56 protein-coding genes and 1 tRNA gene (2 of these 57 only partly in view) are annotated in these 57,222 nt (G+C 60.6%); 25 read left to right on the top strand and 32 right to left on the bottom strand.

Going from position 1 to position 57,222, the window contains the following annotated elements; translation table 11 throughout:
* From scpB to V3W40_RS24750, 4 genes are all read right to left on the bottom strand, one after another.
* On the bottom strand, positions 1–660 hold the 5' portion of the coding sequence (gene scpB / locus V3W40_RS24765) for an SMC-Scp complex subunit ScpB (protein ID WP_330215797.1). The gene continues 255 nt to the left of window position 1, outside the view; only the first 660 of its 915 coding nucleotides appear in the window; it begins with the start codon at positions 658–660; its stop codon lies off the left edge, out of view.
* Between the two features lie 12 nt (positions 661–672).
* Complete coding sequence (locus V3W40_RS24760; protein ID WP_169898658.1) at positions 673–1,371, bottom strand: segregation and condensation protein A; 699 nt, start codon at positions 1,369–1,371, stop codon at positions 673–675.
* A gap of 120 nt (positions 1,372–1,491) precedes the next feature.
* Positions 1,492–2,121 carry an L-threonylcarbamoyladenylate synthase gene (locus tag V3W40_RS24755; RefSeq protein ID WP_027605571.1) on the bottom strand — a complete coding sequence of 210 codons (630 nt, stop codon included), beginning with the start codon at positions 2,119–2,121 and terminating at the stop codon, positions 1,492–1,494.
* 13 nt (positions 2,122–2,134) lie between these two features.
* On the bottom strand, positions 2,135–2,998 hold the full coding sequence (locus V3W40_RS24750; RefSeq protein WP_092488926.1) for a PHP domain-containing protein: 864 nt from the start codon (positions 2,996–2,998) through the stop codon (positions 2,135–2,137).
* Positions 2,999–3,085: 87 nt separating this feature from the next.
* On the opposite strand from V3W40_RS24750, the gene V3W40_RS24745 reads away from it, so the two are divergent.
* The 7 genes from V3W40_RS24745 (at position 3,086) to V3W40_RS24715 (ending at position 8,631) form a co-directional block, all read left to right on the top strand.
* The gene (locus tag V3W40_RS24745; RefSeq protein WP_065925914.1) at positions 3,086–3,682 is read left to right on the top strand and encodes a septation protein A; all 597 of its coding nucleotides are present in this window, start codon (positions 3,086–3,088) and stop codon (positions 3,680–3,682) included.
* Between the two features lies 1 nt (position 3,683).
* Entirely contained in the window at positions 3,684–3,983 is a 300-nt protein-coding gene (locus V3W40_RS24740) for a YciI family protein (RefSeq protein WP_027605568.1), read from the top strand.
* A 106-nt stretch (positions 3,984–4,089) separates the two neighbouring features.
* Complete coding sequence (locus V3W40_RS24735; protein WP_027605567.1) at positions 4,090–4,497, top strand: translation initiation factor 2; 408 nt, start codon at positions 4,090–4,092, stop codon at positions 4,495–4,497.
* A gap of 7 nt (positions 4,498–4,504) precedes the next feature.
* Positions 4,505–5,182 carry a response regulator transcription factor gene (locus V3W40_RS24730; RefSeq protein WP_027605566.1) on the top strand — a complete coding sequence of 226 codons (678 nt, stop codon included), beginning with the start codon at positions 4,505–4,507 and terminating at the stop codon, positions 5,180–5,182.
* Positions 5,183–5,364: 182 nt separating this feature from the next.
* A complete protein-coding gene (locus V3W40_RS24725) occupies positions 5,365–5,829 on the top strand; it encodes an LTXXQ domain protein (protein ID WP_027605565.1) in 465 nt (154 codons plus the stop codon).
* 68 nt (positions 5,830–5,897) lie between these two features.
* Positions 5,898–7,241, top strand: a complete 1,344-nt coding sequence (locus V3W40_RS24720; RefSeq protein ID WP_330215796.1) for a sensor histidine kinase — start codon at positions 5,898–5,900, stop codon at positions 7,239–7,241.
* Positions 7,242–7,281: 40 nt separating this feature from the next.
* Positions 7,282–8,631, top strand: a complete 1,350-nt coding sequence (locus V3W40_RS24715) for a CoA transferase (protein ID WP_330215795.1) — start codon at positions 7,282–7,284, stop codon at positions 8,629–8,631.
* Positions 8,632–8,735: 104 nt separating this feature from the next.
* Here V3W40_RS24715 and arcD (V3W40_RS24710) read toward each other — a convergent pair whose 3' ends face one another.
* A complete protein-coding gene (gene arcD, locus V3W40_RS24710) occupies positions 8,736–10,163 on the bottom strand; it encodes an arginine-ornithine antiporter (protein ID WP_330215794.1) in 1,428 nt (475 codons plus the stop codon).
* Positions 10,164–10,605: 442 nt separating this feature from the next.
* Here arcD (V3W40_RS24710) and arcD (V3W40_RS24705) point away from each other — a divergent pair, with 442 nt between their 5' ends.
* The 6 genes from arcD (V3W40_RS24705) to V3W40_RS24680 all read left to right on the top strand — a co-directional run bounded on the left by arcD (V3W40_RS24705) (position 10,606) and on the right by V3W40_RS24680 (position 17,519).
* Positions 10,606–12,033, top strand: a complete 1,428-nt coding sequence (arcD, locus tag V3W40_RS24705; RefSeq protein ID WP_027605561.1) for an arginine-ornithine antiporter — start codon at positions 10,606–10,608, stop codon at positions 12,031–12,033.
* A gap of 24 nt (positions 12,034–12,057) precedes the next feature.
* Positions 12,058–13,314, top strand: coding sequence for an arginine deiminase (gene arcA / locus V3W40_RS24700; protein WP_027605560.1), 1,257 nt, complete (start codon positions 12,058–12,060; stop codon positions 13,312–13,314).
* A 12-nt stretch (positions 13,315–13,326) separates the two neighbouring features.
* Positions 13,327–14,337, top strand: coding sequence for an ornithine carbamoyltransferase (locus V3W40_RS24695; RefSeq protein WP_015885593.1), 1,011 nt, complete (start codon positions 13,327–13,329; stop codon positions 14,335–14,337).
* Positions 14,338–14,485: 148 nt separating this feature from the next.
* Positions 14,486–15,415 (top strand): carbamate kinase, encoded by a 930-nt coding sequence (gene arcC / locus V3W40_RS24690; RefSeq protein ID WP_330215793.1) that lies wholly within the window; start codon positions 14,486–14,488, stop codon positions 15,413–15,415.
* 18 nt (positions 15,416–15,433) lie between these two features.
* Positions 15,434–15,796 (top strand): DUF5064 family protein, encoded by a 363-nt coding sequence (locus V3W40_RS24685; RefSeq protein WP_065925907.1) that lies wholly within the window; start codon positions 15,434–15,436, stop codon positions 15,794–15,796.
* A 214-nt stretch (positions 15,797–16,010) separates the two neighbouring features.
* Positions 16,011–17,519, top strand: coding sequence for a sigma-54-dependent transcriptional regulator (locus tag V3W40_RS24680; protein WP_330215792.1), 1,509 nt, complete (start codon positions 16,011–16,013; stop codon positions 17,517–17,519).
* Positions 17,520–17,528: 9 nt separating this feature from the next.
* Here the strand turns inward: V3W40_RS24680 and V3W40_RS24675 are convergent, their stop codons facing one another.
* Positions 17,529–22,196, bottom strand: coding sequence for a hypothetical protein (locus V3W40_RS24675; RefSeq protein ID WP_330215791.1), 4,668 nt, complete (start codon positions 22,194–22,196; stop codon positions 17,529–17,531).
* A 347-nt stretch (positions 22,197–22,543) separates the two neighbouring features.
* On the opposite strand from V3W40_RS24675, the gene gcvH reads away from it, so the two are divergent.
* The 6 genes from gcvH to V3W40_RS24645 all read left to right on the top strand — a co-directional run bounded on the left by gcvH (position 22,544) and on the right by V3W40_RS24645 (position 29,623).
* Complete coding sequence (gene gcvH / locus V3W40_RS24670) at positions 22,544–22,927, top strand: glycine cleavage system protein GcvH (protein ID WP_027605554.1); 384 nt, start codon at positions 22,544–22,546, stop codon at positions 22,925–22,927.
* Between the two features lie 10 nt (positions 22,928–22,937).
* A complete protein-coding gene (gene gcvP, locus V3W40_RS24665) occupies positions 22,938–25,778 on the top strand; it encodes an aminomethyl-transferring glycine dehydrogenase (protein ID WP_330215790.1) in 2,841 nt (946 codons plus the stop codon).
* A gap of 115 nt (positions 25,779–25,893) precedes the next feature.
* Complete coding sequence (locus V3W40_RS24660; RefSeq protein ID WP_065947880.1) at positions 25,894–27,270, top strand: L-serine ammonia-lyase; 1,377 nt, start codon at positions 25,894–25,896, stop codon at positions 27,268–27,270.
* Between the two features lie 39 nt (positions 27,271–27,309).
* Positions 27,310–28,434, top strand: coding sequence for a glycine cleavage system aminomethyltransferase GcvT (gene gcvT, locus V3W40_RS24655; RefSeq protein ID WP_330215789.1), 1,125 nt, complete (start codon positions 27,310–27,312; stop codon positions 28,432–28,434).
* 393 nt (positions 28,435–28,827) lie between these two features.
* A complete protein-coding gene (locus V3W40_RS24650; protein WP_014339904.1) occupies positions 28,828–29,040 on the top strand; it encodes a cold-shock protein in 213 nt (70 codons plus the stop codon).
* A 94-nt stretch (positions 29,041–29,134) separates the two neighbouring features.
* Positions 29,135–29,623 carry an RDD family protein gene (locus V3W40_RS24645; RefSeq protein WP_065925902.1) on the top strand — a complete coding sequence of 163 codons (489 nt, stop codon included), beginning with the start codon at positions 29,135–29,137 and terminating at the stop codon, positions 29,621–29,623.
* A 75-nt stretch (positions 29,624–29,698) separates the two neighbouring features.
* On the opposite strand, the gene nadA is transcribed toward V3W40_RS24645, so the two are convergent.
* The 21 genes from nadA to V3W40_RS24540 form a co-directional block, all read right to left on the bottom strand.
* Entirely contained in the window at positions 29,699–30,757 is a 1,059-nt protein-coding gene (gene nadA, locus V3W40_RS24640; RefSeq protein ID WP_027605549.1) for a quinolinate synthase NadA, read from the bottom strand.
* 280 nt (positions 30,758–31,037) lie between these two features.
* On the bottom strand, positions 31,038–31,421 hold the full coding sequence (locus V3W40_RS24635; protein ID WP_092488936.1) for a MerR family transcriptional regulator: 384 nt from the start codon (positions 31,419–31,421) through the stop codon (positions 31,038–31,040).
* A 160-nt stretch (positions 31,422–31,581) separates the two neighbouring features.
* Complete coding sequence (locus V3W40_RS24630; RefSeq protein WP_141607173.1) at positions 31,582–32,160, bottom strand: NAD(P)H-dependent oxidoreductase; 579 nt, start codon at positions 32,158–32,160, stop codon at positions 31,582–31,584.
* Between the two features lie 192 nt (positions 32,161–32,352).
* Positions 32,353–32,428, bottom strand: a tRNA-Lys gene (locus tag V3W40_RS24625).
* A gap of 63 nt (positions 32,429–32,491) precedes the next feature.
* Positions 32,492–33,169, bottom strand: coding sequence for a 7-cyano-7-deazaguanine synthase QueC (gene queC, locus V3W40_RS24620; RefSeq protein ID WP_065925898.1), 678 nt, complete (start codon positions 33,167–33,169; stop codon positions 32,492–32,494).
* Position 33,170: 1 nt separating this feature from the next.
* The gene (queE, locus tag V3W40_RS24615) at positions 33,171–33,818 is read right to left on the bottom strand and encodes a 7-carboxy-7-deazaguanine synthase QueE (protein ID WP_027605545.1); all 648 of its coding nucleotides are present in this window, start codon (positions 33,816–33,818) and stop codon (positions 33,171–33,173) included.
* A gap of 163 nt (positions 33,819–33,981) precedes the next feature.
* The gene (ybgF, locus tag V3W40_RS24610; RefSeq protein ID WP_027605544.1) at positions 33,982–34,818 is read right to left on the bottom strand and encodes a tol-pal system protein YbgF; all 837 of its coding nucleotides are present in this window, start codon (positions 34,816–34,818) and stop codon (positions 33,982–33,984) included.
* Between the two features lie 6 nt (positions 34,819–34,824).
* On the bottom strand, positions 34,825–35,325 hold the full coding sequence (gene pal / locus V3W40_RS24605) for a peptidoglycan-associated lipoprotein Pal (protein ID WP_003209827.1): 501 nt from the start codon (positions 35,323–35,325) through the stop codon (positions 34,825–34,827).
* A gap of 55 nt (positions 35,326–35,380) precedes the next feature.
* Complete coding sequence (gene tolB, locus V3W40_RS24600; protein ID WP_043293513.1) at positions 35,381–36,661, bottom strand: Tol-Pal system beta propeller repeat protein TolB; 1,281 nt, start codon at positions 36,659–36,661, stop codon at positions 35,381–35,383.
* Positions 36,662–36,678: 17 nt separating this feature from the next.
* Complete coding sequence (gene tolA / locus V3W40_RS24595; RefSeq protein WP_027605542.1) at positions 36,679–37,752, bottom strand: cell envelope integrity protein TolA; 1,074 nt, start codon at positions 37,750–37,752, stop codon at positions 36,679–36,681.
* Entirely contained in the window at positions 37,752–38,204 is a 453-nt protein-coding gene (tolR, locus tag V3W40_RS24590) for a protein TolR (protein ID WP_330215817.1), read from the bottom strand. Before tolR ends, tolA begins: the two co-directional genes overlap by 1 nt.
* A 23-nt stretch (positions 38,205–38,227) precedes the next feature.
* Positions 38,228–38,923, bottom strand: coding sequence for a protein TolQ (gene tolQ, locus V3W40_RS24585; RefSeq protein WP_053135845.1), 696 nt, complete (start codon positions 38,921–38,923; stop codon positions 38,228–38,230).
* A 1-nt stretch (position 38,924) separates the two neighbouring features.
* Complete coding sequence (ybgC, locus tag V3W40_RS24580) at positions 38,925–39,380, bottom strand: tol-pal system-associated acyl-CoA thioesterase (RefSeq protein ID WP_032890914.1); 456 nt, start codon at positions 39,378–39,380, stop codon at positions 38,925–38,927.
* Positions 39,381–39,520: 140 nt separating this feature from the next.
* Entirely contained in the window at positions 39,521–40,579 is a 1,059-nt protein-coding gene (ruvB, locus tag V3W40_RS24575) for a Holliday junction branch migration DNA helicase RuvB (protein WP_065925895.1), read from the bottom strand.
* Positions 40,580–41,191, bottom strand: coding sequence for a Holliday junction branch migration protein RuvA (gene ruvA / locus V3W40_RS24570; protein ID WP_003175802.1), 612 nt, complete (start codon positions 41,189–41,191; stop codon positions 40,580–40,582).
* A gap of 67 nt (positions 41,192–41,258) precedes the next feature.
* Positions 41,259–41,783, bottom strand: a complete 525-nt coding sequence (ruvC, locus tag V3W40_RS24565; RefSeq protein ID WP_065925894.1) for a crossover junction endodeoxyribonuclease RuvC — start codon at positions 41,781–41,783, stop codon at positions 41,259–41,261.
* Positions 41,784–41,940: 157 nt separating this feature from the next.
* Entirely contained in the window at positions 41,941–42,687 is a 747-nt protein-coding gene (locus V3W40_RS24560; RefSeq protein ID WP_027605539.1) for a YebC/PmpR family DNA-binding transcriptional regulator, read from the bottom strand.
* Positions 42,688–42,822: 135 nt separating this feature from the next.
* Entirely contained in the window at positions 42,823–44,598 is a 1,776-nt protein-coding gene (gene aspS / locus V3W40_RS24555; protein ID WP_027605538.1) for an aspartate--tRNA ligase, read from the bottom strand.
* A gap of 107 nt (positions 44,599–44,705) precedes the next feature.
* On the bottom strand, positions 44,706–44,927 hold the full coding sequence (locus V3W40_RS24550; RefSeq protein ID WP_010208103.1) for an FmdB family zinc ribbon protein: 222 nt from the start codon (positions 44,925–44,927) through the stop codon (positions 44,706–44,708).
* 178 nt (positions 44,928–45,105) lie between these two features.
* Positions 45,106–45,447: a ribbon-helix-helix domain-containing protein gene (locus V3W40_RS24545; protein ID WP_065925893.1), complete on the bottom strand. Its 342-nt coding sequence runs from the start codon at positions 45,445–45,447 to the stop codon at positions 45,106–45,108.
* 179 nt (positions 45,448–45,626) lie between these two features.
* Entirely contained in the window at positions 45,627–46,100 is a 474-nt protein-coding gene (locus V3W40_RS24540) for a Dps family protein (RefSeq protein WP_065925892.1), read from the bottom strand.
* Between the two features lie 428 nt (positions 46,101–46,528).
* Here V3W40_RS24540 and V3W40_RS24535 point away from each other — a divergent pair, with 428 nt between their 5' ends.
* On the top strand, positions 46,529–47,131 hold the full coding sequence (locus V3W40_RS24535; RefSeq protein ID WP_005790922.1) for a cold-shock protein: 603 nt from the start codon (positions 46,529–46,531) through the stop codon (positions 47,129–47,131).
* 69 nt (positions 47,132–47,200) lie between these two features.
* Here the strand turns inward: V3W40_RS24535 and V3W40_RS24530 are convergent, their stop codons facing one another.
* Positions 47,201–47,407: a SlyX family protein gene (locus V3W40_RS24530; protein ID WP_065925891.1), complete on the bottom strand. Its 207-nt coding sequence runs from the start codon at positions 47,405–47,407 to the stop codon at positions 47,201–47,203.
* Positions 47,408–47,410: 3 nt separating this feature from the next.
* The gene (locus V3W40_RS24525; protein WP_330215788.1) at positions 47,411–47,836 is read right to left on the bottom strand and encodes an HIT domain-containing protein; all 426 of its coding nucleotides are present in this window, start codon (positions 47,834–47,836) and stop codon (positions 47,411–47,413) included.
* Positions 47,837–48,581: 745 nt separating this feature from the next.
* Between V3W40_RS24525 and V3W40_RS24520 the strand changes: the two genes are divergently transcribed.
* Positions 48,582–49,880: an OprD family porin gene (locus V3W40_RS24520; protein ID WP_092488941.1), complete on the top strand. Its 1,299-nt coding sequence runs from the start codon at positions 48,582–48,584 to the stop codon at positions 49,878–49,880.
* A gap of 190 nt (positions 49,881–50,070) precedes the next feature.
* Here V3W40_RS24520 and V3W40_RS24515 read toward each other — a convergent pair whose 3' ends face one another.
* Both V3W40_RS24515 and V3W40_RS24510 read right to left on the bottom strand, forming a co-directional pair.
* Positions 50,071–50,913 (bottom strand): mechanosensitive ion channel family protein, encoded by an 843-nt coding sequence (locus V3W40_RS24515; RefSeq protein WP_065925890.1) that lies wholly within the window; start codon positions 50,911–50,913, stop codon positions 50,071–50,073.
* Positions 50,914–51,048: 135 nt separating this feature from the next.
* Positions 51,049–51,534 (bottom strand): YajQ family cyclic di-GMP-binding protein, encoded by a 486-nt coding sequence (locus V3W40_RS24510; protein ID WP_053135814.1) that lies wholly within the window; start codon positions 51,532–51,534, stop codon positions 51,049–51,051.
* 123 nt (positions 51,535–51,657) lie between these two features.
* Here V3W40_RS24510 and V3W40_RS24505 point away from each other — a divergent pair, with 123 nt between their 5' ends.
* The 4 genes from V3W40_RS24505 to V3W40_RS24490 all read left to right on the top strand — a co-directional run bounded on the left by V3W40_RS24505 (position 51,658) and on the right by V3W40_RS24490 (position 56,574).
* A complete protein-coding gene (locus tag V3W40_RS24505) occupies positions 51,658–52,575 on the top strand; it encodes a putative 2-dehydropantoate 2-reductase (protein WP_315872407.1) in 918 nt (305 codons plus the stop codon).
* Positions 52,576–52,621: 46 nt separating this feature from the next.
* Complete coding sequence (locus V3W40_RS24500; protein ID WP_330215787.1) at positions 52,622–54,655, top strand: sensor histidine kinase; 2,034 nt, start codon at positions 52,622–52,624, stop codon at positions 54,653–54,655.
* 2 nt (positions 54,656–54,657) lie between these two features.
* Positions 54,658–55,236 (top strand): cob(I)yrinic acid a,c-diamide adenosyltransferase, encoded by a 579-nt coding sequence (locus tag V3W40_RS24495; RefSeq protein WP_065939170.1) that lies wholly within the window; start codon positions 54,658–54,660, stop codon positions 55,234–55,236.
* Positions 55,237–55,425: 189 nt separating this feature from the next.
* Complete coding sequence (locus tag V3W40_RS24490) at positions 55,426–56,574, top strand: integrase core domain-containing protein (RefSeq protein ID WP_442962866.1); 1,149 nt, start codon at positions 55,426–55,428, stop codon at positions 56,572–56,574.
* 71 nt (positions 56,575–56,645) lie between these two features.
* On the opposite strand, the gene V3W40_RS24485 is transcribed toward V3W40_RS24490, so the two are convergent.
* Positions 56,646–57,222: the 3' portion of a Nudix family hydrolase gene (locus V3W40_RS24485; protein WP_330215785.1), read on the bottom strand. It continues 368 nt past the right edge of the window; 577 of the gene's 945 nt are visible here — the last part of the coding sequence; its start codon lies beyond the right edge, outside the window; its stop codon occupies positions 56,646–56,648.

Raw genomic sequence — 57,222 nt, 5'->3', positions numbered from 1 at the left:
TTCCAGCAACAACGTGTGGAAACTGGTTTCGTCCTTGGGCTCTTCCGGCTCGGCGGTGGCGTCGGCCAGTTCCTGCAGGCTCGACGGGACCGGGGCGTCGTCGAAGTCGAGCACCGGCTCGGCTTCCATCTCACGCAATTCGGCCAGGGGCGGCAGGTCGTCGAGGTTTTTCAGGTTGAAATGGTCGAGGAACACCTTGGTGGTGGCGAACATCGCCGGTTTGCCGGGCACGTCGCGGTAGCCGACGATGCGGATCCACTCACGCTCCAGCAGCGTCTTGACGATATGGCTGTTGACCGCCACGCCCCGCACGTCCTCGATTTCGCCACGGGTGATGGGCTGGCGATAGGCGATCAGCGCCATGGTCTCCAGCATCGCCCGTGAATAGCGCTGCGGGCGCTCTTCCCAGAGGCGGCCGACCCACGGGGAAAACTTCTCACGGATCTGCAGGCGATAACCCGACGCCACCTCACGCAGTTCAAAGGCGCGGCCGTCGCAGGATTTGCGCAGGATTTCCAGCGCCTTCTTGAACACCGGCGGTTCAGGGCGCTCGGCTTCCTCAAACAGTTCGAACAGACGCTCCAGGGATTGCGGTTTACCCGAGGCCAGGAGAAAGGCCTCCAGCAACGGGGCCAATTCGCGGGGTTCAGTCAGATTCATCGTTTCAGCTCTTTATTCGGCTCGCGCCCGCACGTGGATAGCCGCAAAAGGCTCATTCTGGACCAGCTCGACCAAGGACTCCTTGACCAGCTCGAGGACCGCCATAAAGGTCACCACCACCCCCAGGCGCCCTTCTTCCGCCGTGAACAGCTCCACAAACGGCACAAACCCGCCGCCCTTGAGGCGTTCGAGCACATCGCTCATACGCTCGCGGGTGGACAGGGCCTCGCGACTGACCTGGTGGTGTTCAAACATATCGCCACGGCGCAGCACCTCGGCCATGGACATCAGCAACTCTTCCAGGCTCACGTCCGGCAGCAGCTTGCGCGCGCGGGCTTCGGGGGCGTCGAGCTTGGGTACCACCACGTCGCGGCCGACGCGGCTCAGGCCGTCGATACCTTCGGCGGCGGCCTTGAAGCGCTCGTATTCCTGCAGCCGGCGGATCAGTTCGGCGCGCGGGTCGTCCTCTTCGGCCTCGACCGTCTCCGCGCGCGGCAACAGCATGCGCGACTTGATCTCGGCGAGCATGGCGGCCATCACCAGGTACTCGGCAGCCAGTTCCAGGCGTACCGACTGCATCAACTCGACATAGCCCATGTACTGGCGGGTGATTTCCGCCACCGGGATGTCGAGGATGTTGATGTTCTGCTTGCGGATCAGGTACAGCAGCAAGTCCAGCGGGCCCTCGAAAGCCTCAAGGAAGACCTCCAGGGCGTCCGGCGGAATGTACAGGTCCAGCGGCATTTCCAGCACCGCCTGGCCGTACACCATGGCAAACGGCAGCTCCTGCTGGGCGCCCGCCTGGCTGTCGACGGTTTCCACGGCTGACATTCAGGCCTCGGCCATAAAGGGCGCAGGATCGCCGCAACCGACACGGATCACTTCAGGTTCGCCGTCGGCCAGGTTGATCACGGTGGAGGCCTTGTTGCCGCCGAAACCGCCGTCGATGATCAGGTCCACCTGTTTTTCCAGCAATTGGCGCATCTCGTACGGGTCTTCCAGGGGCTCGGTGTCGCCGGGCATGATCAGCGACACACTCATCAGCGGCTCACCCAGCTCGGCCAGCAACGCCAGGGCGATGGGATGCTCCGGCACCCGCAGGCCGATGGTGCGTTTTTTCGGGTGCAGCAGCAGGCGCGGCACTTCGCGGGTGGCGTTGAGGATAAAAGTGTAGGGCCCTGGCGTGTGGGCCTTGAGCAGGCGGAAGGTGCCGGTGTCGACCTTGGCGAACAGGCCCAGCTGGGACAAGTCGCTACAGATCAGCGCAAAGTTGTGCTTGTCATCCAGCTGGCGCAGGCGTCTGACACGCTCGACTGCGCCCTTGTCACCGATCTGGCAACCGATGGCGTATGACGAATCGGTTGGGTAGATCACCACACCGCCGGCGCGAATGATCTCTACGGCCTGCTTGATCAGGCGCGCCTGGGGGTTTTCCGGATGAATCTGGAAGAATTGACTCACGGGTTCTACCTGTTCAGACGGTGGCAATAATGGGGTCATGCTTGAATCTCCCCCACAACAGCGGCAAATCTTCCGGGACCGCGCGGTACTCGCCGATCTCGGACCAGCCGCCAGGGCCATGAAAGTCACTGCCGGCGCTGACCAGCAGACCAAATTCGCGAGCAAGGATCGCCAGGCTGCCCACCTGTTCGGCGGGTTGAAAGCCGTTGACCACTTCGATCGCGTGACCGCCCGCTCCAATATAGTCGCCAATCAGCTTGCGACGTTTGCTGCGGGTGAAATCGTAATGCCAGGGATGCGCCAGGCTGACCCAGGCTCCGGAGGCCCGCAGAGTCTCGACGGTGTCTTCGAGGGTCGGCCAATGTTGCTTCACATCGCCCAACTTGCCGGCGCCCAGCCACTTGCGAAAGGCTTCGGCGCGGTCTTTGACAAAACCCTCACGCACCATCCAGTCGGCAAAGTGCGGACGGGCCGGCGCGTTGCCGCTGTCACCCAGTTCCTGCTGGAGGGCGCGGGCGCCGTCGAGGGCGTTGGGCATGCCTTTGAGGCTGAGTTTTCGGCTTATTTCTTCGGACCGCAGCCAGCGGCCATCGTGCAATTGCGCGATAGCCTCCACCAGCGGCGGCGCTTTTTGATCGAAGCCGTAGCCGAGCACATGAATGGTGGCGCCGCCCCAGGTGCAGGACAATTCCACCCCGTTGACCAGTTGCATGCCCAGGGCATGGGCCGTTGTACGCGCTTCGTCGAGGCCTTCGAGGGTGTCGTGGTCGGTCAACGAGAGGACTCGCACGCCTTTTTCAAACGCACGCGCAACCAGTACCGCGGGCGCCAGGGCGCCGTCGGAGGCCGTGCTGTGGCAGTGCAAATCAACATTCACGGGGGTGTGTAACCTCAAGTCAGCTGGCGCTATCGCAACCAAGGATGTTTGTTATTATGCCGCCACATCCAGCTTCTGGCTCTTACTGTGAAACAATTCATCGACTTCATCCCGCTGTTGCTGTTTTTCATCGTTTACAAACTCGACCCCAGGGTCATCGACCTGGCCGGCCATGAGCTGACTGTCGGCGGCATCTACAGCGCCACCGCCGTGCTCATCATCAGCTCTGTGGTGGTCTACGGCGCCATCTTCATTTCCCAGCGCAAACTGGAAAAAAGCCAGTGGCTGACCCTGGTCGCCTGCCTGGTCTTCGGCAGCCTGACCCTGGCCTTCCACAGCGAAACCTTCCTTAAATGGAAAGCGCCGGTGGTGAACTGGCTGTTCGCCCTGGCATTCATCGGCAGCCACTTCATCGGTGATCGCCTGCTGATCAAGCGGATCATGGGCCACGCACTGACCCTGCCGGAACCGGTGTGGACACGCTTGAACGTGGCCTGGATCGTGTTTTTCATCTTCTGCGGTGCCGCCAACCTGTTCGTGGCGTTTACCTTCCAGGACTACTGGGTCGACTTCAAAGTGTTCGGCAGCCTGGGCATGACCGTGCTGTTCCTGGTCGCCCAGGGCATCTACCTGTCGCGCCACCTGCATGACACCGAGCCTACTACGCCGAAAACCGAGGACTGACATGCTCTACGCCATCATTGCCACCGACGTTGCCAACTCGCTGGAAAAACGCCTGTCCGTGCGCCCGGCCCACGTCGAGCGCCTGAAAGTCCTTCAAGCCGAAGGCCGCATCGTGCTGGCCGGCCCGCACCCGGCCGTGGACAGCAACGACCCGGGCGACGCCGGTTTTACCGGTAGCCTGATCGTCGCCGAGTTCGCCTCGCTGGCCGATGCCCAGGCCTGGGCCAAGGCCGATCCCTATGTCGCCGCAGGGGTCTACGCCGACGTAGTGATCAAACCCTTCAAGCAAGTCCTGCCCTGATCCCGATTGCGCCGAACCTATTGAGTACGGCGCACTCCTAATTGCTCATTATTTTCGGCAACCTGCCGACAACGTTCTGAATATTCGTGTGGAATCAGGAGTTCCGATGCGCTTACGTCAGTTGTGTCTGTTGGCAGTGTTAATGATCGGGGCTACGGCCCACGCTGAAGAAACCTCGAGCACCGGCAGTTCCACGCCCCTGTCCTTGAGCGCCGGCGCCCAGATCACCGAGTTGCAGCAACGCTTGAAAGAAAGCGAGCGGCAGCGTGAAGAACTGAGCAAGCAACTGCAAAGCGCGGATGCCACGCGCGAAAGCGCTCAATTGAGTCGCCTTCGCCAGGAGAACCAACGCCTGGCCCAGCAACTCAAAGATGCACAGGGCGGCGCCTTGACCCGCTGGCTGACCGAGCAGCAACAATGGTTCGTCACGGGTGGGGCCGTCGCACTGATCGCCCTGTTGTGCGGGATCTTCGCCAGCGGTGGGCACCGTCGCCGTCGACAATGGCTAAATTGAGTGAGTCATGAGCGAGCTGTTACTGATAGATGATGACCAGGAGCTCTGCGAGCTGCTGAGCAGTTGGCTGAGCCAGGAAGGTTTCCAGGTGCGCGCCTGCCACGATGGCTTGAGCGCGCGCAAGGCCTTGGCCGACAGCGCCCCGGCGGCGGTGGTACTGGATGTGATGCTGCCCGACGGCAGCGGCCTGGAGCTGCTCAAGCAATTGCGCAACGACCATCCGGAGCTGCCGGTGCTGATGCTTTCGGCGCGGGGCGAACCCCTGGACCGCATCCTCGGCCTGGAATTGGGCGCCGACGACTACCTGGCCAAGCCCTGCGACCCACGCGAACTCACCGCGCGCCTGCGCGCGGTATTGCGCCGCAGCCACCCGGCGGCCGTGTCCAGCCAACTGGAACTGGGCGACCTGTGCTTCAGCCCGGTGCGCGGCGTGGTCAGCATCGATGAGCAGGAGTTCACCCTCACCGTCTCCGAAAGCCGCCTGCTGGAAGCATTATTGCGCCAGCCCGGCGAACCGCTGGACAAGCAGGAACTGGCGCAGATCGCCCTGGGCCGCAAGCTGACCCTTTACGATCGCAGCCTGGACATGCACGTCAGCAACCTGCGCAAGAAGATCGGCCCTCACCCCGATGGCCGGCCACGGATCGTGGCGTTGCGCAGCCGGGGCTACTATTACAGCCTCTAGAGGCAGCTATAAGTTGCAAGCTACAAGCGGCAAGTGAAAAGCTGTTACTTGCCGCTTGCAGCTAAAAACTTGCAGCTGCCGCCCCCCTTACCAAACCTTTACCCTCTCCTGACGGCGGCTGACCTTGATCTCCGTAATCTACTCACATCCGGACTCACCGGAATAGAGACAGGAGAATCACCATGCGCAAGACCCTTATCGCTTTGATGTTCGCCGCCGCCCTGCCGACCGTTGCCATGGCCGCACTGCCTGAAGGCCCGGGCCCGATGGGCGGCCCTGAAGGGCACATGATGGGTGGCCCGGGCCACGGCGGTGAACACGGTCCGCGCGGCAAAGGCGGCCCCTTCAGCCAACTGGACCTGAGCCGCGAACAGCGCGAGCAGATCGGCAAGCTGATGGGTGACCAATGGCACGCTCGCAAGGACCTGGTCAAAAAGTACCTGGACAAACTCCCGGCCGCCGACCAGAAAGCCATGCAGGATGAAATCGCCGCCGGCAAGCAGAAGACCCAGGCCGATATCCGCGCGGTGCTCAAGCCTGACCAGCAGAAGAAGTTCGACGAGATCGTCAAGAAGCAAGAACAGCGCCGTGCAGAATGGAAGGAATTCCAGGCCTGGAAAGCGCAACAGCCGCAAAAAGCGCAATAATGCACCCGCGTTAACACTCCCAGCCCAGTGGCCACCGCCACTGGGCTTTTCCTGTTTGAGGGTTTCCTGTGCGTTCATTGTTCTGGCGCATCCTGGCCAGTTTCTGGCTGGCCATCGCCCTGGTTGCCGGGTTGTCGATCCTGCTTGGGCACATGCTTAACCAGGATGCCTGGATTCTCAGCCGCCACCCCGGCCTCAATAACCTCGCGCAAGATTGGACCCAGCTCTACGAAACCCAGGGTGAGGATGCTGCCCAGGACCTGCTGCAACAGCGCAAGCGCCAGTACCACATCGACGTGCAAGTGCTCAACGAAAGTGGCGAGCCGGTGGTGCGCGGCACCTTCCCGCGCCGCGCCGCCGCCTTTGAAGCCCGACAGAACGACAGCAAGGAAGGCCATCTGCCCTGGCGACGCCTGACCGCCGAGTACACCAGCGAGAAGACCGGCGACACCTACCTGTTGATCTACCGCATCCCGCACCCGGAACTGGACGAGTGGCACCGCAGCAGCCTGGCATGGCCCTTGAGCGCACTGACGATTGCCCTGGTGGTACTGACCTTGTTCAGCCTGTTCGTCACCTTGTCCATCACCCGCCCACTAAGCCGCCTGCGCGGCGCCGTGCATGACCTCGGCCAGGCCACCTACCAGCAGAACAGCCTGGCGCAACTGGCTAACCGCCGCGATGAGTTCGGCGTACTCGCCACCGACTTCAACCGCATGGGCGCACGCCTGCAAAGCCTGATCGGCAGTCAACGCCAGCTGCTGCGCGACGTGTCCCATGAGCTGCGCTCGCCCCTCGCGCGCCTGCGCATCGCCCTGGCCTTGGCCGAGCGCGCCAGCCCCGAAGAACGGGAAAAACTCTGGCCACGCCTGACCCGCGAATGCGACCGCCTGGAAGCGCTGATCAGCGAGATCCTGGTGCTGGCCCGCGTCGATGCCGACAATGCCAGCGCCGAAGACATCGACCTCATCCCCCTGCTCAAAACCCTGCAAAAGGATGCCCAACTCAGCGCGCCGGACCAGGTGGTGCAACTGAGCACCGACGCCGACCTGCAACTGAAGGGCTGGCCGACCATGATCGAACGGGCTGTGGATAACCTGCTGCGCAATGCCCAGCGCTTCAACCCGCCGGGGCAACCGATCGATTTGCACGCCCAGCGCCAGGGCGAACGTATCCTGATCAGCGTGCGCGACCATGGCCCCGGCGTGGACGCCGAACACCTGAGCCAACTCGGTGAACCGTTCTACCGCGCTCCCGGCCAGACCGCCCAAGGCCACGGCCTGGGCCTGGCGATCGCGCGACGCGCGGCCGAACGCCACGGTGGCAGCCTGATCCTGGCCAATCACCCAACCGGTGGTTTTATCGCCAGCATCGACCTGCCGTTGGAACCGGGAGTTGTCACGCCGGTGTGATGATCTTCTATAGTGGCCTTTCTCTTACGGAGGGCCTTTGATGACTGACCTGCTGACTCCCATCCAAGCCGCACTCGATCTACCCCACGCCCCGCTGACCTTCACCGAGGCTGGCGCCCTGCCCTCGACCTTCGCTGTCACCGAGCTGGCCAGTGCCAGCATCGGCGCCGCCGGGCAGGCCGTCGCCCAGTTGATCCGGCAACAGACCGGGCGCCAGCCCGAGGTGAGTGTGGACCGACGCCTCGCCTCTTTCTGGTTCTCGTCCTCGATCCGCCCGCTGGGCTGGCAAGTGCCACCGTTGTGGGATCCGGTGGCCGGCGATTACGCCAGCGCCGATGGCTGGATTCGCCTGCATACCAACGCGCCTCATCACCGTGCCGCCGCCGAGCGGGTGCTGGGCAAGGTCGCCGACCGCGCCGGGATGGCCGGCAAGGTCGCGGCGTGGAACGCGGCAGAACTGGAACAGGCGATTGTCGACCAAGGTGGCTGCGCCGCGCAGATGCGTGCCTGGCAAGCCTGGCAGCAACATCCGCAGGGGTTGGCGGTGAACGCCGAGGCGCTGGTCCAACGCCAGACCTTCGAAACCACGACCGACAAACCCTGGCACGGTTCGCTGGCACGCCCGCTGGCCGGCCTCAAGGTGCTGGACCTGACCCGCGTATTGGCCGGCCCGGTGGCCAGTCGTTTCCTTGCCGGCCTCGGCGCGGATGTACTGCGCATCGACTCACCCACCTGGAACGAACCCGGTGTAGTCCCGGAAATGACCCTGGGCAAACGCTGCGCGCGCCTGGACCTGAAAACGCCCGAAGGTCGGCGGGTTTTCGAGCGTTTGCTCAGGGACGCCGACATCCTGTTCCACGGATACCGCGCTGACGCCCTGGAGCATCTGGGCTACACCGCCCCCGAACTGCAACACCTCGCCCCAGGCCTGATCGACGTCAGCCTCAACGCCTACGGCTGGAGCGGCCCGTGGCGTAATCGCCGGGGCTTCGACAGCCTGGTGCAGATGAGCAGCGGGATCGCCGAGGCCGGCATGCTCTGGAAACACGCGGATAAACCGGTGCCACTGCCGTTGCAGGCGCTGGATCACGCGACCGGGTATCTGATGGCGGCCAGTGCGATTCAGGCGCTGGGCGAACGGCTGCAGTCGGGGCGCGGTGGTTCGGCGCGGTTGTCGTTGGCACGCACCGCAACGTTACTGGTGCAAGCAGGCCAAGTGCCCGAGCAACCGTCGTTGCGCGAGGAAGAACCAGGGGATCAAGGCCTGGTCGTCGAACAGACCGCCTGGGGCCAGGCCCATCGGCTGCTGCCCCCGCTGACTATCAGCGGTACGCCATTGCAATGGGATTTGCCGGCGGGAGAATTGGGCTCCCACCGGCCTCAATGGTGACTTGACGGCCGCTAGCGGCAGCAAGCCCCCCACACTTTGATGGGTGAACATATTCAAAATGTGGGAGGGGGCTTGCTCCCGATGAGGCCAGTACCGTCACCCCATCACAACGACAACACCCCGCTGTACAACCCATACGCCGCCAGCCCTGCACCGGCGATCACGCAGCTGAAAATGCCTTTCTCAACGTGGGTAAACAACGGCTGGCCCTGTTCGCGCTTGGCCAGGGCGAACAGGATCACGCCCGGCGCATACAGCAGCGCCGACAGCAGCAGGTATTTAAGGCCCCCGGCGTAGAGCAACCATACGGCGTAACCCAGGGCGATCAACCCCACCAGCAGGTCCTTGATGCGATGGCGGTGGGCACCTTCATAGGTTTCACCACGCCCGCTCAGCAACACCGCGTAAGCCGCCGACCACAGGTAAGGCACGAGGATCATCGACGACGCCAGGTAGATCAGGGTGGTGTAGGTGCTGTGGGAAAACAGCGTGATCACCAGGAAGACCTGGATCATCACATTGGTCAGCCACAGAGCGTTGACCGGCACCTGGTTGGCATTTTCCTTTTTCAGGAAGGCCGGCATGGTCTTGTCATGGGCGGTGGCATGGAGGATCTCGGCACACAGCAGCGCCCAGGACAACAAGGCACCCAGCAGCGACACGGCCAGGCCGATACTGATCAGCAACGCGCCCCAGGGCCCGACGATATGCTCGAGCACACCGGCCAGGGACGGGTTTTGCAGGCCGGCCAGTTCCGCCTGGCTCATGATGCCCAGGGACAGCACATTCACCAGCACCAACAGCGCCAGCACGCCGAGAAAGCCGATCACCGTGGCCCGCCCCACGTCCGCGCGCTTCTCGGCCCGCGCCGAATACACACTGGCGCCTTCGATGCCGATAAACACAAATACCGTGACCAGCATCATATTGCGCACCTGGTCCACCACACTGCCGAATTGCGGCTTTTCCAGGCCCCAGATGTCAGCCGTGAAGATATCGGCCTTGAACGCCACGGCGGCGATGACCACGAACATCAGCAGCGGCACCAGCTTGGCCACGGTGGTGATCTGGTTGATGAACGCGGCTTCCTTGATCCCGCGCATCACCAGGAAGTGCACGGCCCACAGCAGCAACGATGCGCAGCCGATGGCCACCGGCGTGTTGCCTTGGCCGAATACCGGGAAAAAATAGCCGAGGGTGCTGAACAGCAACACGAAATAACCGACATTGCCCATCCACGCGCTGATCCAGTAACCCCAGGCCGACGAAAAACCCATGTAGTCGCCGAAACCCGCCTTGGCGTAGGCGTACACCCCGGAATCCAGTTCCGGCTTGCGATTGGCCAAGGTCTGGAAGACAAACGCCAGGGTCAGCATGCCCACGGCGGTGATCGCCCAACCGATCAACACCGCGCCCACCTCCGCGCGCGCGGCCATGTTCTGCGGCAACGAGAAGATCCCCCCGCCAATCATCGAGCCCACCACCAAGGCAATCAGGGCGCCAAGCCGAAGTTTCTGGGCCGGTTGAGACATGCAGACTCCTGAATAAAATTTGAGCGGACAACCATGCACTCAACTAATTAACTCAGCGAGTGTAGCGTTTATTAAAGACAGCGATAAAACCGCCACGCTCATAACTCAGCGGCATGACAATTTGCATAGTTTAGGCTTATTTACATTTTAAATACGCCGAATACTTTGTCGCTTCCAAGCTCTTTATTGTCGCCATTGCGAAAAGTTTGCACATTCAGGAAAACGGGCTAGTTTCAAACGTCCATACGCAGCACTAAATGATTGACCAAACCGCAGAGATCGCTCTGGAAAGCGCCTTTGCGCGGAAAACTATTGCCCACGACTTTCCAGTCTAAGTCATTAATTCACAATGGAATGTGCCAATGAAGTGATCTGAGTCAGCTGTTTGATTAGCGCACGGAATTATTCTGTGGTCTCTCTTCTCCTGCATTGGAGTTATGCGATGTCTGAATCTCCCGGAAAACTTCGATTGGGTGCACTGGTTGCACTTGTGGTCGGCTCAATGATTGGCGGCGGGATCTTCTCTCTGCCGCAAAACATGGCCGCCAGTGCCGATGTTGGCGCGGTATTGATCGGTTGGGTAATTACCGCCGTGGGCATGCTGACCCTGGCATTTGTCTTCCAGACCCTGGCCAATCGCAAACCTGACCTGGACGGCGGCGTCTACGCCTACGCCAAGGCCGGCTTCGGTGACTACATGGGCTTTTCGTCGGCCTGGGGTTACTGGATCAGCGCCTGGCTGGGCAACGTCGGTTACTTCGTCCTCCTGTTCAGCACCCTCGGTTACTTCTTCCCGATCTTTGGCGAAGGCAATACGCCTGCGGCGGTGATTGGCGCGTCGGTCTTGCTGTGGGCCGTGCACTTTCTGGTGCTGCGCGGGATAAAGGAAGCGGCGTTCATCAACCTGGTGACCACCGTCGCCAAGGTGGTGCCGCTGGTGCTGTTCGTGTTGATCGCCGTGTTCGCCTTCAAGCTGGACATCTTCACCGCTGACATCTGGGGCGTGAAGAACCCGGACCTGGGCAGCGTGATGAACCAGGTGCGCAACATGATGCTGGTCACCGTGTGGGTGTTCATCGGTATCGAAGGCGCGAGCATCTTCTCGGCCCGTGCTGAAAAACGCAGCGACGTCGGCAAGGCCACCGTGATCGGCTTTATCACCGTGCTGCTGTTCCTGATGCTGGTGAACGTGCTGTCCCTGGGCATCATGACCCAACCGGAATTGGCCAAGCTGCAGAACCCGTCGATGGCCGCCGTGCTGGAACATGTGGTGGGCCACTGGGGTGCGGTGCTGATCAGCGTCGGCTTGATCATCTCGTTGCTGGGGGCGCTGCTGTCGTGGGTGCTGCTGTGTGCGGAGATCATGTTCGCCGCCGCCAAGGACCACACCATGCCGGAGTTCCTGCGCAAGGAAAACGCCAACCATGTGCCGGCCAACGCCCTGTGGCTGACCAACGCCATGGTCCAGATATTCCTGGTGATCACGCTGTTTTCCGCCAGTACCTACCTGTCGCTGATCTACCTCGCCACCTCGATGATCCTGGTGCCTTACCTGTGGTCGGCGGCCTATGCGCTGCTGCTGGCGGTACGCGGCGAAACCTACGAAAACGCCCTCAAGGAGCGCAGGAAGGACCTGTTTATCGGCGCGATCGCACTGATCTACGCGGTCTGGCTGCTCTATGCCGGCGGTACCAAGTACCTGCTGTTGTCCGCCCTGCTCTATGCCCCCGGCGCGATCCTGTTCGCCAAGGCCAAGCATGAACTGGGCAAACCGATTTTCACCAACGTCGAGAAGCTGATTTTCGCCGCAGTCGTCATTGGCGCCCTGGTGGCTGCCTATGGCCTCTACGACGGCTTCCTGACTCTGTAACTGACGTTCACTGGAGGATCTGTAATGACCACGGAAAAAGTGAAGTACGGCGTACATTCCGAAGCCGGCAAACTGCGCAAAGTCATGGTGTGCTCCCCAGGCTTGGCCCACCAGCGGCTGACCCCTAACAACTGCGATGAACTGCTGTTCGATGACGTGCTCTGGGTAGCCCAGGCCAAGCGCGACCATTTCGACTTCGTGACCAAGATGCGCGAACGGGACATCGATGTGCTGGAAATGCACAACCTGCTGACCGATATCGTTGCCAACCCCGAAGCCCTGGACTGGATCCTGGAACGCAAGATCACTTCCAACACCGTGGGCCTGGGCCTGGTCGAGGAAGTCAGCTCCTGGCTGCGCAGCCTTGAGCCGCGCAAGATCGCCGAGTTCCTGATCGGTGGCGTGTCGGCCGATGACCTGCCGAGCAGCTTCGGTGGCAAGACCATCGAGATGTTCCGCGACTTCCTCGGCCACGCCAGTTTTATCCTGCCGCCGCTGCCCAACACCCAGTTCACCCGCGACACCACCTGCTGGATCTACGGCGGCGTGACGCTCAACCCGATGTACTGGCCGGCGCGACGCCAGGAAACCCTGCTGGCGAGCGCCATCTACAAATTCCACCCCGAGTTCACCAACGCGGACTTCCAGATCTGGTACGGCGACCCCGACCAGGAACACGGTGCCGCCACGCTGGAAGGCGGTGACGTCATGCCGATTGGCAATGGCGTGGTGTTGATCGGCATGGGCGAGCGTTCGTCCCACCAGGCCATCGGCCAACTGGCGCGCAACCTGTTCAAGAACAAAGCGGTGGAACGGGTGATCGTTGCCGGTCTGCCGAAGTCCCGCGCGGCGATGCACCTGGACACCGTGTTCAGCTTCTGCGACCGCGACCTGGTGACCATCTTCCCCGAAGTGGTCAACCAGATCGTGCCCTTCACCCTGCGCCCTGACGAAAGCAAACCCCACGGCATCGACATTCAGCGGGAGAAAACCAACTTCCTCGAGACCGTGGCCGCAGCGCTCAACCTCAAGGCCCTGCGCGTGGTCGAGACCGGCGGCAACAGCTTCGCCGCCGAACGCGAGCAGTGGGACGACGGCAACAACGTGGTGGCCGTGGAGCCTGGCGTAGTGATCGGCTACGACCGCAACACCTATACCAACACCCTGCTGCGCAAGGCCGGCGTGGAAGTCATCACCATCAGCGCCGGTGAACTCGGCCGTGGCCGTGGCGGCGGCCACTGCATGACCTGCCCGATCATCCGCGACCCTATCGATTACTAAGGAGATTCCATCATGGCTTTCAATATGCGCAACCGCAGCCTACTGTCGCTGATGCACCACACCACCCGCGAACTGAATTACCTGCTGGACCTGTCCCGCGACCTCAAGCGCGCCAAATACACCGGCACCGAGCGTCCGCACCTGCAAGGCAAGAACATCGCGCTGATCTTCGAAAAAACCTCGACCCGCACCCGTTGCGCCTTCGAAGTGGCGGCCCACGACCAGGGTGCCCACGTCACCTATATCGACCCGGTGTCATCGCAGATCGGCCACAAAGAAAGCATGAAAGACACCGCCCGCGTACTCGGTCGCATGTTCGACGCCATTGAATACCGTGGCTTCGAGCAGGAAATCGTCGAAGAACTGGCCAAGTTCGCCGGCGTGCCGGTGTTCAACGGCCTCACCGCCGAATTCCACCCGACCCAAATGATCGCCGACACCCTGACCATGCGCGAACACAGCGACAAGCCGCTGCATGACATCAGCTACGCCTACCTCGGCGACGCGCGCTACAACATGGGTAACTCGCTGCTGATGATCGGCGCCAAGCTCGGCATGGACGTGCGCATCGGCGCGCCGAAAGCCCTGTGGCCCCATGAAGACTTCATCAAACAGTGCCAGGCCTTCGCCGAGGAAAGCGGCGCACGCATTACCATCACCGAAGACCCGAAAGAAGCCGTCAAAGGCGTGGACTTCATCCACACCGATATCTGGGTGTCCATGGGTGAGCCGGTGGAAGCGTGGGACGAACGCATCGAGCAACTGCTGCCGTACCAGGTCAACGCCAAGATGATGAAAGCCTCGGGCAACCCTCGGGTGAAATTCATGCACTGCCTGCCGGCGTTCCACAACAGCGAAACCAAGGTCGGCAAGGACATCGCCGCACGTTATCCGAACCTGGCCAATGGTGTGGAAGTGACCGAGGAAGTCTTCGAGTCACCGGCCAACATCGCCTTTGAGCAGGCGGAAAACCGCATGCACACCATCAAGGCGATCCTGGTGTCGGCACTCGCGGATATCTAAACCCTGCTGCGATCCCACTGTAGGAGCGAGCTTGCTCGCGAAAAATTCAAGGGCACCGCGTTCATTCAGGATGGGCGCGTTATCGTTGACCTCCTTCGCGAGCAAGCTCGCTCCTACAAAGGATTACGAGCTCTAGAAGGATTGCAATATGCGCATCGTCGTAGCCCTGGGCGGCAACGCCCTCCTGCGCCGTGGTGAACCCATGACCGCAGACAACCAACGCGCCAATATCCGCATCGCCACCGAACAGATCGCCAAGATCCATGCCGGCAACGAACTGGTCATCGCCCACGGCAATGGCCCGCAGGTCGGCCTGCTGTCGTTGCAGGCGGCGGCCTACACCAGCGTTTCGCCGTACCCGCTGGACGTGCTCGGTGCCGAGACCGAAGGCATGATCGGCTACATCATCGAACAGGAACTGGGCAACCTGCTGGACTTCGAAGTGCCGTTCGCCACCCTGCTCACCCAGGTGGAAGTGGACCCCAAGGACCCTGCCTTCCAGAACCCGACCAAGCCCATCGGCCCGGTGTACTCCAAGGCCGAAGCGGAAAAACTCGCCGCCGAGAAAGGCTGGGCCATCGCCCCGGATGGCGATAAATATCGCCGCGTCGTGGCCAGCCCACGGCCCAAACGTATTTTCGAGATTCGCCCGATCAAGTGGCTGCTGGAAAAAAGCGCCATCGTGATCTGCGCCGGTGGTGGCGGTATCCCGACCCTGTACGGTGAAGACGGCAAGCTCAAAGGCATCGAAGCCGTGATCGACAAAGACCTGTGCTCCTCGTTGCTGGCCACGCAACTGGACGCCGATTTGCTGGTGATCGCCACCGACGTCAACGCCGCTTTTATCGACTTCGGCAAGCCGACCCAGAAAGCCATCGGCCAGGCCCACCCCGACGACATGGAAAAACTCGGCTTCGCCGCCGGTTCCATGGGCCCCAAGGTGCAAGCCGCCTGCGAGTTCGCCCGCCAGACTGGCAAAACCGCGGTGATCGGTTCACTCTCCGACATCGAAGCCATCGTCCAGGGCTGCGCCGGCACACGCATCAGCACGGCGACACCTGGCATCACCTATCTGTGAAGTAGAGGAGATACGCCTATGGCCACCTTTGAACCCGGTCACCTGCACGTCGAACGTCACGCACTGAACAAGGACGACTACAGCTACAACCTGTGTATCGACTACGAAGTCAGCCAGGACCCAAAGGAAGGCAAGGGCATGCTGTTCAAGCTGCACGGCTCGGTGCAGGGCAAGGACCTCAAGGAAGAGTTCTTCTTGCCCAAGGACCAGGCATTCGACTTTGCCCGGCATGCGATGAACATCGCGCAGAAGTATGGGATGCCGAAAATGGCAGTGCTCAATGGCTCGATGCACAAACAGTACGACCTGATGTTCGAGGATGTACGGCATCAACTGGATGTGAAATCCGGGGACCCGATCAAACCTGAACACTTGGAGTAAACCGGTTGCACTGACACAACATTGTTCAAAATGTGGGAGGGGCGGTGCGACGATTCGACTTGCTCCCGATAGCGGTGTGTCAGATGAAAATAAGCTGACTGACACCCTGCTATCGGCGGCAAGTCGAATCGTCGCACCGCCCTCCCACATTTGGATCTCCATCCGCGCCAAGGCATACTTGCCGCCTCTCGCTCCCCAGAATTGTTAGCGCCCCATGCGTATCCACGTCAGCTTCATCGACCGCGTCGGCATTACCCAGGAAGTCCTGGCCTTGCTCGGTGGGCGCAATCTCAACCTGGATGCGGTGGAAATGGTGCCGCCCAACGTCTATATCGATGCGCCGACCCTCAGCGCCGACGTGCTCGAAGAGCTGCGTGACGCGCTGTTCAGCGTGCACGGCGTACAAGCGGTGACGGTGGTGGACATCCTTCCCGGCCAACGCCGCCACCTGCAACTCGACGCCCTGCTGGCGGCCATGACCGACCCGGTGCTGGCCCTGGACAGCGCGGGCAAGATCCTGCTGGCCAACCCGGCGCTGATCGCGCTGTACGGTCGCGAACCGGCCGGGGAAAGTATCGCCGAGCTGTTCAATGACTCGGCCTTGCTGGACACCTTGCTGGAAAACGGCTTTCGCCTGCCCTTGCGTGAAATCAGCGTCAACGGCCAGACGCTTTTGCTCGACGCCACGCCGATCACCGATGCCGGCGCCCTGCTCACCCTGTACCAACCCAACCGCATCGGCGAACAACTGTCGGCGCTGCACCACGATCATGCCGAAGGCTTTGATGCGCTGCTGGGCGAATCCCCGGTGATCCGCACCCTCAAGGCACGCGCACAACGGGTGGCCGCGCTCGATGCGCCGCTGTTGATCCAGGGCGAAACCGGCACCGGCAAGGAGTTGGTGGCGCGGGCCTGCCATGCCATCAGCGCGCGCCACAGTGCGCCGTTTTTGGCGCTGAACTGCGCGGCGCTGCCGGAGAATCTCGCCGAAAGTGAATTGTTCGGCTACGCCCCCGGCGCCTTTACCGGCGCCCAACGCGGCGGCAAGCCGGGGCTGATGGAGCTGGCCAACCAGGGCACGGTGTTTCTCGATGAAATCGGCGAAATGTCGCCCTATTTGCAAGCCAAGCTGCTGCGTTTTCTCAACGACGGCAGCTTCCGCCGGGTCGGCGGCGACCGCGAAGTGAAGGTCAATGTGCGCATCCTCAGCGCCACCCACCGCGACCTGGAAAAAATGGTCAGCGAAGGTACCTTCCGCGAAGACCTGTTCTACCGCCTCAACGTGCTCAACGTCGAAGTGCCGCCCCTGCGTGAGCGCGGCCAGGACATCCTGCTGTTGGCCCGCTACTTCATGCAACAGGCCTGTGCGCAGATCCAGCGCCCGGTGTGCCGCCTGGCGCCCGGCACCTATCCGGCGCTGTTGGGCAACCGCTGGCCGGGCAATGTGCGCCAGTTGCAGAACGTGATCTTCCGCGCCGCCGCCATCTGCGAAAGCAGCCTGGTGGACATCGGTGACCTGGACATCGCCGGCACCTCCGTGGCCCGCCAGAACGACGGCGAAGTCGATAGCCTGGAACAGGCCGTCGAGGACTTCGAGCGCAGCCTGCTGGAGAAACTCTACGTCAGTTACCCCTCGACCCGGCAGTTGGCCAGCCGCCTGCAAACCTCACACACCGCCATCGCCCACCGCTTGCGCAAGTACGGCATTCCCGCAAAACCCTGAGCGCCTGCCTCACCAGAACGCACGCCGGCCACGATGCTTGATAACGCCGGTGGCGCTGAAAAACAGTTGCGTGGCCATGGGCGGGCTGATGCGCGAATAGTAGATCGCGATGGCCTCGTTGTCGGTTTTGTCGAGCAGGCTGCGAAAACTCATGAAGCGCTGCTCCGGCCTTTTCAGATGGCCGGCGTTGTAGGGTAAATCGGGGTCCGTGGGCGATGAGTAATGAAAGTGCGCATAAGCCAGGACTTTGCCCTGCCTGTCCTTGACCACATACTCCTGCAGGAAATCATCCACCCGTTTGAGCGCAATACGCCCCTCGATGCGCAGTATCTGCACCTGGTCCCGGGCCTGGAGCCAGGCAATCCCATCCTCATCGGGCGGCAAGCGCTTGATCATCTCGATGCGTAACCCTCGCCCCTGCTCCAGAGAGTAGCTGGCGGCCTGTTCCAGCTCATCGAGCAGCGCCTGGGCCGCGGTATCCGGCGTTGACGGCAGCGCCTTGCGGATCTTTTCGGCAACCGCCTTGATGCCCTCAGACTGCCGCGTCAACCGGGCTTCGACGCTGGCCGGCAGCGTGGCAGTGCGCGCTTCGTCGCGGGCCTGCTGCAGCACCAGCGGTGCCCTGGCCAACAAGCGGCGCGCGTCGGCCTTGAGGTTTTCCAGGGAACGCGTCGGCCGCGGCATCCAGGCGCCAGCCGGTGTGATCGCTTCAAACGCATCCGAGCCCGGCTGCTGATGCAGGCTGACCACCACGGCCTGGTCAATCGGGTTGATGACATCAACGATGTCTTCGGTCGCTTCCGGCGTGCGGGCGCGAACCCGCCCCAATTGATAGCGCTTTTTCGAATCGCGGATCAGCCGTTGATCGGCTTCAAGGGGGCGTACCCGGCCAGGCTGAGGGTTGCGCTCGTGCTCACGCAGCAGCTTTGCCAGGGCGATTCTCGACTCCTGTTCCAGGCTGAGGATTGTGGCTTGCACCGGCACCTCGGCATCCCCATGGATCAATTCCGGCGCGGCGGCACGGTATTCATCCAGGAGCGCCAGGGTTTTCGCGTATTCGTGCAGCACCGCCCGGGTGCCGTCGATGCGCTGTTGCACACTCAGCACGCCTGGCTCATCGATGGTTTTCTGGGACTGGGCCGACTGGATCGCCTCATCCATGGCCGCGTCGATCCGACTGTAGTCATCCTGTTCTTCAGGCAGGGGCAGCCGGCGCCACAGCTGCTCCTTGAGCACCTGCAACTGCACGGTCCGCCAGTCCAATGGCAGCCCGTATGAGGACGGTTGCAACTCACCGATGTAGGACTTGTAGGCAGGAATGCTGAGCAACCGCTCGTAATTGACCCGCTCCCAGAAGCTCAGGTTGACCATCTTGTCGTGAAACTCGCCGATCCTGCGGCTCTCTTCGGTCAAGGTCCCGATCACCGCCTGGGCCGCGGTCGCGTCCTCCCCCGCCACCCGCTCCGACAGTTGCGCGAGATGCGCTTCGGAAAGCTGCTCCTCGCGGCGACTGAAGGTCAGCACAAACATCTGCCGGCGCATGTTCAGCACGATATCTTCCAACTGCAGGCACTGTTCCCGTTCAAAGCCGTCCACGGGCTTGTTGGCGTTTCTGCGCATCAGCACATTGAGTTTTTTCTGTTGCGCATCGGCCTTTTTTTCCAACTCGCGCAGGTAGCGCGCCCGGGCATCGCGCCGGTGCTGCTCGGTGAAGGCCGCCTCGGTGGTCAGGTGCGCTTTCTCACACAGGTCTTCGGCCGCGGTCACGACACACTCGAGGCTCTGCAATTCGCTGCTTGCCGCGCTGTATTCGTGCTCAAGCTCAAGCTTTTGCCGCTCGATGTGGGCACGCCGCTGGGCCACCGTGCTCTTTGGCTGCCCGCCAACCAGGCGCAGGCCCAGGTCGACTTTCCATACCCCATGGGCATCCTTGTCCAGCCACGGGCCGAGACGCTGGGGTTGCCGCAGATCGACGACCCGCCAGCCATCCCTGACCGCCCTCACGCCATAGACTTTGCTGTCTATCAAGGTGTACTGCTCGTGACGGGCCGCGCTGCCGTCGCGCTGGACCAGCACCCGACCACGCACCGGGCTGGCCGCCGAGGCCAGTGTCGGCGAGTCGGGCCAGCGTTCGCCCTGCCTGGGTGACCATTGGAAGGTCTCGAGCTGGGCACGCTGTTGGGTCGTAAGCCTGGACCTTGAGTTGGCCCAGGAAAAATCCATTGCCGTGACGTCGGCGAACGAACGCTGCCAGGCAAACGTCGACGCCGAGTGGCGCGTGTGGCTGGCCGGGATCAAGTCAGGGGCCTGGGCACCGCCCGAACTCAAGCGCAGCCGTTGATCCAGCGTGACCACCGGGCTCATCAGCAGGCCGGCCACGCTGCCGATCAGCTCGGCGAAGGCATTGGCGGAATCTTCGCGGCTCGTCTCGACCGGCAGCGCCAGCACCGCCTCGAATGTCCTGAAGGTCTGGGACAACCAGCCCGCCACCGCCACCGGCCCCCTGACCATCGGCAAAAGCGCATTGAACACTTGCCACAGATCATTCTTGAACAGGGTCCAACGCAGCGCCTCGTTGGAAACCGACTGCTTGACGGCGCGCTGCCACAGGTCTCGGGCGTTTTCATCGAAGACGCTCTCAAGGAACTCGCCACGCACCGGTTCGTCACTCAGCAACGCCGGGCTCGATGCGGGCAGCACGTCGAACTCATCGCCCTGCAGCACACGCTGGACATGGGGACGCAGAAAACCGCCGTTGGCAAACAGGGCACGGCTGTCCTGCGGTAAACGCTGCAGCACCACGCGTTGAAGATCGCTGCCCACCGTTGCGATCGCGTCGAGCAACGCCTGGCGGCTGGGGAATTGTTGCAGCATCGCGTCGGTTTGATCCGGCCGGTAGAGAATATGCGGCAGCGTGCTGTTGTCGCGGGGACCGATGACAAACAGGTTGTGCGCTTGATGGGCCAGCCCGCCTGCATGGGCCAGGAACGCCAGGGGCCGGGCGACGATCACCTCACCGTCGACCACACGCTGGCGCGGATCTTCCCGCAGCAGCGCATGCACCACCCGAGCACCGGAGCGGGTAAAGCCGTTGCGTTGGCGCAGGCTGTTTTCAAGGGCGCGCATCGGCAGTTGCAGCGCCATCTGAGCGACAAACAAGCGACGCCGCCGTGCAGACTGCGTCGGGTCGGTGATCAGTGCGTGCTCCAGCAACGGCGGATAGTGCTTGCCCACGTCCACCCGTTCGATCAGCCCCTTGAGATAGGCCGGCGTGACCCAGCGCGGCACGTTACCTGGCGTGACCTGGTGGCTGATGTGCACACTGGCATAGGCAGTGGCGAAGGGGTTTTCCAGCGACCACTGGGTCAAGGTCCGGGGAGTCCGTTGCGTCCAGCCAACCGTGCCGCCCTGGGTGCGCTCAAAGGTCAGGAGGCAGTCGTCCGGGTTGATGGGGGCTTGCGCTGGATGGTCCAGGCGCATTTGCCGTTGCAGCGCCTTGCGCGCATACACATCGATCGGCTCGAGGCCATCGAGGAACGTTGCACCGCCAGTACTGCGCTGCAGCTGCGCCAGGCGCTCCAGCCACTGCCCGTAAGCCAGGCGATCCGCGCTGCTGGCCCGCTGCAACCAGAGCGGCAGCTGTTCTTCATGAGGTTGTTCGAGAGCGTCCGGGTCGAACCAGGCCAGTGGCGAGGTGAGCGTGGTGAACAGCTGTTCATAGCTGCCGATGTCGGGCAGTGCCGACCAGTCAACCCGCCGCACATCGCGAAGTTGGCGTTCGAGCAAGGCCTGGGCCAACGCATCGAACACATCGCCATCAGGCTCGCGCAGTACCCATTGCAGCGGCGCCCCTGGCCGGTAACGGCTCATATAGCGCGGCAGCAGGTCACCCAAGGCGTCCAGGGACTCGAGCTGCAACAGGTTCATCACCGGGATATAGACGAGGGTGACCTGTTGCCCCTGGACTCGACGCTGCAAGACCAACAGCGGCAGCCATTCGCCCGGGTCCCCGGCCTGGGCCGCATAGACTTGATAGATATGCAGCGCATCGGCGTCACCCAAGGCCTCTCGATCCGCCCGATACCCCCAAAGCTGCTGTGCCTGCTCATCGCCCAGCCCCAGCAGCAGCCGCGCCTGCTCCGGCGTCAATGGCGGGTTCTGCCGCGCCGTGAGCAGGCATGCACGTAACTGGCTGCTGACCGCGTGCCAACGGCTGTCGGCCGAACCGTCCGACACCCACGCATTCCAGTATTGCACCAAGCGTTCGGCAAAACCCGCCAGCACATCGGGCGCCAGGGTGTTGAGCATCCACTCGATATCGTCCACGGTGATAGCACCGCTCGCCGGTTCGAACACTTGCGGTGCAGACTGCACCAACAGCACATGATGGCCTGGCGTGTAGTTCAGCGCGTCACCCTTCATGCAGCGCTTGATCAGTGCGTCGCTCAAGGTCATAAGCGGCATGTGGCGGCGGCCGGTCGAGGTTGGCTGGATCACACCGATCCAGCTGTTACCGGCCTGCAGGCCGGAACCGGCAAACCACTGCCCGATCCATTCCTGGATCATTGCGCGGGCCACTCGGCCCAGGCCCAGGCGCCGGGCGAAGACCTTGGATAAATAGTCGCGAGACGTCCGCGCCTGGAAAATCTCCGGGGGAATAACCTTTGAAGCACTCATGGGGCGCATCCTGATGACGAAGTGCGCGAACGGTAAAACGCCGGCCGGCCTCCCAGACGGTAGATAAATCGCGAAAAACGACGTCCATGCGTACTGAAAGCGCTACAGTGGAACGATATCGCTACAACCTTGTTATTTGCGCGCCATGCAAGGCTTTGATCCACATAGGCTTTTTTTCGACGGCCGGAGTGTAGCGAAATCGCTACACACAAAGGCGCTATCGTTATAACCGTTTTTAACAAGCCATTGATTAATAAAGGATTAATCACATTGGCCGCGATATTGCTAAGCAACTCCCCATTATTCCAATCCCGTCCACCAGACGAATCTGGCCCTGAGGAGTTTCCATGAGCGAGTTGCGTTTCACTGAAGATCACGAATGGCTGCGCGCCGAAGCTGACGGCAGCGTCACCGTGGGTATCACCGCTTTCGCACAGAACGCGCTCGGTGATGTGGTGTTCGTGCAACTGCCGGAGTTGCAGGCCTACGACAAGGGCGCTGAAGCGTCCACCGTAGAATCGGTCAAGGCCGCCAGCGGCGTGTACATGCCGTTGGACGGTGAAGTGCTGGAAGTGAACGCCAAGCTCGATGGCAGCCCGGAACTGGTCAACGAAGACCCGCTGGGCGAAGGCTGGTTCTTCCGCTTTAAACCGGCCGATGCCGGTGCGGTAGCTAAACTGTTGGATCAGGACGCGTACGACCGCCTGATCAAAGCCAACGCCGAAGCCTGAGGAGCGCGCCATGACCATCAATCTCAGCACCGCCAATGAGTTCATCGCCCGCCACATCGGCCCGCGCCAGGAAGATGAGCAGCAGATGCTCGCCAGCCTGGGCTTCGATTCCCTGGAAGCCCTGAGCGCCAGCGTGATCCCGGAAAGCATCAAGGGCACCAGCGTGCTCGGCCTGGAAGACGGCCTGGGCGAAGCCGAGGCCCTGGCCAGGATCAAGGCCATTGCCAGCCAGAACCAACTGTTCAAGACCTACATCGGCCAGGGCTACTACAACTGCCATACGCCGTCGCCGATCCTGCGCAACCTCCTGGAAAACCCGGCCTGGTACACCGCCTACACCCCCTACCAGCCAGAAATTTCCCAAGGCCGCCTGGAAGCGCTGCTGAACTTCCAGACCCTGATCAGCGACCTCACCGGCCTGCCGATCGCCAACGCCTCGCTGCTCGATGAAGCCACCGCCGCCGCCGAAGCCATGACCTTCTGCAAGCGCCTGAGCAAGAACAAGGGCAGCAACGCCTTCTTCGCCTCGGTCCACAGCCACCCGCAAACCCTCGACGTACTGCGCACCCGTGCCGAGCCGCTGGGCATCGACGTGGTGGTCGGCGATGAGCGCGAACTGACCGATGTCAGCCGGTTCTTCGGCGCCCTGCTGCAATACCCGGCCAGCAACGGTGACGTGTTCGACTACCGCGCGCTGACCGAGCGTTTCCATACCGCCAACGCCCTGGTGGCCGTGGCTGCCGATCTGTTGGCCCTGACCCTGCTGGCCCCGCCGGGTGAGTTCGGCGCCGATGTGGCAATCGGCAGCGCGCAACGCTTCGGCGTGCCGCTGGGCTTCGGTGGCCCGCACGCGGCGTACTTCTCCACCAAGGATGCGTTCAAGCGCGACATGCCGGGGCGTCTGGTCGGTGTGTCGGTAGACCGCTTCGGCAAGCCGGCCCTGCGCCTGGCCATGCAGACCCGCGAGCAACATATCCGCCGCGAGAAAGCCACCAGCAACATCTGCACCGCGCAAGTGCTGCTCGCCAACATCGCCAGCATGTATGCCGTGTACCACGGGCCCAAGGGCCTGACCCAGATCGCCAAGCGCATTCACCAGCTGACCGCGATGCTCGCCAAGGGCTTGACCGCCCTGGGCCTCAAGGTCGAGCAGGCACACTTCTTCGACACCCTGACCCTGCACACCGGCGCCGACACCGCTGCGCTGCACGACAAGGCCCGCGCCCAGCGCATCAACCTGCGCGTGGTGGACGCCGAGCGGGTTGGCCTTTCGGTCGACGAAACCACCACCCAAGGCGATATCGAAACCCTGTGGACGATCTTTGCCAATGGCAAAGCCCTGCCGGACGTCAACGCCACGGTGGACAGCCGCCTGCCCGACGCATTGCTGCGCCAGTCACCGATCCTCAGCCATCCGGTGTTCAACCGTTATCACTCGGAAACCGAGCTGATGCGCTACCTGCGCAAGCTGGCGGACAAGGACCTGGCCCTGGACCGCACCATGATCCCGCTGGGCTCGTGCACCATGAAGCTCAACGCCGCCAGTGAAATGATCCCGGTGACCTGGGCCGAGTTCGGTGCCCTGCACCCGTTCGCCCCGGCCGAGCAAAGCGCCGGCTACCTGCAACTGACCTCCGACCTGGAGGCCATGCTCTGCGCGGCAACCGGGTATGACGCGATCTCCCTGCAGCCGAACGCCGGTTCCCAGGGCGAGTACGCCGGCCTGTTGGCCATCCGTGCCTATCACCAGAGCCGTGGCGAAGCACGTCGCGACATCTGCCTGATCCCATCGTCGGCCCACGGCACCAACCCGGCCACCGCCAACATGGCCGGCATGCGTGTGGTGGTTACCGCCTGCGACGCCCGTGGCAACGTCGACATCGAAGACCTGCGCGCCAAGGCCATCGAGCACCGTGAGCACCTCGCCGCGCTGATGATTACCTACCCGTCCACCCACGGCGTGTTCGAAGAAGGTATCCGCGAAATCTGCGGGATCATCCACGACAACGGCGGCCAGGTGTACATCGACGGCGCCAACATGAACGCGATGGTTGGCCTGTGCGCACCGGGTAAGTTCGGCGGCGACGTGTCCCACCTGAATTTGCACAAGACCTTCTGCATCCCCCACGGCGGTGGCGGCCCGGGCGTTGGCCCGATTGGCGTCAAGTCCCACCTCACGCCCTTCCTGCCCGGCCACGCGGCCATGGCGCGCAAGGAAGGCGCGGTGTGTGCGGCACCGTTCGGCAGTGCAAGCATCCTGCCGATCACCTGGATGTACATCAGCATGATGGGCGGCGCAGGCCTCAAGCGCGCGTCGCAGCTGGCGATCCTGAATGCCAACTACATTTCCCGTCGGCTCGAAGAGCACTACCCCGTGCTGTACACCGGCAGCAACGGCCTGGTGGCGCACGAATGCATCCTCGACCTGCGCCCGCTGAAGGACAGCAGCGGCATCAGCGTGGATGACGTGGCCAAGCGCCTGATCGACTTTGGCTTCCACGCCCCGACCATGTCGTTCCCGGTGGCGGGTACGCTGATGATCGAGCCGACCGAAAGCGAGTCCAAGGAAGAACTGGACCGCTTCTGCGACGCGATGATCGCCATCCGCGAAGAAATCCGCGCGGTGGAAAACGGCACCCTGGACAAGGACGACAACCCGCTGAAAAACGCACCGCATACCGCGGCGGAACTGGTTGGCGAATGGAGCCACCCATACAGCCGTGAACAAGCGGTGTACCCGGTCGCTTCGTTGATCGAAGGCAAGTACTGGCCACCGGTTGGCCGGGTCGACAACGTGTTTGGTGATCGCAACCTGGTGTGTGCGTGCCCGTCGATCGAGCTTTATGCCTAAAGCAGTTGTAAGCGGCAAGCTACAAGCTGCAAGTTAAAAGCCGAATGGCTCTTTCTTGCAGCTTGTGGCTTGGAGCTTGTCGCTGCTCCTATAACAAGAAACCGGAGAACAACTCATGTCTTTAAGCGTGTTCGACCTGTTCAAGATTGGCATCGGCCCCTCCAGTTCCCACACCGTCGGCCCCATGCGTGCGGCCGCTCGGTTCGTCGAGGGCCTCAAGCGTGACAACCTGCTGAGCGCCACCACCGGCATCAAGGTGGAACTCTATGGCTCCCTCGGCGCCACCGGCAAAGGCCACGGCAGCGACAAGGCCGTGCTGCTGGGCCTGGAAGGCGAACACCCGGACACCGTGAACACCGAAACCGTGGCCGCACGCCTGGCGCAGATGCGCGGCGACGGTCGCTTGAACCTGCTCGGCGAACACAGCATTGCGTTCAACGAGAAAGAACACCTGGCGATGATTCGCAAACCCCTGGCCTACCACCCCAACGGCATGATTTTTCGTGCCTTTGATGCGGCGGGTATCCAGATCCGCAGCCGCGAGTACTACTCGGTGGGCGGCGGTTTTGTGGTGGATGAAGACGCCGCCGGTGCGGACCGGATCGTCGAAGACGCCACCCCACTGACGTTCCCGTTCAAGCATGCCAAGGACTTGCTCGGCCATTGCACCACCTACGGTCTGTCCATCAGCCAGGTGATGCTGACCAATGAAAGTGCCTGGCGCCCGGAAGCGGAAACCCGTGCCGGCCTGTTGAAGATCTGGCAGGTGATGCAGGACTGCGTGGCAGCCGGCTGTCGCAACGAAGGCATCTTGCCCGGCGGCCTGAAGGTCAAGCGTCGTGCCGCCGCCTTGCATCGCCAGTTGTGCAAGAACCCGGAGTCGGCCCTGCGCGACCCGTTGTCGGTGCTGGACTGGGTCAACCTGTACGCCCTGGCCGTCAACGAAGAAAACGCCAACGGCGGGCGCGTGGTCACGGCGCCCACCAACGGCGCGGCCGGGATTGTGCCGGCGGTGCTGCATTACTACATGCGCTTTATCCCCGGCGCGAATGAAGACGGCGTGGTGCGCTTTCTGCTCACCGCCGCCGCCATCGGGATTCTGTACAAGGAAAACGCGTCGATCTCCGGGGCCGAAGTCGGTTGCCAGGGTGAAGTCGGCGTGGCCTGCTCCATGGCCGCTGGCGCGTTGTGCGAAGTATTGGGCGGTACGGTTTCCCAGGTGGAAAACGCCGCCGAGATCGGCATGGAACACAACCTCGGCCTGACCTGCGACCCGATTGGCGGGCTGGTGCAGGTGCCCTGCATCGAGCGCAATGCCATGGGCTCGGTGAAGGCCATCAATGCGGTGCGCATGGCCTTGCGTGGCGACGGGCAACACTTCGTCTCGCTGGACAAGGTCATCCGCACCATGCGCCAGACCGGCGCCGACATGAAAAGCAAATACAAGGAAACCGCCCGTGGCGGTTTAGCGGTCAACATTATCGAGTGCTGACGCCTAAAGGCGCGCCGGCACGTTTTTCAGGAGCTGAACATGTCCACCGAAACCCTGTTGAAAACCCCATTGCACGCCCTGCACCTCGAGCTGGGTGCACGCATGGTGCCCTTCGCCGGCTACGACATGCCGGTGCAATACCCACTGGGCGTGATGAAGGAACACCTGCACACCCGTGAACAGGCCGGGCTGTTCGACGTGTCCCACATGGGCCAGATCCGCCTGACCGGCGCCAATGCCGCCAAGGCCCTGGAAACCCTGGTACCGGTCGACATCATCGACCTGCCGGTCGGCATGCAGCGCTACGCCATGTTCACCAATGAACAGGGGGGCATCCTCGACGACCTGATGGTGGCGAACCTGGGTAACGACGAACTGTTCCTGGTAGTCAACGCGGCCTGCAAGGACCAGGACCTGGCGCACCTGCGCCAGCATATCGGCGAGCAGTGCCGCATCGAGCCGCTGTTCGAAGAACGCGCGCTGCTGGCCCTGCAAGGCCCGGCCGCAGTGAAGGTATTGGCGCGCCTGGCCCCGGAAGTCACCCGGATGACCTTCATGCAATTCGCCCCGGTGCGCCTGCTGGGCGTGGACTGCTACGTCAGCCGCTCGGGCTACACCGGTGAAGACGGTTTTGAAATCTCCGTGCCTGCCGCCAGCGCCGAAAGCCTGGCGCGCAGCCTGCTGGCCGAGGACGAAGTGCAGGCCATCGGCCTGGGCGCCCGTGACTCGCTGCGCCTGGAGGCCGGTCTGTGCCTGTACGGCCACGACATGAACACCGAGACCACCCCGATCGAAGCCAGCCTCCTGTGGGCAATCTCCAAGGCCCGACGCACCGACGGTGCGCGTGCCGGTGGCTTCCCGGGTGCCGACCGCATCTTCACCCAGCAGCAAACCGGTGTAAGCCGCAAGCGCGTAGGCCTGCTGCCCCAGGAACGCACACCCGTACGTGAAGGCGCAGAGATCGTCGATGCCCACGGCAGCGTGATCGGCAGCGTGTGCAGCGGTGGCTTTGGCCCGAGCCTGGGTGGCCCACTGGCCATGGGTTACCTGGACAGCGCATTCACCGCACTGGACACCGAAGTCTCTGCGTTGGTGCGTGGGAAAAAAGTGCCACTTCGTGTAAGCAAAATGCCATTTGTACCGCAACGTTACTACCGTGGCTGATTGAATGTTCCTATAAGTAACGCGGTTGCGTTAACGTGCACTAATCTGTAACGCAACCGCCATAAAACAGTGCAGCAACGATAGGCATTATTATAGGAATTAACCTATAACAAGTGACCCATTCTATCGAATAAGTCGGTTCCACATTATTCAACGAAGTGTCATGAAGCCGAGCAAAACCTGGGCTTTTGCCAGGGCTTGTTTTTTCTCCATTAGTTGGCGTAGAGTTTGCCCACTGTGTTTGCATGGGTCGCTTGGAACCTGGACCTGGGCAGTAGCTGAAGTAGTTGTGCTACAACCCGTTCGACGTCTCTTACTTTCCTGCAACCCAGCCCAGTACTCTTTCATGTGAAAGGGGCTGTCATTAATTTTTAGCGTCAAGGAAATAAGAAAATGGCTGATCGTCAGAGCGGTACCGTCAAGTGGTTTAACGACGAGAAAGGGTTTGGTTTTATCACTCCAGAAAGCGGTCCGGATCTGTTCGTGCATTTCCGCGCTATTCAAGGCAACGGCTTCAAAAGCCTGAAGGAAGGCCAGAAGGTCACCTTCGTTGCAGTTCAAGGCCAGAAAGGCATGCAGGCTGACGAAGTACAAGCAGAAGGCTGATCCTTCCTGCGACAAAAAGCCCCTGACATGACATCAGGGGCTTTTTTATGGGCGCTATTCCGTAAAATGATTTTTTTCCTCTGAGAGCCCTGCCATGTCCAAACCCTTGCTGAGTCCCCAAGGCGAGTTCCCCGCCGTTGGCCTGGGCCGTCGCCTGGCAGCGATGTTCTATGACTTCCTGTTGTGCACCGCGCTGCTGATCGTCACCGCGTTTATCTACAAGCTGGTGTGGATCGCGTTCGTGGGCGAAGCCAGGATGCGCACCCTCACCGAATCTGGCGCACTGGACGGTGACCCGCTGCTGTCGACGATTCTGTTCTTTGTGCTGTTTGGTTTCTTTGCCAAGTTCTGGACCCATTCCGGGCAAACCCTGGGCATGCAGGTCTGGGGCGTGCGCGTGCAAAACGCCGACGGCTCGCGGATCAGCCTGTGGCAGGCGCTGTTGCGCTTTGTGGTGTCGATTGCGTCGTGGTTATGCGTGGGGCTGGGGTTTGTCTGGTCGTTGTTCGACAAGCACAAACGCAGCTGGCATGACATCTACTCGGATACGCAGTTGGTGCGCATCCCGAAGCAAAAGAAATAACCCGCTGCCTGAACGAAATCAAAATGTGGGCGGGGGCTTGCCCCCTCCCACATGTTTAACCGAGCTCGCCTCGATTCAGGCGTTACCCGCCAGCTTCAGGCGCGCAGCCTGGGTGAAATCCAGCATGCGCTTGAGCGGTCGCACGGCGTGAGGAATCACCGACGGCTCGACGAAGATCTCGTTACTGCCCTCACGCAGGCACTGCAGCGTGCGCTCCAGCGTATTCATCGCCATCCACGGGCAGTGCGCGCAACTGCGGCACGCAGCACCGTTACCGGCCGTGGGCGCTTCGACGAAGACCTTGTCCGGGCACAGCTGCTGCATCTTGTAGAAGATGCCGCGGTCGGTCGCCACGATGAAGGTCTTGTTCGGCAGCCGCTGTGCCGCCGCAATCAACTGGCTGGTGGAGCCCACCGCGTCGGCCAGTTCGATCACCGAGGTCGGCGATTCAGGGTGCACCAGGATCGCTGCGTCCGGGTACAGCGCCTTCATGTCTTCCAACTGCTTGGACTTGAACTCCTCGTGGACGATGCACGCACCGTCCCACAGCAGCATGTCGGCGCCGGTCTGGCGCTGGATGTAGGTACCCAGGTGCTTGTCCGGGCCCCAGATGATGGTCTCGCCGTTGTCCATCAGGCTTTCGACGATTTCCAGCGCGCAGCTGGAGGTCACCACCCAATCGGCCCGGGCCTTGACCGCCGCCGAAGTGTTGGCATACACCACCACGGTGCGCTCGGGATGCTGGTCGCAGAACGCCGAAAACTCATCCACCGGACACCCCAGGTCCAGGGAGCAGGTGGCTTCCAGGGTCGGCATGAGGATGCGTTTTTCGGGGGTGAGAATTTTGGCGGTCTCGCCCATGAAACGTACACCGGCGACCAGTACGGTCTTGGCCGGGTGGGCTGCGCCGAAGCGGGCCATTTCCAGGGAGTCGGAGACACAGCCGCCGGTTTCTTCGGCCAGGGCCTGGATCACCGGATCGCAATAGAAGTGGGCAACCAGCACCGCGTCCTGAGCCTTGAGCTCGGCAGCGATGGCGGCACGCAGGCTCGCCTCTTCCTCGGCGCTGAGGGCCTTGGGCTGCTTGGCGTCGAGGTGGGCTTGAACCAGTAGGCGTTCGGAAATGTGCGTCATGTTCGCAAGACCTGCAGGCGCAGTAGCGCGAAAGTCGAGTGTACCACCGGCTCTGGAGCCCTTCGGGCGCCGCCGGACGAAGTGATTGTGTTCATCAAGCACGGGTAAAGGTGAAGCTGCGCAAGGCTACAGAATATCCAATGGTTTCAAAAGCCTAATCTGGCTTTGACGCGTGCGCCTGTCGATTAAAAACCGCAATGGTACCTTGGGTCTCCCCCGCCTTCAGAAATCACCTCAAGCACATAGCCGTCAGCGGGCAGAGTTCATGCAGCAAGTTCGTTCAGACCGTTTTGGAAAGAGGCTCAAACTGGCATTGGTACAGGGCGTCCTTGAGGTTGCTTTCGAACTGCTCAAGACCGTCGTAGATGTTTTGCAGCCCTTCGATCTGGGCTTTCAGCTCGAGCTTTTTATCGGCAATGGCCTGGTTGGCCAAATCCCACGGCAGCTCCAGGCCCCGGTGGTCCTGAAGAATCGCCTGCATTTCCTTAAGCTTGAAACCCAGCTGCTGAGCACACTTGATGAACGTCAACAGCTCAACGCATTGCTGGTTATAAACCCGATACTTACCTTCGCGCACGGGCGGCGGCAGCAAGCCAATGTCTTCATAGTGGCGGATCGTCTTGACGGTAGTACCCGATAGCTGAGCGGCTTTGCCGATATACATGAAAAGTCCTTTTTTGGCACAAGAGTGGGGAGAGCACTTTGGCGCGCCGCATCTTCACACATGTCTGCGGGGTCGGAAACTCGAAGGTGTCAAAAGGCAATGTATCGCAGGGATGAAGCCGACATCGCCTGCTGCAAGGCGATGCCGGGCAATCGGGGTGTCAGCGACCAGCGATAGCCTGGGCTTGCTTGAGCCAGGCTTCGCGCAGGGAGGCGTCGGAACCGAGGATTGGCCCGAACGTGAGGGTCTTCAATGGTTTGATGCCGCAGAACTCCAGGGTGGTCTTGCGCACCTGGTGCAGGCCCGGCATGCGGTAGACCCACTTGTAGTACCACGGCGGGGTATCCATCGTGACCAGCAGGTGGGCCGTGCGCCCCTTCAAAAGCTTGTCGGGAAAGGCTTTGCCTTCGCGATACTTGAAGGCAAATCCGGGAAGGAATATTCGATCGAAGAAGCCTTTCATCAGGGCCGGAATTCCGCCCCACCAGATGGGATAGACAAACGCCAGGTGCTCAGCCCACGTGATATCGGCCTGGGCCTTGAGCAGATCGGGCTCCAGCAACTGAACCTGTTTGTAGCCATCGTGCAGCACTGGATCAAACCGCAGTGCATCCAGGCGTAACAGACGCACATCGTGCCCGGCCTCTGTGGCCGCCTTCACATAGGTGTCGGTCAATGCCCCACAGAAACTGTCGGTTGAGGGGTGCCCCAGAATCACCAGTACTCGCTTGCTCATCATCACTTCATCCTGAAAAGTCGAGCGGGCAGGATAGGGTGTGCCCGTAACAGGAGAGTCAACAGGGAGGTTTGCCAAATGCTGGTATAGCTTGGGTGCATTGCGCACCGGCAGGTAAGCACCAAATCGCAGGCAAAAAAAAACCCGGAAATCCTCACTTGCGTGGGCCTTCCGGATTTTCTAAACCGCCAAAAATGGTGGGTCGTGTGGGATTCGAACCTACGACCAATTGGTTAAAAGCCAACTGCTCTACCAACTGAGCTAACGACCCGCTGTGTGGTGGCGCGTATAATACTGATTTCTAAGGATTATTCAACACCTTATTTGAAATAAATCAGAAATAACGCGTCGGGTCCGTAATTCCGGCCATTTGGAAGCCCTCTGCACGCAGCCGGCAGCTGTCGCATTTCCCACAGGCACGGCCGTCATCGTCTGCCTGATAGCAGGAAACTGTCAGCGAGTAATCGACACCGAGTCCTACGCCAGCCTTCACGATAGCGGCCTTGCTCAGGTTTTGCAGCGGTGCCTGGATCCGGAAACCCTGCCCTTCTACCCCGGCTTTTGTCGCCAAATTGGCCATACGCTCGAACGACTCGACGTATTCGGGGCGGCAGTCCGGGTAGCCGTTGTAATCAAGCGCGTTAACCCCGATGAAGATGTCACGGGCACTCAGAACCTCCGCCCAGCCCAGGGCCAGGGACAGGAACACGGTGTTGCGTGCCGGTACGTAGGTAACCGGGATGCCTTGGGTGGGGGCCTCTGGGACGTCGATAGTGCTGTCGGTCAAGGCCGAGCCACCCATGCCGTCGAGGTTCAGGCCAATCACCTTGTGTTCGACCACGCCCAAGTCTCGGGCCACACGGGCGGCTGCATCCAGCTCGGCGCGGTGGCGCTGACCGTAGTCGAAGCTCATGGTGTAACAGCTGTAACCTTCGGCGCGAACCATGGCCACTAGCGTTGCGGAATCGAGGCCACCTGACAGCAGGATGACCGCGCGCTTTTGATCAGTCATCTCAGCGCCCCGGTTCGTCGTTCCACAGGTATTTATGCAGCTGCAATTGCAGGCGTACGGGCAGGTTATCGGCAACCACCCAGTCGGCCAGATCGCGCGCGTTCAGGTCGTGGTGGCTGGGAGAGAACAATACCTCACCGGCACGGCGGTCAAGGCCGTACTGGATCAGCTTGGAATTGGCCCAGTCGTAGTCTTCACGGGAACAAATCACGAACTTGACCTGATCGTTGGGCGTCAGCAGTTCGATGTTCTCGTAGCGGTTGCGGTGCACTTCCTTGGAGCCCGGCGTCTTGAGGTCAACCACTCGGCTGACACGCGGGTCTACAGCGGAAATATCCAGGGCCCCACTGGTTTCCAGGGAGACCTCGTAACCGGCATCACACAGCTGTTTGAGCAAGGGGATGGCGTTGGGCTGGGCCAGGGGCTCGCCACCCGTTACACAGACGTAGCGGGGCCGGTAGCCGGCAACCTGCTCCAGGATGTCTTCGAGGGTGCGCACAGTGCCGCCACTGAAGGCGTAGGCGCTGTCACAGTATTGGCAACGCAAGGGGCAACCGGTCAGGCGCACAAAAACCGTGGGCAGGCCAGCGGTTCGCGTTTCACCCTGTAACGAGTAAAAAACTTCGGTGATGCGTAATGTGTCTTGCATAGTCGCCACGGGCGTAACAGCTAAACAGGCTGTCCGCCTCCGTCAGGCACTTCAAGGAACCCCGCCAACGCGTAGGCCCCAGGAAGCGTGTGTCATAAAAGGGCGTGGATTCTAACGAAAAAACCCGCGCCAGGCGCGGGTTTCTTCTAAACGGCTGCATCGCTTACAAGCGTTGCAGATCCCGTTGGGCCAACTGTGCAGCGGAGGTACCCGGATATTGGGCTACGACCTGCTGCAGAATGCCTTTGACCTTGTCGGTATGACCCAGGCGGCGTTCTACGTCAGCGAGTTTATACAGCGAGTCGGGCACCTTGGCGTGCTTGGGGTACAGCTGGCTGACCTTGGCAAATGCCTGGCCCGCCCCCTGCAGATCACCCTTTGCCAGATTCACCTCGCCCAACCAGTATTGGGCGTTGCCCGCGTACTGGCTGTTTGGGTAGCGGCCCAGGAAGGCGGTAAAGGCTTTGCTGGCCTTATCGAAATCCTTGGCCTTGATCAGGTCGAAGGCTGCATCGTAATACAGCTTTTCCTTCGCCGGATCACCCGGTTCACTGCTGGCGGCAGGGGCTTGGCTCGCAGCGGCGGCCCCTGCTGCTGCACCACCGATAGCCGCGCTGGGCGCGCCACCGGCAGAAGAATTATCAGGAGTAGCGGCAGGTGTAACACCGGCTCCTATACGTCGATCAAGATCCTGGTAACGCTCCAGGCCTTCCTGCTTCAGCTGACGCACCTCATTTTGCAGAACTTCAATGGTGCCTTGTTGCTGCGCCAATTGATCCTGCATGCGTTGCAGCTGGTTGAACAGTTCGCCCTGTGCCGAGGGAGCGGACGTAGCCGCCCCCCCAGCATAGGCGCCATTCGTGCCATAACCCGCTGGCGGATAACTGCTCCCGCTATTGTTATAGCCAGAGTTGCTATCTTCCACAGGAACCGCAGCCCACACCGCAAGCGGGGCGAGGCTGAGAGCCAATACAGTTAGAGCACGACGGCACGTTCGCATGACGAATTACTTACGCAGTTCGACGCGACGGTTTTGAGCCCAGGACTGCTCGTCGTGGCCAGTAGCAACTGGACGCTCTTTACCGTAGGAAACCAGTTCCAGTTGGCCTGGAGCAACACCTTGCAGTACCAGGTAGCGCTGAACGGCTTTCGCACGACGCTCGCCCAGTGCCATGTTGTACTCACGAGTACCACGTTCGTCAGTGTTACCTTCCAGAACAACGCGAGCGCCGTTAGCTTTCAGGTCCTTCGCGTGAACGTCCAGAGCGCGCATGGCTTCTGGTTTCAGGTCCGAACTGTCGTATTCGAAGTAGAAAGTGGTGATAGCGCGCAGAGCAGCTTCTTCGCTCAGGGAGCCGTCAACTGCACCAGTGTTAGCGCCGTAACCAGCGTTTGGATCAACAGCTGCGCCTTCACCGGCATTGTCGCCGCCTTTAGACGAGCAACCAACGGCTACGGACAGAGCCAGAGCCAGAGCAGCAAACTTACCAAACTTCAGCATTTCCATCGTGAAACTCCTAATGAACCCCAGTGTGTTAAGTACTTCTTTTTGTAGCGCCGCGTCAGTTCAGGTAAGGGGACCAGGACGGTTCTCTGACTTCGCCTTGTGCGGTAGGAAGCGGGAGCCTTACGCGTCCATTAATGGACACGAGCATCAAGACTCCCCGGCCCTGCTGGCGGGTGGCGTAGATTACCATGGTGCCGTTGGGCGCAACAGTAGCTGACTCATCAAGGTTGGTATCTGTGAGGATTTTTACCGTTCCACGCTGCAAATCCTGGGCCGCAACCCGGAAATTAGTGAAACCATCCTGACGGTGAATCATCACCAACGTCTTTTCATCAGCCGAAAGCTTAGGATTGGCGTTGTAGTTACCGATAAAGGTCACGCGTTCCGCGCCCCCACCGCCAACGCTGGTCTTGTAGATCTGTGGCTTGCCGCCGCGGTCCGAGGTGAAGTAGATGGTCGAACCATCCTTGCCCCAGAACGGTTCGGTGTTGATACCAGGACCGCTGGTCACGCGGCTGATCTGGCGCGAAGCCATGTTCATCACGTAGATGTCCGGGTTGCCGTCCTTGGACAGTACGAATGCCAGGCGCGAACCATCCGGCGACCAGGCCGGTGCACCGTTGAGGCCTTCAAAGTTGGTGATCTGCTCACGACGGCCAGTATCGATGTGCTGGACGAAGATACGCGGACGCTTCTGTTCGAAAGACACGTAGGCAATACGCTTGCCGTCCGGCGCGAAGCGCGGCGACAGGATTGGCTCACGGGATTGCAGCAAGGTCACTGCCCGCGCACCGTCGTAGTCCGAACGCTGCAGGGTGTAGCGAGTGTTGTCTACGGAGAAACGCTCGGCCGTTACATAAAGCAGGCGTGTCGAGAACGCCCCCTTGATACCGGTGAGTTTTTCAAACGACTGGTCCGAGATGTAGTGGGCCATGTCGCGCAGTTGTTCGGCGGTACCCGATACGCTGCCGGTCAGGACCTGCTGCTCGGTGGCCACGTTGAACAAGGTGTACTGGATCTGCAGGCGACCGCCGGCCGGCGTGATGCTGCCGACCATCAGGTACTGCGCGCCCACCGCTTTCCAATCACGGAAGATGACTTCGCTGGCCTGGGTCGGCTGGCTGATCATGTTGCCTTTCGGAATCGGTGCGTAGTAACCGGAATTGCGCAGGTCGTCGCTGACGATCTGGGCCATGTCGTCCGGCAGCACGCTGCCGCCCTGCCAGCCAAACGGCACTACCGCGATCGGGGTAGCCCGATCGCTGCCGCTGGTGACCAGGATGTTCTTTTCATCCGCCGCCGCTATCCCTGCCATACAGCAAATAACGACAAGCATTCCTCGAAGAAGGTTTCTCACAAGGCTAGATCCTCAGGTGTGAATGTCATCTTGAATGAACGATAGGGAGCGAAGTCGCTTGGTTTCATTCCCTGCATCTCGGTCAACCGGCCAATATTCTTGACCGCGGCAACCGCCGAACTGTCGAACGAACCGTCACCACTGGACTTGGCCACGCTGACCGAAGTCACCGTACCGTCCGGCAACATGCCGATCTGCAGCACTACTGTCATGCCTTTGCGTGCCGAAGGTGGACGTGTCCAGCCTTCTGCTGCCCGCGCCCGAATCAGGTCGTCGAAACTGCCCGCGACTTCATCACCACGCTCATCGGCCAAGGCTTGCTGACGCTGCGGCGTGTCGGAGAGCAAATCTGCCAAGGCCTGGGCCTTTTTCTCTTCGGCGGATTTACGCGCTGCTTCCTGGGCCTTTTTCTTGCTGGCATCGGCGGCAGCTTTCTTCTTCGCGTCGTCGGCGATTTTCTTCTTCGCCTCGTCTGCTTCAGCTTTTTTCTTGGCGTCTTCGGCGGCTTTCTTCTTCGCGTCTTCGACTATTTTCTTCTTGGCGTCTTCAGCGGCCTTTTTCTTGGCCTCTTCTTCGGCAGCCTTCTTGGCTTCTTCTTCAGATTTCTTCTTGGCTATATCAGCCAATTGTTTCTCTTCAGCTTTTTTAGCTTCGGCAGCTTTCTCGGCTTTCTTGGCTTCATCAGCCTTTTTCGCCTCGTCGGCCTTCTTGGCTTCGTCAGCCTTTTTCGATTCCTCGGCCTTTTGAGCCGCCTCTTCTTTCTTTTGTTCCGCAGCAGCCTTCACCGCTTCCTGCTCGACCTTCTTCTGTTCCATCTGTTCGACTTCAGTCTGGCGCGCAGCCGACTTCTGGGCCTCACCCGCAATCTTCTGATTGGTCTGGGTGGTGGCCTGGCTTTTCGATTTCAGCTGATACAGGGTCGCCTGCACGATCGGCTTGGCTGGCGGCAGGTCCGGAGTCATGGCAAAGCTGACGAACAGCATGCCAAAGACCAGGACGTGCAGGGCAATTGCCCAGACGCTAGGCCAGAAGAAGCTTTCCGAGGCGGACGGCTCTCGCTGTTGGTGCATCAGGGCGCCTCGGTAATCAAGCCAACGTTACCGACGCCGGCCCTCTGCAGCCCGCCCATGGCGCCCATGACGGAACCGTAGTCGACCGACTTGTCGCCGCGGATGAACACCTGGGTGTGCTTGCCGCCTTCGTTGCCGGAGCGAATGATCTTGGTCACCGCATCGGTCATCGCCGGCAGGGTCAAGGCCTTGTCCTGTTGCTTCTGGGTGTCGACTTCGCTGCCAAGGTTCCAGTAATAGGTCTTGTCAGCCTTGATCGAAATGGTCAGGACCTGAGTGTTGTTGTCCTGCGGCAAGGCTTCACTGGAAACCTTGGGCAGATCAACCTTCACGCCCTGGTTGAGCATCGGCGCGGTCACCATGAAGATCACCAGCAGCACCAGCATCACGTCGATGTAGGGCACTACGTTCATCTCGGCGACCGGCTTGCGCTTTTTGCGAGCTCGAGCGATTAAAGCCATTGGGAATTACCTGCTTATTCTTCGCTGGTGTGCACTTTACGGTGCAGGATCGCCTGGAACTCATCGGCGAAGGTGTAGTAACGGCTGATCAACGTTTCGCTGGTTGCAGCAAAGCGGTTGTAGGCAATTACTGCGGGGATAGCGGCGAACAGGCCGATCGCGGTGGCGATCAGGGCTTCGGCAATACCCGGGGCCACGGTGGCCAGGGTCGCTTGCTGGGCCTGGGCCAGGCCGCGGAACGAGTTCATGATCCCCCACACCGTACCGAACAGGCCGATGTACGGGCTGACGGAACCGACGGTAGCGAGGAACGGCAGGCTCTGCTCCAGTTTCTCTTCTTCCCGGGAAATGGCGACGCGCATGGCACGGGCCACGCCTTCCATGACCGCTTCCGGATCAACACCCGGCTGCTGGCGCAGGCGCGAGAATTCCTTGAAGCCCGCGCGGAAGATCTGCTCGACGCCCGAGTCCGGGTCCGGGTTGCTGCCGGCCTGGCGGTACAGCTTGGACAGGTCGATACCCGACCAGAAGCGCTCTTCAAAGCTCTCCAGGGCACGTCGACCGGCGCGCAGCAGGTTGCTGCGCTGAAAAATCATGACCCAAGAGGTAACCGATGCGGCTACCAGGGTCAGCATCACCAGTTGAACCACGACACTGGCATTGCTGACCAGGCTCCACATGGAGGAATGGTCGACGACGGTAGGTTCCACGCTAAATCTCCTGCTTTGATTGTTTACCCGCGCCGCTCACGGCGGCAAAGGCCGCACGTAGAGTTTCGGGAATGGCCCGAGGTTTCAAACTATTGGTGCGCACACACGCCACCAGGAACTGCCCCTCACAGAGCAGCGTTGCATCCGTTGCCCGCCTGACCTGCTGCTTGAAACGCAGGCTGGCACGGTTCAATTCGATTACTTCAGCGCTGACCAGCAGCTCGTCGTCCAGTCGCGCCGGTGCGTGGTAACGCGCCTCGCTGGAATGCACGACGAATAACAGGTCCTCCCCTGCCAGCTGGGATTGGGCAAAGCCCAGCTCCCGTAGCCGCTCGGTACGAGCCCGCTCCATGAACTTGAGATAATTGACGTAATACACGATGCCGCCGGCATCGGTGTCCTCGTAATAAACGCGACAGCGATGTGCGAACGACTGATCCCCGTTTTGCGCGCGCATACTCTAGTGCTTACTCCTCAGGTTGCCAATCCGGTGGGGCAACTGTTTTTTCATTCTCGAAAAACATATCCAGTGACTGAATGACGACGCCAGCCACTAGGACAGCACAAACATCGAATAAATCGACTGGCGTGAAGCTTTTAATCGTCCACTGCATCAAGGAATTCGTCTACCACGGGCATCTCCCCCAATCGTGACGGAATGTTTAACCCGAAGTGCAGATAGGCATGGCGCGTCACCACCCGCCCCCTTGGCGTACGCATGATATAGCCCTGCTGGATCAGGTACGGCTCCAGCACATCTTCGATGGTATGGCGCTCTTCACTGATGGCCGCCGCCAGGCTGTCGACACCCACCGGGCCGCCGTCGAACTTCTCGATCATGGTCAAGAGCAGGCGTCGATCCTGATGATCGAAGCCGTGCTCGTCCACATCCAGCAGGTTCAAGGCCAGGTCCGCCACGGCCTTGGTGATATGCCCCTTGGCCCGTACTTCGGCAAAGTCACGCACACGACGCAACAAGCGGTTGGCAATCCGTGGCGTGCCCCGGGCCCGACGAGCGATTTCAAACGCGCCCTCCGGGTCCAGGGGCAGGCCGAGAATACTGGCCGAACGGCTGACAATGGTCGCCAGATCGGTAGTGCTATAGAACTCCAGACGTTGAACGATGCCGAAACGGTCTCGCAGCGGGTTGGTCAGCATGCCCGCACGGGTCGTCGCGCCCACCAGCGTGAACGGTGGCAAGTCGAGCTTGATCGAGCGGGCCGCCGGGCCTTCGCCGATCATGATGTCGAGCTGGAAATCTTCCATCGCCGGGTACAGCACTTCCTCGACGATAGGCGAGAGCCGGTGGATCTCGTCGATGAACAGCACGTCATGGGGCTCGAGGTTGGTGAGCAACGCCGCCAAATCACCTGGCCGCTCCAGCACCGGGCCGGAGGTGGACTTGATCGACACGCCCATTTCCTGGGCAATGATGTTGGCCAGGGTGGTTTTACCCAGCCCCGGCGGGCCGAAGATCAAGGTATGGTCCAAGGACTCACTGCGCCCGCGCGCGGCCTGGATAAACAACTCCATCTGCTCGCGCACGGTGGGCTGGCCGATGTAGTCGGCAAGGCTCAAGGGCCGGATGGCGCGGTCCTGGACTTCTTCACGGTCACGAGGCCCGGTGGCCGCGATCAGACGATCAGCTTCAATCACTTAAATCATTCCCTTCAGGGCTCGGCGGATCATGTCTTCGCTGCTCAGGTTCTTGTCCTTGATGGCCGAGACGGCCTTGCTGGCCTCCTGGGGTTTGTAGCCCAGGGAGATCAGCGCACTGACGGCGTCGCTTTCAGCACTCGCGACCTGGCCCGCCGGCATATCCGGCTGGTTCGGCACCAGGGCGAACATGCTCGGCACCACTTCCCAGGCCTTGAAGCGGTCCTTGAGTTCTACCAACAGGCGCTCGGCGGTTTTCTTGCCCACGCCCGGTACCTTGGTCAGCGCTGAGGTGTCCTGGGCCGAAACGGCTCGTACCAGCTCATCCACTTCCAGGCTCGACATCAACGCCAGGGCCAATTTAGGCCCCACGCCATTAAGGCGAATCAGTTCGCGGAAGAAGTCGCGGTCGCGCTTGCCAATGAAACCATAGAGTAGTTGCGCGTCTTCGCGCACCACCAGATGGGTATGCAGCGTTATAGGTTCACCGACCGACGGCAGGCGGTACAGGGTGGTCATGGGCACTTCCAGCTCATACCCCAGCCCGTTTACATCCAGAATCAGGTGCGGCGGCTGTTTCTCAGCCAGGGTGCCGCGCAAGCGTCCAATCACGGTTCAGATCCTTAAAGCTTGGGGTCAGAGCGAGGCCTGACCGGAAATAACGATTGCGCTGATGCTATCAGAGACGCAGGCGCCCGCCACGACTGCGTGCCATGCCCAGGCCGTGAGGCAGCAGGCTGGAGCGCGTGTGCGCATGGCAAATGGCAATGGCCAGGGCGTCGGAGGCATCGATCTGCGGCTTTGAGGTGAGCTTGAGCATGTGCATGACCATCATCTGCACCTGCTCTTTATTGGCCGCACCGGTGCCGACCACGGCCTGCTTGACCTGGGTCGCGGTGTATTCGGCGATTTCCATGCCCTCTTCGGCCCCTGCCACGATGGCGGCGCCACGGGCTTGTCCGAGTTTAAGGGCTGAGTCGGCGTTTTTTGCCATGAACACTTTTTCGATGCCCATGGTGACCGGTCCGTAGGTCTGGATCACTTCACGCACGCCGCGATAGACGATCTGCAGGCGCTCAGCCAACTCGCCTGCGCCGGTACGGATACAGCCCGAAGCGACGTAGACGCAGCCGCGCGGGGTGTGTTGCACCACACCAAAACCGGTGATGCGCGAACCGGGGTCGATACCTAGGATTAAAGTCATAACGCCTGCAGGTCGGATAAACACATTTTTTGATACATCGTAGTTCTAATGTGGGAGGGGGCTTGCTCCCGATGGCGATCGTCCAGTTAGACATAGGCTGACTGATACACCGCCATCGGGAGCAAGCCCCCTCCCACATTTGGATCTACGTCATTCTTCAGCCTAGCTGTTCGGCCACGGATTCCGGGATGTCGGCGTTGGAATACACGTTCTGTACATCATCCAGGTCTTCGAGCATATCGAGCATCTTCAGCACTTTCTGCGCACCGTCCAGGTCCAGCTCGGCACTGGTGGTCGGCAGCATCACGATCTCGGCGTCGGAGCCTTTGAAACCGGCCGCTTCCAGGGCATTACGCACGGCGTAGAAGCCGGCGAACGAGGTAAACACGTCGATGGAGCCATCTTCATTGGTCACTACGTCGTCGGCATCCGCCTCCATCGCCGCTTCCATCAGCGCATCTTCATCCACACCCGGCGCGAAGGAGATCTGCCCCTTGCGTTCGAACAGGTAGGCCACCGAACCGTCAGTCCCCAGGTTGCCGCCACACTTGCTGAACGCATGACGCACGGCGGCGGCAGTACGGTTGCGGTTATCGGTCATGCATTCGACCATCACCGCCACGCCACCCGGGCCGTAGCCTTCGTAGGTCAACTCGACCATGTCGTCGGTGTCGGCAGCGCCGGCCCCACGGGCCACGGCACGGTCGATAATGTCACGACTCATATTGGCGCCGAGGGCCTTGTCCAGGGCCAGGCGCAGACGCGGGTTGGAGCCCGGGTCACCCCCGCCCTGGCGGGCAGCGACCGTCAGCTCACGGATCCACTTGGTAAAAATCTTGCCTTTCTTGGCATCCTGACGCTCTTTGCGGTGCTTGATGTTCGCCCACTTGGAATGGCCAGCCATAACACAACTCCGAAATTCTCTAGAAACCTTATCAACCCCACCCCGGGTGGGATACACCCCTTGTAACGCAAAGGCGCATCCGAAGATGCGCCTTTTTAGACTGCGTAAACCTCAGTGCGCTTTCACGCAGCAGCCTTACTCAGCCTTCGGCGTCTCGCGCAGGCGGATATGCAGCTCGCGCAATGCCTTGGCATCCACCACGCCCGGAGCCTGGGTCATGACGTCCGCAGCACTCTGGGTTTTCGGGAACGCGATCACTTCACGGATCGACTGGGCACCGGTCATCAGCATCACCAGGCGGTCGAGGCCGAAAGCCAGGCCACCGTGGGGCGGCGCACCGTATTTCAAGGCGTCGAGCAGGAAGCCGAACTTCTCTTCCTGTTCCGCTTCGTTGATGCCCAGCAGGCGGAAGACCGCTTGTTGCATCTCTTTGCGGTGGATACGGATCGAACCGCCACCCAGCTCAGTACCGTTCAACACCATGTCATACGCGCGGGACAGCGCGCCTGCCGGGTTGGCTTCCAGCTCTTCGGGCGAGCACTTCGGCGCGGTGAACGGGTGGTGCAAGGCGCTGAAGCTGCCGTCATCGTTCTCTTCGAACATCGGGAAGTCGACGACCCACATCGGTGCCCACTTGCAGGTCAGCAGGTCCAGGTCGTGGCCCAGCTTGATCCGCAGCGCGCCCAGGGCTTCGCTGACGATCTTGGCTTTGTCGGCGCCGAAGAACACGATGTCGCCGTCGACCGCGCCCACGCGATCCAGGATCACATTGAGGTTGGCTTCCGGGATGTTCTTCACGATTGGCGACTGCAGGCCTTCAACACCCTTGGCGCGCTCGTTGACCTTGATATACGCCAGGCCCTTGGCACCGTAGATGCCGACGAACTTGGTGTAGTCGTCGATCTGCTTGCGCGGCATGCTCGCGCCGCCAGGCACGCGCAGGGCGGCGATGCGGCATTTCGGGTCGTTGGCGGGGCCGCTGAACACCTTGAAATCAACTTCGGTGAGCTGGTCGGCCACGTCCACCAGTTCCAGCGGGTTACGCAGGTCTGGCTTGTCCGAACCGTAGCGGCGCATGGCTTCTTCGAAGGTCATGTGCGGGAATTCGCCGAACTCCAGGTCCAGCACTTCCTTGAACAGGTTGCGGATCATCTGCTCGGTGATGCCCATGATCTCTTTTTCATCGAGGAAGCTGGTCTCGATGTCGATCTGGGTGAATTCCGGCTGGCGGTCGGCGCGCAGGTCTTCGTCGCGGAAGCACTTGGCGATCTGGTAGTAACGGTCGAAACCGGCCACCATCAGCAGCTGCTTGAACAGCTGCGGCGACTGCGGCAAGGCGAAGAAACTGCCGGCGTGGGTACGGCTAGGCACCAGGTAGTCACGCGCGCCTTCCGGGGTGGCCCGGGTCAGGATAGGCGTTTCGACGTCAAGGAAGCCGTTCTCGTCGAGGAAGCGGCGGATGCTGGTGGTCATGCGCGAACGCAGGCGCAGCTTCTCGGCCATTTCCGGACGACGCAGGTCCAGGAAGCGGTAGCGCAGGCGGGTTTCTTCGCCGACGTCGGAGTATTCGTTCAACGGGAACGGCGGGGTTTCCGATTCGTTCAGTACTTCCAGCTCGTAGCCCAGCACTTCGATCGCACCGGACGCCATGTTCGCGTTCACGGCACCGGCCGGACGCAGGCGAACCTTGCCGGTGATCTTCACGACGTACTCGCTGCGCACACGGTCAGCGGCGGCGAAGCTTTCGGCGCGATCCGGATCGAATACCACCTGGGCCAGGCCATCACGATCACGGATATCGAGGAAGATCACCCCGCCGTGGTCGCGGCGACGGTGAACCCATCCGCAAAGGGTGATTTCCTGACCATCCAGGGTCTCGTTCAGTTGGCCGCAATAGTGGCTGCGCATCATGGTAGTGGTTTCACTTCTCGTAATTCGAAATTCGGTGGAGGCCTGCCTCGTCACCGTACATTAAAGCAGGGGACGGATAATGCAGGAGCCTGCGCATGGAGTTCAACTCAGTCTGCTTTGTCGCCGCCCGCCAGGTTCTTCTTCGAACCGGTCTTGAAATCGGTCTCGTACCAGCCGCTGCCGCTCAGGCGGAAGCCCGGCATGGACAACATCTTCTTGAGCTCGGGTGCCTGGCAGGCCGGGCAATCGACCAGCGGCGCTGCGCTGATCTTCTGGATGGCTTCCAACTGATGTCCACAGGAAGCACATTGATAGTCGTACATGGGCATGGCGATGTCTCGGCGGTCGATCGTTACTGTGCCGCGCCCGCTCCTGATAAAGAGCAGAGGGAGAAAGCCCCGGCAGCAGCAAAGCGCGGGATTATATCTGGTAAATCAAGGCAGCGCAGCCGGCTTTCTGCCCGGGGCAGGCCCACCTCGACAGTGGACCAGCCCCGAGGCCTGCCGATTACTCAGGGCTTGGCGAGGCAGCACGGCCCTTTAACAGATGAACCACACACACTACCCTGACCAACCCACTGAAGTTCTTCACTCCTCCATACCGCAAGTGCACTTCCCGATCGACATAGGACAGCAATGCACTGACAGAGCAGGCATTGATCCTGGCTATTTCCGTGAGGATATTCCAATAGATCTGCTCAAGCCGAAGACAAGTGGAAAATCCGTTGAGCCTTACCGATCGGGACAATGGCTTGGCCAGCCCCATATCGAACCCCTTGGCGAAGGGGTCGACGCTTATCTTGTGGAAACCACCGGTTTCCATCACTCCCACATCCACTCCACGTGACATACACCTGACACTCCATTGCCAAACAACAGCCCATGGGTTCTCCCATTGGACAGTGGCCCTATAAGACAGCAGGACGAGGCAGGCAGCCAGAAGACGGGGCGTTGATAGGCGTAGGACAACGCCAGGAAATGCGTGGAAACAAGCAAGTGGCGCCACAACGGCGCCACTGTGGCTGTCGCTTACTGGCTTTCGAGCAGGGAACGCAGCATCCACGCGGTTTTCTCGTGAACCTGCATGCGCTGGGTCAGCAGGTCCGCGGTCGGCTCATCGCTGACCTTGTCGAGCAACGGGAAAATACCACGTGCGGTACGCGTGACCGCCTCCTGGCCCGCCACCAGTTGCTTGATCATCTCTTCTGCGCTGGGAACACCCTCTTCTTCCTTGATGGAGGAAAGGCGGGCGTAGATCGAATAGGCGCCCGGTGCCGGGAAACCCAGGGCACGGATACGCTCGGCTATGGCGTCCACCGCCAGCGCCAGTTCGTTGTACTGCTCTTCGAACATCAGGTGCAGCGTACGGAACATGGGGCCCGTGACGTTCCAATGGAAGTTGTGGGTCTTCAGGTACAGTACATAGGTATCGGAAAGCAGCCGTGAAAGCCCATCGACGATGGATTTACGATCTTCTTCACTGATACCGATATCGATTGCCATGTTTATCCCCTTCAATTGACAAGCATTCATTGATCAGGTGCACGACTACTCTAGCAAGAGCGCCGCAGAGACGCAGCCCGACACCCTCGGGCGACATGCGGCAAATCGCCCCTGCACGACCTGTCAGCCCGTGCAGTACAAGCCTTTGGGCATGTCGGAAATTTTCTTTAAGGCCGCCAGAAACCCCTGCACATGTCTAGGACAAGCGTTTCACGCAGAAATGCCACGCCCCTTTCAACCGCGGAAAATGCTCGATTTGAGTAGGCACGGCCTTTGCTGTTAAATAGGCAGCGTGTCGCCGTCGTTAATTTCCACGGCAAGCGGCATAGGCTGATACCCGCGCACGTGCCCAACGCCTCCCATTGTTCAGAAGCGAACCGTGCCAGTCAGCTCTTCCTTGTGATCCGTCTTAACGTGAGTTAATCAAAATGTTGAAAATCGTCCACCTGCTAACGGGCGTTGCAGCGTTGCTGCTGTCCTTTATCCCGAGCCTGCAGCCTGAAAGCCTGCCCTACCTGCAACAACACGACGCTCTGTACCTGGCCTTGTTCGGCCTTCTTAACCTGACGCTCGCTCCCGTAATCCCTTACTGGAACAAAGGCACACGTCATCAACTGCAAAACCTGGTCAGCGCGCTGCTGGTACTGACCGTTGTCGTACAAACCCTCACCCTCCTGGCACCTATGCCTGAAGTGGGCGGCCATCCGGCCATCCTGCTCAGCCTGGTGATTGCTGTGGTCGCTATCGTTCTTCACCTGGCCATCAGCTTCTACCGTTCGTCCCCGGCGGCCGCGTCGCAAAACTACGACATGACCAATCGGGATACCGGTACCGTCAAGTGGTTCAACACCTCCAAAGGCTTCGGCTTTATTTCCCGCGATTCGGGCGACGACATCTTCGTCCACTTCCGGGCTATCCGTGGCGAAGGTCATCGCGTCCTGGTGGAAGGCCAGCGCGTGGAGTTCTCCGTGATGAATCGCGACAAAGGCCTGCAAGCCGAAGACGTGATCGCAGCCCTGCCGCGTCGCTGATTCCAGCCGTCGCAGCAAAAAAACCGCGATCCAGCCTTGGCTGGGTCGCGGTTTTTTATTGCACTCGGATTAATAGTGCGGTGGCGGCGCCTCTTCTTCGGACGTCTCGAACTGGCCGCCCATTTCTTCCTGACGCTTGAGCAGCGCGGTCATCTGCAACTGCAGGCGTTCAACCGCGCGCTGCTGGACGACCAGGATGTCATTGAGGGTCTCGATGGTGTCGTCCTGAAAGGCCAGGCGGCTCTCCAGATCGGTAACGCGGTCTTGCAAGTCCATGGTTCAATCCTGGGTAAAGATAAAGTCGGCAGGCAGCAACGCGTGCAGGCGCACACGAATGGCCGCCACTTGTTCTTCAGTGTACGGCTGGGCCGGATGCTTGCCCCAAACCGGCGCAGGCCACGCGGCGTCATCACGCTTGCGTGCGATCACATGCACGTGCAATTGGCTGACGACATTGCCCAGCGCACCGATATTCATCTTGTCGGCACCCAGGCCTTCGTTGAGTAACTGCGCCAGCAACGTAGTTTCCTTCCAGAGGATCTGTTGATCTGCGACATCCAGCTGAAACACTTCGCTGATACCGTTGATGCGTGGCACCAGGATGAACCAGGGGTAATTCGAGTCATTGGACAGCAGCAGGCGGCACAACGGGAAGTCCCCGATCACCAGTGTGTCTTGTTGCAGGCGTTGGTCTAAGGCGAACACCACGGGCACTCCGTTTGGCAGGTCAAGTTCTGGCGCCCAGCATACCTTTGAATGCAGGCGGCTTCACGGCGAATGCGGGAGAGCCCCGGCGCATCCGGAGAAAAAAACCGCACCCTTTCGATGCAGGCGAATAATTGAGCTACGCTAACTCGGGCCTCACCGGGATGCACCAAAATGACCCACTTGTGCCTCAAAGAGATCCGCCAACTACCCACCCATGGGGGTGGACCGGTAACGTTTTCCTCGGGCAACGTTTTTTTGCACCCCCCAACAGCGGTAACACACGGGCGTCAAGCCCAAACCAAACGGCGTAAAAAGCCCGTGCTTATGCGGTTTTTACCCCGTCGTAACGTTTTTCACGAAAAAATGACATTCAGTTACCGGTTTGGGCGCGCTTGTTGCATTCACCCCCCTATCGTCGACAACGACACCTGCAGGGAAGTGAGTGTTTCGCGATAAAAAACAGTGGCGTTTCAATGCATACCAAGGAAGACGACAAACGCTGAAAGACGTTTGAAAACAGCATTGAAGTTGTCAGTCCCGTTACATTCGGACTGTGAATTTGCGACATGGAACTAGCAATTTACGACAGCCTCGTAAAGAAGCTGAAAGGAAAGATGGGTAAGTATCGTCAATAGAGTCTGCGTGATATAACTTTGCGCCGACACAAAAAAGAAAGAGCCGCCCAGATAAAAATACAGGTGGGACGGCAGTACTCTTCCTAAAACCAAAGGAGCAAATCACGATGCGCGTGATGAAGTGGAGCATGATCGCCCTGGCTGTTTCAGCAGGCACCTCGCAGTTCGCAATGGCGTCCGCCCAGGACGATTCCAAGGGCTTTGTTGAAGACAGTACGTTCAGCATCAATACTCGCGCGCTGTACTTCAGCCGCGATTTCCGTAATGAACCAGCGGGCGGCTACGCCACGGTCAACGGCAAGCGCAAAAGCCGTGCTGAAGAAACGGGCTTGGGCTTCAATGCACTGTTCGAATCGGGCTTCACCCAAGGCACTATCGGCGTCGGTTTCGATGCAATCGGCCTGCTGGGCGTCAAGCTCGACAGTGGCAAGGGTCGCGCGGGCACCGGACTGTTCCCCACCGGTTCCGACGGTCGTTCGCAAGATGACTACTCCAAAGGCGGCGGCGCCATCAAGTTCCGCTTCTCCAACACCGTGCTGAAAGTCGGTGACCAATACACCACAGCCCCTGTGTTCGCTTCCGACGACAGCCGTCTGCTGCCGGAACTGCCACAAGGTATCTCGATCACCAGCAACGAGATCAAGGGCCTGAAACTGGAAGGCGGCCACTTCACTTCCAGTGTTGCGCAGAACCAGACGTTTCATGACAGCCTGGGCCTGACCAAGACCGACTTTGTCGGCGGTGTATACTCGTTCACTCCAGAGCTCACCGGCAGCCTGTACTACGCTAAAACCGAAGACTACTTCCGCAAGTACTACAGCAACGTGAACTGGACCCACGCGCTCAGCGATGACCAGTCCTTCGCTCTGGACTTCAACATCTACGACACCAAGAGCGACGGTGCCGGCCTGCAGCGTGCCGAAAAAGATGGCACGACCAAGCTCGACAACCGCGCGTTCAGCTTGCAGGGCGCCTACACCATCGGCGCTCACACGTTCACCCTGGCCGCCCAGAAGGTTACCGGCGACGGCGACTACGGCTACGGCGTAGACGGCGGCGGCACGGTCTTCCTGGCCAACTCCGTTGCCCGTTCCGACTTCAACGCCGAAGGCGAGAAGTCCTACCAGGCACGTTACGACATCAACATGGCAACCTTTGGCGTTCCTGGTTTGAGCTTCATGACTCGTTACATAACCGGTAGCGGCGCCGACACCGGCACCACTAACAATGGTAAAGAGTGGGAACGCGATATCGAAGCCAAGTACGTGATTCAGAGCGGTCCAGCCAAAAACCTGAGCCTGCGTCTGCGTCAAGCGACCTATCGTTCCGGCGATGGCGTGTACTACGGTTCGCCTTCGATCGACGAACTGCGTCTGATCGCAAACTACCCGCTGAACATCTTGTAATTGCCGGTTCAATTACAACGATGACTTAAGGCTCCGGCCTTAAACAAAAAAGCCGCTCCCCTGTTTACAAGGGAGCGGCTTTTTTATTGCAGTTTTATTTCAGCGAATAAATAACTAGCAAGCTAACTAACGAGATTCAAGTGACACGTTTAACCTGACCTTTCGGCCAAGTTAAACGCGCTTCTTTCACTTACTTCGGAGCTGCTTCCTGCATCACTCGAATAACGCGCTGCGGAAATGGAATATCAATCCCCGCAGCCTTTAAACGATCACGCGCCAGTTCATTCAACATGAACACTACATCCCAATAATCCGGGGTATTGGTCCAGCAGCGCAGGGAAACAGTGATCGAGCTATCGCCCAAGGTCGACACCACGGCCACCGCAGCAGGATCCGTCAGTACACGCGGATCTTTTGACAGCTCCAGCAGCACTTCACGAGCCTTTTGCAGATCCGCCTCGTAGTCCACACCCACATCAAAGACCACCTTGCGGGTCGGCTGACGGTTGGTGTTGGTGATGATGCCGTTGGACAGGATGCCGTTGGGCACGATGACGGTCTTGTTGTCACCGGTACGCAGCACGGTGTGGAAGATTTGGATGCTATCGACGGTCCCGGAGGTGCCCTGGGCCTCGATCCAGTCACCAATGCGGAACGGGCGGAACAACAGAATCAGCACACCACCGGCAAAGTTCGCCAGGCTGCCTTGCAACGCCAGGCCGATGGCCAGGGTAGCGGCACCGATGGCGGCGACGAACGACGTGGTCGCCACGCCGATCATCGAGGCCACACTGACAATCAGCATGACTTTCAGCGCGATGTTCGCCAGGCTGGTGATGAAGTGCTGCAGCGCCAGGTCCGCGTTACGCATGGCCAGCAGGCGGCCCACGCGGTGGGTCAATACGTTGATCAGCCACCAGCCAATGGCCAGGGTGATCACCGCCAGCAACACCCGGCTGCCGTATTCCATGATCATCGGGATCCATGACTGTGAGGTCTTGATCAAGTGATCCATTTCAGCGTTTAAATCCATGTAGCTTCTCCTGTATGGCGAATGTGCGGCTTATTGACTGCCTGAAAACGCAAATGAGCCCCGTAGGGCTCAAGAGCAGGCGCTGGCTCTGGGGCGTGGGACGCCGAAAACGCCCGCAGGTTCCCCAATGTGCCATCAGTCGCGGAAGTTATTGAACTGCAGCGGCATGTCGAAGGTCTTGGCGCGCAGGGCGGCAATGGCATCCTGCAGGTCATCACGCTTCTTGCCGGTGACACGAACCTGCTCACCCTGGATGGCCGCCTGGACTTTCAGCTTGGCATCCTTGATATGGGCAACGATCTTCTTTGCCAGCTCCTTGTCGATACCTTCCTTGAGTACGGCTTCCTGCTTCATCAGCTTGCCGGAGGCGTAGGCGTCCTTGATTTCAAGGCACTGCGCGTCGATCTTGCGCTTGACCAACGACAGCTTGAGGATCTCGATCATCGCTTCCAGCTGGAAATCGGCTTCAGCGGTCAGGTTGACGGTCAGTTCCTTTTCCTTGAATTCGAAGCTGCCCTTGCCTTTCAAGTCATAGCGGCGGTCCAGCTCCTTGACGGCGTTCTCGACGGCGTTGGTGACTTCGTGTTTGTCCAGTTCAGATACCACGTCGAACGAAGGCATGTGATTTCTCCAATATAAGGGGCGGGCTCAGTAGAGATGGAGCGCGCCCGAGCTAAAATGCCGGGGCATTATAGCGGTTCTTTCGTCCCGTTCACTGTGAGCGACCCTACGGAGCAGAAACTGATGTCGACCACCTGGCATATTCTTGGCGCGGGCAGCCTGGGCACACTGTGGGCCACCCGCCTGGCTCGTGCCGGCTTACCCGTCAGGTTGATCCTGCGCGATGCCACGCGCCTGGCCAGCTACCGGGCTTCACCCGGCTTGACCCTGGTGGAACACGGCGTCGCCCATACCTACCCGGTGTTCGCTGAAACGCCCTACAGCCCCGAGCCGATTCATCGCCTGCTGGTAGCGTGCAAGGCCTACGACGCCCAGGGCGCTGTCGCACAACTGCAACACCGCCTCGCACCGGACGCCGAGCTGATCCTGCTGCAGAACGGCCTCGGCAGCCAAGACGCGGTGGCCGCGCAACTGCCCCAGGCGCGCTGCATTTTTGCCTCCAGCACCGAAGGCGCGTTTCGCGACGGTGACTGGCGCGTGGTGTTCGCCGGCCATGGCTACACCTGGCTGGGGGACGCGAGCCACCCTACTCCGCCGCTGTGGCTGGATGACCTGCACGCTGCGGGCATCCCCCACGAATGGAGTACCGACATCCTGACGCGCCTGTGGCGCAAACTGGCGCTCAATTGCGCGATCAACCCGCTGACGGTGCTTTACCAGTGCCGCAATGGCGAACTGCAGAGCCATCAATGTGAAGTCGCGACCCTGTGTGCCGAGCTTGGCGAACTGTTGGAATGCTGCGGCCAACCCGCCGCCGCGCGGGGTCTGCACCAGGAAGTGGAACGGGTTATCCAGGCCACGGCCGCCAATTATTCCTCCATGTACCAGGACGTGGCCAACGCCCGCCGCACCGAAATCAGCTACTTGTTGGGCTATGCTTGCCAGGCGGCCGCCCGTCACCAATTGAGCCTGCCCCATGTGCAACAACTGCAAGTGCGCCTGGTCGAGCAGTTACTTGCACGCGGATTGCCCCGCGACTGAGGCACGCGCTACCCTGCCCGCCTGTCTATCACCTGGGAAAACCCTGATGCCGCTGCGCCAGCGTCTAGAAAACCTACCGGTCGGGCAGAAACTGCTGGCCGCCCTGCTGGTGCTGCTGACCACCGTCCTGCTGGTGGCCAACCTGACCTTTATCAGCGCCGCCTACTGGATCTCCCAGGAAAGCATGGCGCCCCAGGCCTTGCAGGCCATCGGCCGGCTGGTATCCAACCCGGCTCTAGCCGCCGAAGCCCTTGAATCCCCGGCCAAGGCCGATGCGCTGCTCAATGAACTGACCAGCTATTCGCCCCTGCGCGCCGCCGCCCTGTACGACGGCGAAGGCAATCGCCTGGCGCAGATGCAACACGGCGATCGCCTGCACCTGCCGGACAACTACCGGCATATCGAAGCCTGGCGCGTGACCGAATTTCGCAGTAACCAGGTCATCACCCTGCCCCGTCCCGGCCAACCGTCCGGCCACCTGCTGCTGGTGGCCAGCAGTGAGCTGCCGGTGGCCTTCTATACCGGCACATTGACGGCGAGCCTGGGCATCCTGATTTTCAGTGTGCTGCTGTGGTTGATCATCGCCCGGCAGATCAAACGCCTGATCACCCGGCCGATCCATGAACTCGAAGAGCTGTCACGCCAGGTCACCCGCGAAGAGAACTACGCCCTGCGTGCCGGCCGGGGCAACCGCGATGAAATCGGCAGCCTCGCCGAAGCCTTCAACACCATGCTGTCGCGCATCGAAGCCCGGGAGCAGCAGCTCAAGCGCGCGCGGGACGACTCCCAGGCGGCCTACGACCAGGCACAAGGCCTGGCCGAAGAGACACGCCACACCAACCGCAAGCTGGAGCTGGAAGTCCAGGTGCGCAGCAAGATCGAGAAAAAGCTCACCGGTTTCCAGAACTACCTCAACAGCATCATCGACTCGATGCCTTCGGCACTGATCGCCCTGGACGAACAGCTCTACGTCACCCAATGGAATCAGGAGGCCACGGCCCTGTCCGGCACGCGCCTGGATGAAGCGCTGAATCAACCGATCTACCTCGCCTTCCAGCCGCTCAAGCCGTACCTGCCGCAGATCAAGGCCACGGTGGAACAACACACGGTGGAACGCATCGAGCGCGTCACCTGGATCAAGGACGACGAACCCAAGCATTACGCCCTGACCTTCTACCCGCTGATGGGCGGTGCCGGGCGCGGTGTAGTGATCCGTATCGACGACATCACCCAGCGCCTGTCACTGGAAGAGATGATGGTGCAGTCGGAAAAAATGCTCTCCGTCGGCGGACTTGCCGCCGGCATGGCCCACGAGATCAACAACCCGCTGGGGGCGATCCTGCATAACGTGCAGAACATTCGCCGGCGCCTGTCCCCAGACCTGCCCAAGAACCTGGAACACGCCGAACAAGTGGGCGTTGAGCTGGGCATCGTCAACCGCTACCTGCAAAGCCGCGAAGTGCCGCAACTGCTCGACGGTATCCAGCAGGCGGGGGCACGGGCGGCGAAAATCGTCACCCACATGCTCAGCTTCAGCCGCCGCAGCAACCGGCAGATGGCGCCTTGCGACCTGCCGGCGCTGATCGACCAGGCGGTAGAAATCGCCGGTAACGACTTTGACCTGGCCATTGGCTTCGATTTCAAGGGCCAGGCAATCATCCGTCAGTTCGACCCGCAACTGGGCCCCGTGCCCGGCACGGCCAACGAACTGGAACAGGTGCTGCTCAACCTGCTAAAAAACGCCGCCCAGGCCATTCACCTGCGCGAGGACGACAGCGAACCGGGGCGCATCATCCTGCGCACGCGCCTTAACCCGCCGTGGGCGGAAATCCAGGTGGAAGACAATGGCATCGGCATGAGCGAAAACGTGCGTAAACGCACCTTCGAGCCGTTCTTTACCACCAAGGAAATCGGCCAGGGCACCGGGCTTGGGCTGTCGGTGTCGTACTTCATCATCACCAACAACCACAAGGGCCAGATGGAGGTGCATTCCACCCTCGGCCAAGGCACCTGCTTCACCTTGCGCCTGCCCCTGGCGGGCCAACTGCCACCTTACGAACTCACCCAACTGGAGCACTGACCATGGGCTTTCGCCTGTCGAAGATTTACACCCGCACCGGCGATAAAGGCGAAACCGGCCTCGGCGACGGCCGCCGCGTGCCCAAGGACCATCCCCGGGTGGAAGCCATCGGAGAGGTCGATACGCTGAATAGCCAGTTGGGGTTACTGCTGGCGTATCTCGAAGCCCTCGGCGGGCAGCATCCAGGCTTACAGGACGTGATCGAGGTGCTTACGCCTTGCCAGCATCGATTGTTCGATCTGGGTGGGGAGTTGGCAATGCCGGAGTACAAGGCATTGAACGCGGCGGAAGTGGATCGGCTGGAAGCGGCGATCGATCGCTGGAACGAAGAACTCGGGCCCCTGGAGAATTTCATCTTGCCCGGTGGTTCAGCGCTGATTGCCCAGGCCCATGTATGCCGCAGCCTGGCGCGCAGTGCCGAGCGACGCTGTCAGCATTTGAATGCGGTTGAACCGTTGGAAGGGGTGGGGTTGGCGTATATCAATCGATTGTCGGATTTGCTGTTTGTGGCGGCGCGGGTGATTGCCAAGCGCCAGGGGGTTGCTGAAGTGTTGTGGCAGGCGGCGGCAAAGCCACACTGATGATGATTCGGTGACTGACAGGGCCTCATCGGGGTGTAGCCCCCTCCCACACTTTGATCACATTCCAAAGTTGGAACCCGGTCGAATGTGGGAGGGGGCTTGCTCCGGTACAAACCGGGGACATCGTTTACATTTCTAACCGGGGACATGGTTTACAGGCTAATACGCATGATCAGGAGGTAACTGATCATGCCCTGGAACCAAGAGTCCCCCATGAATCAAAGAATCAAGCTGGTAGCTGATTGGCTTTCTGGCAACTTCACCAAAAGCCAGTTGGCACGCCGCTTTGACGTTAGCCGACCTACCGTCGATAAGTGGATTGCCCGGCACGACGGCGATTTGAGGTCTTTATCCGAACTGTCCCGGCGACCTCACAACAGCCCAAATAAAACCGACGACGAGATTTTGGCCCGTGTAGTCGCGATGAAGGAGGCTCACGGTAAATGGGGGCCGAAAAAGCTTCTCGAGCTATTACGGCTGGAAGATCCCTCCGTCACCTGGCCCTCTCCAAGTACGGCCGGTCAATGGCTTGACCGACTTGGGCTCGTCAAAAAGCGGCGCTTCAAACGCCGACACAGCATTTCCCACGCACAAATGCGAAAGGCCGACGAACCTAACAAGACGTGGTGTGCTGACTACAAAGGGCAGTTCAAGATGCTTAATGCTCAGATGTGCTTCCCTTTGACCGTCACAGACCATGCGTCGCGGCTGATTTTAGCGTGCAGGGCCCATCCCAAGATCATGACCCAGCCTGTAAAACAGGCCTTTGAGAGGCTTTTTCAGGAGTACGGCATGCCGGAAGTTATCCGTTCGGACAACGGGGTACCGTTCGCCTCTCCTGGCCTGGCAAGAATATCCACACTGGCAGTTTGGTGGATTCGGCTGGGTATTTATCCCGAGCGAACCATGCCGGGAAGACCCGCCCAGAATGGTCGCCATGAACGAATGCACCGTAGCTTGAAACTTGAGTTGCCCTTAGGGAAAAACTTAGTCGAGCAGCAGCTTTTGCTGGAGCATTTCAGGCATGAGTTTAATTACGTACGCCCTCACGAAGCGCTCGGCATGAAACGTCCGGGAGACTTGTATGTGCCGTCCACCCGAATTTATCCAGGATGCTTGCCCGATGTGGAATATCCGGCAGAAATGAAAGTTCGAAGCGTCAGGCAGGACGGATCGATCAAGTGGAACGGCAAGTTGGTATTTATCAGCGAGGCGCTGTCCGGGGAAAGGATAGGGCTCAAAGAAGCTGAAGATGAAGCTTGGGATTTGTACCTGTGTGATTATCCCTTGGGGAGGCTTGGACGAGGTATGACCCGCGTCCAGGCCTCAAATGTGTAAACGATGTCCCCGGTTTCAGATGTAAACGATGTCTACGGTTCTACATCCCGATAGGGCCCTTCAGAACAGCATCAAACCTCAGGCCAGAACGCCCGAATTCCTGCGACACCTTGAGCGCCGGCTTCCCACGCCTGCTCCCGCTGCGCAGGCTCAACCCCACCCAACAGAAACACCGGTTTGCTGAACCCACGGATCAACTCTGCCGCCTGCTCCCAGCCCAACGGCTGCGCATCGGGATGGGTCTGGGTCGGCTGCACCGGCGACAGCGTGACAAAATCCACGTCCATCAACTCCGCCAACGCCAGTTCTTCCGCGTTATGGCATGACGCCGCCAACCAGCGATCCTTCGGCAACGGCCGGCCCTTGCTCGCATATTTGCGCAGTTGGGAGGAGGTCATATGCCAGCCGGCCGCCGGGAAGTCCCCGAGCCATTCAAACGGTCCCTTGAGCATCAACTGCGCCTTACCGGCGCACAGGCCCACCGCATCTACCGCGAGGTCGCGGTACTTGGGGTCGTAACCGTTGGGCGCCCGCAGCTGGATCAGCTTGATGCCACCGGCAATAGCCTTCTGGATCCCGCGCAAGAGCGTGGGCGTTTCCAGCTCGCCCGGCGTGATCAGGTAGTCGGCCGGCAAGCGCGCAGCCGCC

The sequence above is a fragment of the Pseudomonas sp. AM8 genome (assembly GCF_036346475.1).
Classification (GTDB): Bacteria; Pseudomonadota; Gammaproteobacteria; order Pseudomonadales; family Pseudomonadaceae; genus Aquipseudomonas; species Aquipseudomonas marginalis.
This window is presented reverse-complemented; position numbering and strand designations above follow the sequence as displayed.

Excerpts from the sequence above, each read along its gene's own strand:
- V3W40_RS24740 (WP_027605568.1), top strand. The coding sequence starts at position 3,684 with ATGCTCTACGCCATCATTGCCACCGACGTTGCCAACTCGCTGGAAAAA.
- V3W40_RS24735 (WP_027605567.1), top strand. The coding sequence starts at position 4,090 with ATGCGCTTACGTCAGTTGTGTCTGTTGGCAGTGTTAATGATCGGGGCT.
- V3W40_RS24730 (WP_027605566.1), top strand. The coding sequence starts at position 4,505 with ATGAGCGAGCTGTTACTGATAGATGATGACCAGGAGCTCTGCGAGCTG.
- V3W40_RS24725 (WP_027605565.1), top strand. The coding sequence starts at position 5,365 with ATGCGCAAGACCCTTATCGCTTTGATGTTCGCCGCCGCCCTGCCGACC.
- V3W40_RS24715 (WP_330215795.1), top strand. The coding sequence starts at position 7,282 with ATGACTGACCTGCTGACTCCCATCCAAGCCGCACTCGATCTACCCCAC.
- arcD (WP_330215794.1), bottom strand. The coding sequence starts at position 10,163 with ATGTCTCAACCGGCCCAGAAACTTCGGCTTGGCGCCCTGATTGCCTTG.
- arcD (WP_027605561.1), top strand. The coding sequence starts at position 10,606 with ATGTCTGAATCTCCCGGAAAACTTCGATTGGGTGCACTGGTTGCACTT.
- arcA (WP_027605560.1), top strand. The coding sequence starts at position 12,058 with ATGACCACGGAAAAAGTGAAGTACGGCGTACATTCCGAAGCCGGCAAA.
- V3W40_RS24695 (WP_015885593.1), top strand. The coding sequence starts at position 13,327 with ATGGCTTTCAATATGCGCAACCGCAGCCTACTGTCGCTGATGCACCAC.
- arcC (WP_330215793.1), top strand. The coding sequence starts at position 14,486 with ATGCGCATCGTCGTAGCCCTGGGCGGCAACGCCCTCCTGCGCCGTGGT.
- V3W40_RS24685 (WP_065925907.1), top strand. The coding sequence starts at position 15,434 with ATGGCCACCTTTGAACCCGGTCACCTGCACGTCGAACGTCACGCACTG.
- V3W40_RS24680 (WP_330215792.1), top strand. The coding sequence starts at position 16,011 with ATGCGTATCCACGTCAGCTTCATCGACCGCGTCGGCATTACCCAGGAA.
- V3W40_RS24675 (WP_330215791.1), bottom strand. The coding sequence starts at position 22,196 with ATGAGTGCTTCAAAGGTTATTCCCCCGGAGATTTTCCAGGCGCGGACG.
- gcvH (WP_027605554.1), top strand. The coding sequence starts at position 22,544 with ATGAGCGAGTTGCGTTTCACTGAAGATCACGAATGGCTGCGCGCCGAA.
- gcvP (WP_330215790.1), top strand. The coding sequence starts at position 22,938 with ATGACCATCAATCTCAGCACCGCCAATGAGTTCATCGCCCGCCACATC.
- V3W40_RS24660 (WP_065947880.1), top strand. The coding sequence starts at position 25,894 with ATGTCTTTAAGCGTGTTCGACCTGTTCAAGATTGGCATCGGCCCCTCC.
- gcvT (WP_330215789.1), top strand. The coding sequence starts at position 27,310 with ATGTCCACCGAAACCCTGTTGAAAACCCCATTGCACGCCCTGCACCTC.
- V3W40_RS24650 (WP_014339904.1), top strand. The coding sequence starts at position 28,828 with ATGGCTGATCGTCAGAGCGGTACCGTCAAGTGGTTTAACGACGAGAAA.
- V3W40_RS24645 (WP_065925902.1), top strand. The coding sequence starts at position 29,135 with ATGTCCAAACCCTTGCTGAGTCCCCAAGGCGAGTTCCCCGCCGTTGGC.
- nadA (WP_027605549.1), bottom strand. The coding sequence starts at position 30,757 with ATGACGCACATTTCCGAACGCCTACTGGTTCAAGCCCACCTCGACGCC.
- V3W40_RS24635 (WP_092488936.1), bottom strand. The coding sequence starts at position 31,421 with ATGTATATCGGCAAAGCCGCTCAGCTATCGGGTACTACCGTCAAGACG.
- V3W40_RS24630 (WP_141607173.1), bottom strand. The coding sequence starts at position 32,160 with ATGATGAGCAAGCGAGTACTGGTGATTCTGGGGCACCCCTCAACCGAC.
- queC (WP_065925898.1), bottom strand. The coding sequence starts at position 33,169 with ATGACTGATCAAAAGCGCGCGGTCATCCTGCTGTCAGGTGGCCTCGAT.
- queE (WP_027605545.1), bottom strand. The coding sequence starts at position 33,818 with ATGCAAGACACATTACGCATCACCGAAGTTTTTTACTCGTTACAGGGT.
- ybgF (WP_027605544.1), bottom strand. The coding sequence starts at position 34,818 with ATGCGAACGTGCCGTCGTGCTCTAACTGTATTGGCTCTCAGCCTCGCC.
- pal (WP_003209827.1), bottom strand. The coding sequence starts at position 35,325 with ATGGAAATGCTGAAGTTTGGTAAGTTTGCTGCTCTGGCTCTGGCTCTG.
- tolB (WP_043293513.1), bottom strand. The coding sequence starts at position 36,661 with ATGCTTGTCGTTATTTGCTGTATGGCAGGGATAGCGGCGGCGGATGAA.
- tolA (WP_027605542.1), bottom strand. The coding sequence starts at position 37,752 with ATGCACCAACAGCGAGAGCCGTCCGCCTCGGAAAGCTTCTTCTGGCCT.
- ybgC (WP_032890914.1), bottom strand. The coding sequence starts at position 39,380 with ATGCGCGCGCAAAACGGGGATCAGTCGTTCGCACATCGCTGTCGCGTT.
- ruvC (WP_065925894.1), bottom strand. The coding sequence starts at position 41,783 with ATGACTTTAATCCTAGGTATCGACCCCGGTTCGCGCATCACCGGTTTT.
- V3W40_RS24560 (WP_027605539.1), bottom strand. The coding sequence starts at position 42,687 with ATGGCTGGCCATTCCAAGTGGGCGAACATCAAGCACCGCAAAGAGCGT.
- aspS (WP_027605538.1), bottom strand. The coding sequence starts at position 44,598 with ATGATGCGCAGCCACTATTGCGGCCAACTGAACGAGACCCTGGATGGT.
- V3W40_RS24550 (WP_010208103.1), bottom strand. The coding sequence starts at position 44,927 with ATGCCCATGTACGACTATCAATGTGCTTCCTGTGGACATCAGTTGGAA.
- V3W40_RS24545 (WP_065925893.1), bottom strand. The coding sequence starts at position 45,447 with ATGTCACGTGGAGTGGATGTGGGAGTGATGGAAACCGGTGGTTTCCAC.
- V3W40_RS24540 (WP_065925892.1), bottom strand. The coding sequence starts at position 46,100 with ATGGCAATCGATATCGGTATCAGTGAAGAAGATCGTAAATCCATCGTC.
- V3W40_RS24535 (WP_005790922.1), top strand. The coding sequence starts at position 46,529 with ATGTTGAAAATCGTCCACCTGCTAACGGGCGTTGCAGCGTTGCTGCTG.
- V3W40_RS24530 (WP_065925891.1), bottom strand. The coding sequence starts at position 47,407 with ATGGACTTGCAAGACCGCGTTACCGATCTGGAGAGCCGCCTGGCCTTT.
- V3W40_RS24520 (WP_092488941.1), top strand. The coding sequence starts at position 48,582 with ATGCGCGTGATGAAGTGGAGCATGATCGCCCTGGCTGTTTCAGCAGGC.
- V3W40_RS24515 (WP_065925890.1), bottom strand. The coding sequence starts at position 50,913 with ATGGATTTAAACGCTGAAATGGATCACTTGATCAAGACCTCACAGTCA.
- V3W40_RS24510 (WP_053135814.1), bottom strand. The coding sequence starts at position 51,534 with ATGCCTTCGTTCGACGTGGTATCTGAACTGGACAAACACGAAGTCACC.
- V3W40_RS24505 (WP_315872407.1), top strand. The coding sequence starts at position 51,658 with ATGTCGACCACCTGGCATATTCTTGGCGCGGGCAGCCTGGGCACACTG.
- V3W40_RS24500 (WP_330215787.1), top strand. The coding sequence starts at position 52,622 with ATGCCGCTGCGCCAGCGTCTAGAAAACCTACCGGTCGGGCAGAAACTG.
- V3W40_RS24495 (WP_065939170.1), top strand. The coding sequence starts at position 54,658 with ATGGGCTTTCGCCTGTCGAAGATTTACACCCGCACCGGCGATAAAGGC.
- V3W40_RS24490 (WP_442962866.1), top strand. The coding sequence starts at position 55,426 with ATGCCCTGGAACCAAGAGTCCCCCATGAATCAAAGAATCAAGCTGGTA.